52 protein-coding genes (2 of these 52 running past the window's edge) are annotated in these 57105 nt (G+C 68.5%); 11 read left to right on the top strand and 41 right to left on the bottom strand.

Features of this window, described 5'->3' with window-relative positions; genetic code table 11:
• The 3 genes in view from BLW00_RS14300 to mnmA are tightly spaced (at most 5 nt apart) and all read right to left on the bottom strand, a layout consistent with a single transcriptional unit that may run on beyond the window.
• Nucleotides 1–864: the 5' portion of an alpha/beta hydrolase gene (locus BLW00_RS14300; RefSeq protein WP_245741595.1), read on the bottom strand. Its footprint begins 195 nt before the window's first position; only the first 864 of its 1059 coding nucleotides appear in the window; its start codon is at nucleotides 862–864; the stop codon falls past the left edge of the window.
• A 5-nt stretch (nucleotides 865–869) separates the two neighbouring features.
• Entirely contained in the window at nucleotides 870–3374 is a 2505-nt protein-coding gene (ligA, locus tag BLW00_RS14295; RefSeq protein ID WP_092555295.1) for an NAD-dependent DNA ligase LigA, read from the bottom strand.
• Complete coding sequence (gene mnmA, locus BLW00_RS14290; protein WP_092555293.1) at nucleotides 3374–4549, bottom strand: tRNA 2-thiouridine(34) synthase MnmA; 1176 nt, start codon at nucleotides 4547–4549, stop codon at nucleotides 3374–3376. The genes ligA and mnmA overlap by 1 nt, the downstream gene beginning before the upstream one ends.
• A 97-nt stretch (nucleotides 4550–4646) precedes the next feature.
• On the opposite strand from mnmA, the gene BLW00_RS14285 reads away from it, so the two are divergent.
• Entirely contained in the window at nucleotides 4647–5624 is a 978-nt protein-coding gene (locus tag BLW00_RS14285) for an endonuclease/exonuclease/phosphatase family protein (protein WP_175494288.1), read from the top strand.
• A gap of 93 nt (nucleotides 5625–5717) precedes the next feature.
• On the opposite strand, the gene BLW00_RS14280 is transcribed toward BLW00_RS14285, so the two are convergent.
• Entirely contained in the window at nucleotides 5718–6956 is a 1239-nt protein-coding gene (locus tag BLW00_RS14280; RefSeq protein WP_092555289.1) for a cysteine desulfurase family protein, read from the bottom strand.
• 50 nt (nucleotides 6957–7006) lie between these two features.
• On the opposite strand from BLW00_RS14280, the gene glgX reads away from it, so the two are divergent.
• Entirely contained in the window at nucleotides 7007–9079 is a 2073-nt protein-coding gene (gene glgX, locus BLW00_RS14275; protein WP_092555287.1) for a glycogen debranching protein GlgX, read from the top strand.
• Here glgX and BLW00_RS14270 read toward each other — a convergent pair.
• A complete protein-coding gene (locus BLW00_RS14270; RefSeq protein WP_245741594.1) occupies nucleotides 9064–10515 on the bottom strand; it encodes a DHA2 family efflux MFS transporter permease subunit in 1452 nt (483 codons plus the stop codon). The two genes, glgX and BLW00_RS14270, sit on opposite strands and share 16 nt — an antisense overlap.
• 67 nt (nucleotides 10516–10582) lie before the next feature.
• On the opposite strand from BLW00_RS14270, the gene BLW00_RS14265 reads away from it, so the two are divergent.
• Entirely contained in the window at nucleotides 10583–11209 is a 627-nt protein-coding gene (locus tag BLW00_RS14265) for a TetR/AcrR family transcriptional regulator (protein WP_092555285.1), read from the top strand.
• 67 nt (nucleotides 11210–11276) lie between these two features.
• Here the strand turns inward: BLW00_RS14265 and glgP are convergent, their stop codons facing one another.
• Nucleotides 11277–13853, bottom strand: coding sequence for an alpha-glucan family phosphorylase (glgP, locus tag BLW00_RS14260; RefSeq protein ID WP_092555283.1), 2577 nt, complete (start codon nucleotides 13851–13853; stop codon nucleotides 11277–11279).
• A 180-nt stretch (nucleotides 13854–14033) separates the two neighbouring features.
• Between glgP and BLW00_RS14255 the strand changes: the two genes are divergently transcribed.
• Both BLW00_RS14255 and glgB read left to right on the top strand, forming a co-directional pair.
• Nucleotides 14034–16127, top strand: coding sequence for a maltotransferase domain-containing protein (locus BLW00_RS14255; RefSeq protein WP_407650972.1), 2094 nt, complete (start codon nucleotides 14034–14036; stop codon nucleotides 16125–16127).
• Complete coding sequence (gene glgB / locus BLW00_RS14250; RefSeq protein ID WP_175494287.1) at nucleotides 16127–18346, top strand: 1,4-alpha-glucan branching protein GlgB; 2220 nt, start codon at nucleotides 16127–16129, stop codon at nucleotides 18344–18346. The genes BLW00_RS14255 and glgB overlap by 1 nt, the downstream gene beginning before the upstream one ends.
• A 315-nt stretch (nucleotides 18347–18661) precedes the next feature.
• Here the strand turns inward: glgB and BLW00_RS14245 are convergent, their stop codons facing one another.
• Together BLW00_RS14245 and BLW00_RS14240 are read right to left on the bottom strand one after the other, a co-directional pair.
• Entirely contained in the window at nucleotides 18662–19633 is a 972-nt protein-coding gene (locus BLW00_RS14245) for a tetratricopeptide repeat protein (protein WP_092555279.1), read from the bottom strand.
• Nucleotides 19630–21450 carry a hypothetical protein gene (locus BLW00_RS14240; protein WP_092555277.1) on the bottom strand — a complete coding sequence of 607 codons (1821 nt, stop codon included), beginning with the start codon at nucleotides 21448–21450 and terminating at the stop codon, nucleotides 19630–19632. Before BLW00_RS14240 ends, BLW00_RS14245 begins: the two co-directional genes overlap by 4 nt.
• A gap of 181 nt (nucleotides 21451–21631) precedes the next feature.
• On the opposite strand from BLW00_RS14240, the gene BLW00_RS14235 reads away from it, so the two are divergent.
• The gene (locus BLW00_RS14235) at nucleotides 21632–22687 is read left to right on the top strand and encodes an AI-2E family transporter (protein WP_092555275.1); all 1056 of its coding nucleotides are present in this window, start codon (nucleotides 21632–21634) and stop codon (nucleotides 22685–22687) included.
• Nucleotides 22688–22693: 6 nt separating this feature from the next.
• On the opposite strand, the gene BLW00_RS14230 is transcribed toward BLW00_RS14235, so the two are convergent.
• From BLW00_RS14230 to BLW00_RS14155, 16 genes are all read right to left on the bottom strand, one after another.
• Nucleotides 22694–23413: an alpha/beta hydrolase gene (locus BLW00_RS14230; protein WP_092555273.1), complete on the bottom strand. Its 720-nt coding sequence runs from the start codon at nucleotides 23411–23413 to the stop codon at nucleotides 22694–22696.
• Nucleotides 23414–23432: 19 nt separating this feature from the next.
• A complete protein-coding gene (locus BLW00_RS14225) occupies nucleotides 23433–23729 on the bottom strand; it encodes a hypothetical protein (RefSeq protein ID WP_092555272.1) in 297 nt (98 codons plus the stop codon).
• 24 nt (nucleotides 23730–23753) lie between these two features.
• Nucleotides 23754–25391: a Na+/H+ antiporter gene (locus BLW00_RS14220; protein WP_092555270.1), complete on the bottom strand. Its 1638-nt coding sequence runs from the start codon at nucleotides 25389–25391 to the stop codon at nucleotides 23754–23756.
• 87 nt (nucleotides 25392–25478) lie between these two features.
• Nucleotides 25479–26129: an aggregation-promoting factor C-terminal-like domain-containing protein gene (locus BLW00_RS14215; RefSeq protein ID WP_217634385.1), complete on the bottom strand. Its 651-nt coding sequence runs from the start codon at nucleotides 26127–26129 to the stop codon at nucleotides 25479–25481.
• 5 nt (nucleotides 26130–26134) lie between these two features.
• A complete protein-coding gene (locus BLW00_RS24320; RefSeq protein ID WP_322788342.1) occupies nucleotides 26135–26818 on the bottom strand; it encodes an aggregation-promoting factor C-terminal-like domain-containing protein in 684 nt (227 codons plus the stop codon).
• Nucleotides 26819–26839: 21 nt separating this feature from the next.
• On the bottom strand, nucleotides 26840–28552 hold the full coding sequence (locus BLW00_RS14205; protein ID WP_092555268.1) for a dipeptide ABC transporter ATP-binding protein: 1713 nt from the start codon (nucleotides 28550–28552) through the stop codon (nucleotides 26840–26842).
• Nucleotides 28549–29625: an ABC transporter permease gene (locus BLW00_RS14200; RefSeq protein ID WP_092555266.1), complete on the bottom strand. Its 1077-nt coding sequence runs from the start codon at nucleotides 29623–29625 to the stop codon at nucleotides 28549–28551. The genes BLW00_RS14205 and BLW00_RS14200 overlap by 4 nt, the downstream gene beginning before the upstream one ends.
• Nucleotide 29626: 1 nt before the next feature.
• Nucleotides 29627–30712 (bottom strand): ABC transporter permease, encoded by a 1086-nt coding sequence (locus tag BLW00_RS14195; RefSeq protein ID WP_092556118.1) that lies wholly within the window; start codon nucleotides 30710–30712, stop codon nucleotides 29627–29629.
• A 110-nt stretch (nucleotides 30713–30822) separates the two neighbouring features.
• Nucleotides 30823–32445, bottom strand: a complete 1623-nt coding sequence (locus BLW00_RS14190; protein ID WP_092555264.1) for an ABC transporter substrate-binding protein — start codon at nucleotides 32443–32445, stop codon at nucleotides 30823–30825.
• Nucleotides 32446–32675: 230 nt separating this feature from the next.
• Entirely contained in the window at nucleotides 32676–33233 is a 558-nt protein-coding gene (locus BLW00_RS14185; RefSeq protein ID WP_092555262.1) for a DivIVA domain-containing protein, read from the bottom strand.
• Between the two features lie 73 nt (nucleotides 33234–33306).
• Nucleotides 33307–34269, bottom strand: coding sequence for a phosphatidate cytidylyltransferase (locus tag BLW00_RS14180; RefSeq protein WP_092555260.1), 963 nt, complete (start codon nucleotides 34267–34269; stop codon nucleotides 33307–33309).
• 16 nt (nucleotides 34270–34285) lie between these two features.
• Nucleotides 34286–34840: a ribosome recycling factor gene (gene frr / locus BLW00_RS14175; protein WP_092555258.1), complete on the bottom strand. Its 555-nt coding sequence runs from the start codon at nucleotides 34838–34840 to the stop codon at nucleotides 34286–34288.
• Nucleotides 34841–34915: 75 nt separating this feature from the next.
• Nucleotides 34916–35638, bottom strand: a complete 723-nt coding sequence (gene pyrH, locus BLW00_RS14170; RefSeq protein ID WP_092555256.1) for a UMP kinase — start codon at nucleotides 35636–35638, stop codon at nucleotides 34916–34918.
• A 126-nt stretch (nucleotides 35639–35764) separates the two neighbouring features.
• Entirely contained in the window at nucleotides 35765–36592 is an 828-nt protein-coding gene (gene tsf, locus BLW00_RS14165) for a translation elongation factor Ts (RefSeq protein WP_092555254.1), read from the bottom strand.
• Between the two features lie 79 nt (nucleotides 36593–36671).
• Entirely contained in the window at nucleotides 36672–37697 is a 1026-nt protein-coding gene (rpsB, locus tag BLW00_RS14160) for a 30S ribosomal protein S2 (protein WP_092555252.1), read from the bottom strand.
• 190 nt (nucleotides 37698–37887) lie between these two features.
• Nucleotides 37888–39381, bottom strand: a complete 1494-nt coding sequence (locus BLW00_RS14155) for a sugar porter family MFS transporter (protein WP_092555250.1) — start codon at nucleotides 39379–39381, stop codon at nucleotides 37888–37890.
• A 206-nt stretch (nucleotides 39382–39587) separates the two neighbouring features.
• On the opposite strand from BLW00_RS14155, the gene BLW00_RS14150 reads away from it, so the two are divergent.
• Nucleotides 39588–40289 (top strand): murein hydrolase activator EnvC family protein, encoded by a 702-nt coding sequence (locus tag BLW00_RS14150; RefSeq protein WP_175494286.1) that lies wholly within the window; start codon nucleotides 39588–39590, stop codon nucleotides 40287–40289.
• Nucleotides 40290–40335: 46 nt separating this feature from the next.
• Here the strand turns inward: BLW00_RS14150 and BLW00_RS14145 are convergent, their stop codons facing one another.
• The 10 genes from BLW00_RS14145 to BLW00_RS14100 all read right to left on the bottom strand — a co-directional run bounded on the left by BLW00_RS14145 (nucleotide 40336) and on the right by BLW00_RS14100 (nucleotide 48607).
• Nucleotides 40336–41262 (bottom strand): tyrosine recombinase XerC, encoded by a 927-nt coding sequence (locus BLW00_RS14145; RefSeq protein WP_217634384.1) that lies wholly within the window; start codon nucleotides 41260–41262, stop codon nucleotides 40336–40338.
• A gap of 59 nt (nucleotides 41263–41321) precedes the next feature.
• A complete protein-coding gene (locus BLW00_RS14140; protein ID WP_092555246.1) occupies nucleotides 41322–42212 on the bottom strand; it encodes a phosphodiesterase in 891 nt (296 codons plus the stop codon).
• A gap of 44 nt (nucleotides 42213–42256) precedes the next feature.
• A complete protein-coding gene (gene dprA / locus BLW00_RS14135) occupies nucleotides 42257–43534 on the bottom strand; it encodes a DNA-processing protein DprA (RefSeq protein ID WP_092555244.1) in 1278 nt (425 codons plus the stop codon).
• Entirely contained in the window at nucleotides 43531–45066 is a 1536-nt protein-coding gene (locus BLW00_RS14130) for a YifB family Mg chelatase-like AAA ATPase (protein WP_092556114.1), read from the bottom strand. The genes dprA and BLW00_RS14130 overlap by 4 nt, the downstream gene beginning before the upstream one ends.
• Complete coding sequence (locus tag BLW00_RS14125; protein ID WP_092555242.1) at nucleotides 45063–45422, bottom strand: YraN family protein; 360 nt, start codon at nucleotides 45420–45422, stop codon at nucleotides 45063–45065. The genes BLW00_RS14130 and BLW00_RS14125 overlap by 4 nt, the downstream gene beginning before the upstream one ends.
• A 105-nt stretch (nucleotides 45423–45527) precedes the next feature.
• The gene (locus BLW00_RS14120) at nucleotides 45528–45851 is read right to left on the bottom strand and encodes a DUF2469 domain-containing protein (RefSeq protein ID WP_092555240.1); all 324 of its coding nucleotides are present in this window, start codon (nucleotides 45849–45851) and stop codon (nucleotides 45528–45530) included.
• 12 nt (nucleotides 45852–45863) lie between these two features.
• On the bottom strand, nucleotides 45864–46694 hold the full coding sequence (locus BLW00_RS14115) for a ribonuclease HII (protein ID WP_092555238.1): 831 nt from the start codon (nucleotides 46692–46694) through the stop codon (nucleotides 45864–45866).
• Entirely contained in the window at nucleotides 46691–47491 is an 801-nt protein-coding gene (gene lepB / locus BLW00_RS14110; protein WP_092555235.1) for a signal peptidase I, read from the bottom strand. Before lepB ends, BLW00_RS14115 begins: the two co-directional genes overlap by 4 nt.
• Nucleotides 47492–47578: 87 nt before the next feature.
• On the bottom strand, nucleotides 47579–47926 hold the full coding sequence (gene rplS, locus BLW00_RS14105; RefSeq protein ID WP_092555233.1) for a 50S ribosomal protein L19: 348 nt from the start codon (nucleotides 47924–47926) through the stop codon (nucleotides 47579–47581).
• A gap of 174 nt (nucleotides 47927–48100) precedes the next feature.
• A complete protein-coding gene (locus BLW00_RS14100; protein WP_092555231.1) occupies nucleotides 48101–48607 on the bottom strand; it encodes a hypothetical protein in 507 nt (168 codons plus the stop codon).
• 94 nt (nucleotides 48608–48701) lie between these two features.
• Here BLW00_RS14100 and map point away from each other — a divergent pair, with 94 nt between their 5' ends.
• Nucleotides 48702–49472 carry a type I methionyl aminopeptidase gene (gene map, locus BLW00_RS14095; RefSeq protein ID WP_092555229.1) on the top strand — a complete coding sequence of 257 codons (771 nt, stop codon included), beginning with the start codon at nucleotides 48702–48704 and terminating at the stop codon, nucleotides 49470–49472.
• Between the two features lie 3 nt (nucleotides 49473–49475).
• Here the strand turns inward: map and trmD are convergent, their stop codons facing one another.
• From trmD to rpsP, 5 genes are all read right to left on the bottom strand, one after another.
• A complete protein-coding gene (trmD, locus tag BLW00_RS14090; protein ID WP_092555227.1) occupies nucleotides 49476–50198 on the bottom strand; it encodes a tRNA (guanosine(37)-N1)-methyltransferase TrmD in 723 nt (240 codons plus the stop codon).
• 21 nt (nucleotides 50199–50219) lie between these two features.
• Nucleotides 50220–50981 (bottom strand): endonuclease domain-containing protein, encoded by a 762-nt coding sequence (locus tag BLW00_RS14085; RefSeq protein ID WP_175494285.1) that lies wholly within the window; start codon nucleotides 50979–50981, stop codon nucleotides 50220–50222.
• Nucleotides 50982–51237: 256 nt separating this feature from the next.
• Nucleotides 51238–51816, bottom strand: a complete 579-nt coding sequence (gene rimM / locus BLW00_RS14080) for a ribosome maturation factor RimM (RefSeq protein WP_245741635.1) — start codon at nucleotides 51814–51816, stop codon at nucleotides 51238–51240.
• Nucleotides 51809–52045 carry an RNA-binding protein gene (locus BLW00_RS14075; protein ID WP_092555221.1) on the bottom strand — a complete coding sequence of 79 codons (237 nt, stop codon included), beginning with the start codon at nucleotides 52043–52045 and terminating at the stop codon, nucleotides 51809–51811. Before BLW00_RS14075 ends, rimM begins: the two co-directional genes overlap by 8 nt.
• 2 nt (nucleotides 52046–52047) lie before the next feature.
• Nucleotides 52048–52518, bottom strand: a complete 471-nt coding sequence (gene rpsP / locus BLW00_RS14070) for a 30S ribosomal protein S16 (protein ID WP_092555219.1) — start codon at nucleotides 52516–52518, stop codon at nucleotides 52048–52050.
• 174 nt (nucleotides 52519–52692) lie between these two features.
• On the opposite strand from rpsP, the gene BLW00_RS14065 reads away from it, so the two are divergent.
• Nucleotides 52693–53826 (top strand): glutamate--cysteine ligase, encoded by a 1134-nt coding sequence (locus tag BLW00_RS14065; RefSeq protein ID WP_092555217.1) that lies wholly within the window; start codon nucleotides 52693–52695, stop codon nucleotides 53824–53826.
• Nucleotides 53827–54077: 251 nt separating this feature from the next.
• On the opposite strand, the gene BLW00_RS14060 is transcribed toward BLW00_RS14065, so the two are convergent.
• Together BLW00_RS14060 and ffh are read right to left on the bottom strand one after the other, a co-directional pair.
• On the bottom strand, nucleotides 54078–54884 hold the full coding sequence (locus BLW00_RS14060; protein ID WP_092555215.1) for an LLM class F420-dependent oxidoreductase: 807 nt from the start codon (nucleotides 54882–54884) through the stop codon (nucleotides 54078–54080).
• 30 nt (nucleotides 54885–54914) lie between these two features.
• On the bottom strand, nucleotides 54915–56492 hold the full coding sequence (ffh, locus tag BLW00_RS14055; protein WP_092555213.1) for a signal recognition particle protein: 1578 nt from the start codon (nucleotides 56490–56492) through the stop codon (nucleotides 54915–54917).
• Nucleotides 56493–56609: 117 nt separating this feature from the next.
• On the opposite strand from ffh, the gene BLW00_RS14050 reads away from it, so the two are divergent.
• A complete protein-coding gene (locus BLW00_RS14050; RefSeq protein WP_092555211.1) occupies nucleotides 56610–57041 on the top strand; it encodes a MarR family winged helix-turn-helix transcriptional regulator in 432 nt (143 codons plus the stop codon).
• A protein-coding gene (locus BLW00_RS14045; protein ID WP_092555209.1) for an MFS transporter crosses the window boundary here: on the top strand, nucleotides 57038–57105 show its start. 1312 nt of this gene lie beyond the right edge of the window; 68 of the gene's 1380 nt are visible here — the first part of the coding sequence; it begins with the start codon at nucleotides 57038–57040; its stop codon lies beyond the right edge, outside the window. Before BLW00_RS14050 ends, BLW00_RS14045 begins: the two co-directional genes overlap by 4 nt.

The following is a 57105-nucleotide window of genomic DNA, read 5'->3' as shown; positions in this document are numbered from 1 at the left end:
GGGCACGGACTGGATGTGGGTGAGTCCGTCGCCGTTGCCGCCGGAGACGAACACGGGCGGGAGGTCGGCGGTGACGAAGTCGATGGTGGACATCGTGGTGCCGGCCGCCGTCTCCGACCAGTTCTTGTGGCCGGTGTAGGCCCAGAGCGCGGTCTTGAAACCCCAGCCGATGAGGCCGGTGGCGCTCGTCATCGCCTGCAGGTCATAGAGACCGCAGTGCAGCAGCACCCCCGCGAGCTGCGACCGCTGGAGGGCGGGGACGATGCCGACGAGCCGGGCGTACTCCGGGTTCGTGGCCAAGACGGCGAGTTGGCTGGCGAGCTGCGCGCCGGCCGAGTCGCCCGCGAGCACGATGCGCTCGGGATCGATGCCGAATCGCTCGGAGTGCTCGACCAGGTAGCCGAGCGCCCGGTTCAGCTGGGTGACGGCGACCGGGTAGACCGCCTCGGGAGCGATCGTGTAGTCGAGGCCCACGGCGACGTAACCGTCGGCCGCGAGCAGCTTCAAGTAGGGCTCGACGTCGACCTTGCTGCCCGAGATCCAGGCGCCCCCGTGGATCCAGACCACCACCGGCCGTCGTTCGCCGGGTTTCGCCTCTGCCGCGAAGACGTCGAGCGCGGGGGTGAAGCCCGCGTCGCCGTATTCGACGTCACGGTGACTCGTGAACTCCACGTCGGGCACGGCCGGCACCATCTCGGCGCGCGTCTCGCGGGCGCCCTTCTCGAACACCCGCCGGATGACGAGCACCGCCGGCCAAGGCGTCGCGCGCAGCACGGCGGTGACGGCACCCCCGAGGGCCGCGGCGCCGAGCACAGCGCCGAGCACGGTGCGCCGTGGTCTGCCGGCGGCTCCGGCCTGCGTCATCCGGCTCATGCCGAGACGTCGCCGGAGGCCGGCTGGTCGCCCTGCGGGCCCCCCGCATCCGTCGCGGTGTCGGGCTTTGCATCCGTCACGGTGTCGGGCTTCGCATCCGTCGCCGCATCATCCGCGACGTCACCGGCCGGCTCCGCGCCGGCGGGTTCCGTGCCGGGCGGTTCCGTGCCGGGCATGGGCGGCAGCGCGCCCGGGCCCCGGCTCACCAGGATCGCGAACTCGGCCGCGTCGATGATCCGCAGCCCGAGCGCCTCGGCTTTGCCGAGCTTCGAGCCGGCGCCGGGGCCGGCGGCCACGAAATCGGTCTTCTTGCTCACGCTCGACGCGGCTTTGCCGCCGGCTTGGATGATCGCCTCGAGCGCGCCCTCGCGAGAGAACCCCTCGAGCGAGCCCGTCGCCACGACGGTCACGCCCTCGAGCACTCCCCCGCTTCCGACGGCTGCACCCGGGCCGGGATGCCCGGGTGTCGAGAACTGCACCCCCGCGGCCGCCCAGCGGTCGATGATCTCCACATGCCAGTCGACGGCGAACCAGTCGATCAGCGCGTCGGCGATGATGCCGCCGACGCCGTCGACGGAGGCCAGTTCTTCGCGAGTGGCCGCCCGGATGGCTTCCAGCGACCCGAAGTAGTCGGCGAGAGCCCGCGCGGCCACCGGACCGACGTGGCGGATACTCAGCGACACCAGGATGCGCCAGAGCGGCTTGGTCTTCGCCGTCTCGATGTTCGCGAGCAGCTCGACGGCGTTGCTCGACGGCACGGAATCCTCATCGCCCCAGAACACCTCGGCATCGGGGTCGTAGGCGGGATCAGCGTCGCGGCCCGTCTTGCGACGCTTGCGCCGGAACGGCGTGACGAGCTTCGGCGAACCGTCGTCGTTCAGCTTCTCGAGCCCGGTCTCGTTGTCGCGCACGATGACGCGGATCGGGAACAGGTCTTCCATGCGCAGCGAGAACAGCCCCGCCTCGGTGACGAGAGGCGGCTCCGGCGGCTCGGTCGGCTGCGTGAGCGCGGCGGCCGACACCTCGCCGAGCCCCTCGATGTCGAGCGCACCCCGCGACCCCACGTGCTCGACGCGGCCTCGCACCTGGGCTGGACAGCTGCGCGCGTTCGGGCAGCGCAGATCGATGTCGCCCTCCTTCGCGGGAGCGAGCTTCGTGCCGCACTCGGGGCAGAACTCGGGCATCACGAACTCGCGTTCCGTGCCGTCGCGCAGCTCGACCACCGGACCCAGGACTTCGGGGATCACGTCGCCGGCCTTGCGCAGCACGACCGTGTCGCCGATCAGCACGCCCTTGGCCTTCACCACGTCTTGGTTGTGCAGCGTCGCCTGGCGCACTTCCGAGCCCGCGACCTCGACCTTCTCCATCACGGCGAAGGGCGTGGCCCGGCCCGTGCGGCCGACGCTCACCACGATGTCGAGCAGCTTGGTGTTCACCTCTTCGGGCGGGTACTTGTAGGCCGTCGCCCAGCGCGGCGCGCGACTGGTGGCACCGAGCTCTTCGTGCAGCGCCAGGTCGTCGACCTTCACCACGATGCCGTCGATCTGGTGCTCCACGGCAGCACGGTGGACGCCGTAGTAGCGGATGAACTCCGCCACCTCGCCGATGGTGTCGAACACCCGGTAGTGCGTGGAGGTGGGCAGCCCCCAGCTCTTCAGGAGCTCGTACACCTCGCTCTGCGCGGCGACCGGCGGATTCGCCCAGGCGCCGATGCCGTGCACCAACATCTGCAGGCGGCTGAGCCGCGCGGTCACGAGGGCGAGCTGCTTCTCGTTCTTGCCTTCCGACTTCTGCCGCAGCGACCCCGCCGCCGCGTTGCGCGGGTTCGCGAACACGCGCTCGCCGGCGGCTTCCTGCCCCGCGTTCAACTCGTCGAACGCGGCCACGGGAAAGAAGATCTCGCCCCGCACCTCGACGAGAGGCGGATGCCCCGTTCCGGCCAGGCGCGCCGGGATGGACCTGATCTGCAACACGTTCTCGGTGACGTCTTCGCCCACCACGCCGTCGCCCCGGGTCGCGGCCGTGACCAGCACACCGTTCTCGTAGCGGAGGTTGATGGCGAGCCCGTCGATCTTCAGTTCGCTGAGGTAGCGCACTTTCGCGCGCCCCGCATCCCGCTCCACTTTCGAGGCCCACTCGTCGAGCTCTTCTTCGCTGAACACGTTGTCGAGGCTCAGCATCCGCTCGGCATGGGTGACGGGGCTGAACATGGTGGTGACCGCGCGACCGCCCACCGTCTGGGTGGGGCTGTCGGGCGATTGGAGTTCCGGATGCTCCCGCTCGAGTTCACCGAGCCGCCGCACCATGAGGTCGTAATCCTTGTCGGTGACCGTCGAGGCGTTCTTCTCGTAGTACTCGTCTCGCAGCTCCAGGATGCGCGTCGTCAGGTCGCGCGCCTCGGCTCTCGCGGCCTCGACGTCACTCGGCGTCTCCTGCGGCAGGGTCTCCGTCGCCGCGCCGGCGCCGTCGCTCGTGCTACGGCCCCTCCCCCGTGCGGCCATCAGGCACCGGCCCCCACGCGCGCAGCACCGTCGGAGGCGGGAACGTCGACCGCACCGACTCCGGCCAGGTCGGCAGCGACGGTGCGATCGATCGTGCACTGCCCCAGCACGCGAGTGCCCACGTAGACCACCGCGGTCTGCCCCGGCGCCACCCCGTTCAGCGGGGTGACGGGGGTGATGACGAGCTCCGGCGAACCGGCGGAATCGGGGCGCACCCGGGCCACGGCATCCACGGGGTCGGCGTGTGCCCGGATCTGCACCTGGCAGTCGAAGTCGAGTTCGGGATGCTCCGGCGCCAGCCCCGCCCAGGTGAACCGCGAACCGGCGATCTCGGCGATGTCGAGCGCCTCCTTCGGCCCCACCACCACCGTGTTCTCCTTCGGGCGCACCTCGAGAACGAAGCGGGGCTTGCCGTCGGCCGCCGGCATCCCGAGCTTGAGCCCGCGCCGCTGCCCCACGGTGAACGCGTGCGCGCCCTCGTGGGAACCGACCACCGCACCGGAGCGATCGACGATCGACCCGGTGGCCGTGCCGACCTTGTCGGCCAGCCAGCCGCTGGTGTTGCCGTCGGGAATGAAGCAGATGTCGTGGCTGTCGGGCTTCGTGGCCACCGAGAAGCCGCGCTCGGCGGCCTCGGCACGCACCTCGGCCTTCGACGGGGTGGCGCCCAACGGGAACATGCTGTGCGCGAGTTGCTCGGTGGTGAGCACGCCGAGCACGTAGGACTGGTCTTTCGCCCAGGCGGCCGCGCGGTGCAGTTCGCGGTTGCCCGCGGCATCCGTGGTGATCGAAGCGTAATGCCCCGTGCACACCGCGTCGAACCCGAGGTCGAGCGCCTTCTCCAGCAGCGCGGCGAACTTGATGCGCTCGTTGCAGCGCATGCACGGGTTGGGGGTGCGCCCGGCGGTGTATTCGGCGATGAAGTCGTCGACCACGTCGGCCTTGAACCGCTCTGAGAAATCCCACACGTAATAGGGGATGCCGATCTTGTTGGCGGCGCGCTGCGCATCCATCGAATCTTCGATCGTGCAGCAGCCGCGACTGCCCGTGCGCAGGGTTCCCGGCATGCGGCTCAGGGCCAGGTGCACTCCGACGACCTCGTGACCGGCCTCGACCGCTCGGGCGGCGGCGACGGCGGAGTCGACACCACCGCTCATTGCTGCGAGAACTTTCATGCCCTCCAGCATACGGTGGACCCCCGACACGCCGCCTGTGCGCGAGTCGCGCTGTGGATGGAGTGAATGCACAGTGTCCCGGTGCAGAATGAGTGCGATGTCAGCACTCCTCGAGGCACCGCGCGAGACCCGAGAGCCCTCACCGCGCCGGAGGCCGAGAACCCGAACGGGCCTTGCCGTGTTCGTGTGCGTGCTGGCCCTCGCGCTGGCTGCCGGAACGGCGCTGCACGTGTTCGCTCCGGAGTTCTTCGGCTTCAGTCTCGTGGTGGAGTCGGCGCTCCCCTGGTTCGGCCTGGCCATTCCGGTGCTGCTCGTGCTGGCATTCGTCAGCCGCGCCAAGGGCGCCGTGATCGCGGCGGTCGTTCCAGCCCTGGTCTGGTCGGTGATGTTCGTGCCCGCGATCGTTCCGCTCGCCTGGAGCGCTCCCGCGGCATCCGCCGACACCCTCACCGTGGCGAGCCAGAACGTGGAGGCCGACTCGGGAACGGCGGCCGACTCCGCCACGGCGCTGGCGGCATCCGGAGCCCAGGTGATCGCCCTGCAGGAGATGGACTCCGACGCACGCGACCAGGTCGAAGCCGTGCTGAGCGACAAGTACCCCTACTCCTACGGCATCGGCACCGTGGGTGTGTGGAGCACCTACCCGATCCTCAACGCGCAGGCCCTCGACCTCGGGCTCGGCTGGCAGCGGGCGATCGCCGCCGATCTGCAGACGCCGACCGGGCTCGTGAGCATCTACGTGATCCACGCGGCATCCGCCCGGCCCGGTGAGCACGCCGACCGCGACACCATGCTCGCCAACCTCGCCGACTACATCCCGCGCGACGAGAACGACCGCATCCTGATGGTGGGCGACTTCAACGCCGGCTCCTCCGACCGCAACATCGCCGGACTCACCGGGCAGCTGAGCGAAGCCAATCAGTCCGAGGGCGGCTTCGGGTTCACCTGGCCCGCCACCATGCCGGTCACGCGGCCCGACCACGTGCTGCAGCGCGGCATGGAGGTCACCTCGAACACCACCCTGCGCGCCGGCTCCTCCGACCACCTCGCGGTGCTCACCACCCTCAACCTCTGACGGTCGCCCGTTTCGGGAGGAGGAGAAGCAGACCACCTCGGAATACGGCCCCGGTTCGCTTCTCGTCCTCCCGAAACGGGCGCGCGCCCGCCGTCAGGAGCGCGGTGCGGAGACCGGGACGCGGTCGGCGAAGCCGGCCTTGCGCGCGGCGGCGTAGGCGGCCGGGAGGGCCGCTACGAGGGCGTCGACCTCGGCGGCCGTGGTGCCGTGGCCGAGGGTGAAGCGGAGCGCGCCGCGCGCCTCGTCATCGGGCACACCCATCGCCGTGAGCACATGGGAGACCTCAGGCACCCCGGCTTGGCAGGCGGAGCCCGTCGACACCGAGAAACCCTGCATGTCGAGCAGGAACAGCAACGAATCGCCCTCGCAGCCCGGGAACGTGAAGTGCGCGTTGCCGGGTAACCGACCCGCGGGTGAGGGGTCGCCGCGCAGCACCGCATCCGGAACGGCCGCCCGCACCCCCGCGATCAGCCGATCGCGCAGCTGCGCCAGCTCCGCGACGAATTCTGTGCGCTCGCCCCCCGGCTGCGGCACCAGGGCGGCCGCGGCCGCGAACGCCACCGCGCCCGCCACGTCTTGCGTGCCCGACCGCACGCGCTGCTGGTTGCCCCCGTGGATGAGCGGCTCCACCACGCTCCGTCGCGCCACGACGAGGGCGCCGATCCCCACGGGCCCGCCGATCTTGTGCGCCGACACGCTCAGCGCATCCGCCCCCACCGCCGCGAACGACAACGGCAGATACCCGTAGGCCGCCACCGCGTCGACGTGCACCGGCACCCCCGCCGCGCGCCCCACCGCGGCGAGCGCGGCGACATCCTGCACCGTGCCCACCTCGTTGTTGGCCCAGAGCAGCGACACCAGCGCGACGGATGCGCCGTGCAGCTCGAGCGCGGCCGCCAGCACCGCGGGGTCGAGCCGCCCCAGCGAATCGACGGGCAGCTGCACCACACGCGCACCCTCGTGCCGCGCGAGCCATTCGACGGCGTCGACGGTGGCGTGGTGTTCGCCGCCCGGGATCAACACGACCGGCCGCGATGCCGCCGAACCGGAACCGGCCCCGGGCACCAGCCCGCCGGTCTGCCGCGCCCAGTACAGCCCCTTGACGCCGAGATTGATCGACTCGGTGCCACCGGAGGTGAAGATCACCTCGATGGGCTCGGCCCCGAGCGACGCGGCGACGACCTCGCGCGACTCCTCGAGCATCCGCTTCGCCTGCTGCCCCTGACTGTGGATCGACGACGGATTCCCCACCAGCCCGAGCGCATCGACATAGGCCGAGCGCGCCACCGGAAGCATCGGCGTGGTGGCGGCGTGGTCGAGGTAGACGGGCATGGTTTCCTGCGGATTTCAGCGGATGATCGGTGACAACTACTCTAAGTCTCATGACTGCGGCCGATCCGTTCGCTCGGATGGGCGTTCGACAGACTTCTCACGGGGGCGAGATCCGGGTGTGGTCGGAGAACGCCTCGAGCATCGAACTCTGCCTCTACGACGACAAAGACCCGAACTGGATCGTGAAGACGGTTCCGTTCACCCGCGACCCCGCCTCGAACGTGTGGACGGCGCGCACCCGCAGCCTCACCCCGGGCCGCCGCTACACGCTCCGCGTCGACGGCCCGATGGGTCCGGATTCGCCGATGAACGCCTTCGACCCCGAGATCCCGCTCCTCGACCCCTATGCCCGCGGCCTCGTGCGCTCGGGCCGCGAGCAATGGCGGAGCGTGGTGATCGACGAGGAGTTCAACTGGAACGGCGTCACCAAGCCGAACACGCCGCTCGACCACACGGTCATCTACGAGGCCCACGTCAAGGGGCTCTCCAAGCTCAACAACCGCATCCCCGAACACCTGCGCGGCACCTACGCAGGTCTCGCCCACGAGACCAGCATCGGCTACCTGAAGAGCCTCGGAGTGACGGCCGTGGAGCTGCTGCCCGTGCACGCCTTCGTCTCCGAGCAGCGGCTGCAGAAGCAGGGGCTCACGAATTACTGGGGCTACAACACCCTCGGCTTCTTCGCACCCCACAACCTCTACGCCTCACGCGCCGCCCAGGCCGAGGGGCCGGGTGCGGTGCTGCGCGAGTTCAAGGGCATGGTGAAACTGCTACACGAGGCCGGGCTCGAGGTCATCCTCGACGTGGTCTACAACCACACCGCCGAAGAGGGGCGGATGGGCCCGACCTCGAGCTTCCGCGGCATCGACAACGCCGGCTACTACCGGCAGACCGCGCGCGGCGACTACATCGACGTGACCGGATGCGGCAACTCGATCGACACCGCCACTCCGGCCGTGTCGCGGATGATCCTCGACTCGCTGAAGTACTGGGCGAACGACGTGCAGATCGACGGGTTCCGCTTCGACCTGGCCGCCACGCTCGGCCGCAACCAGGACAACTACTTCGACCACGAGCATCCGCTCATCAAGGGCATCGTCGACGACCCCGAGCTGGCCGGCGTGAAGATGATCGCCGAGCCGTGGGACGTCGGCATGGGCGGCTGGCAGACGGGCAACTTCCCGCGCGGCTGGTCGGAGTGGAACGACCGCTTCCGCGACCGCATGCGCAAGTTCTGGTTGCGCGACATCAAGTCGATCCGCGAGAACGGATCGCCCGGCGACGGGGTCGGGATGCTCGCCACGCGCATCGCGGGATCGTCGAGCACCTTCGCCCAGGCTCGCGGCCCCCTGGCGTCGGTGAACTTCGTGACCGCGCACGACGGCTTCACCCTCGCCGACCTCACCGCCTACAACGTGAAGCACAACGTGGGCAACGGCGAGGCCAACCGCGACGGCAGCGAAAACAACATGTCGTACAACCACGGCATCGAAGGGCCCACCTCCTCGCGCACCATCGAGCAATCGCGCCGGCGCGCAATGCGCAACCTCATGGGCACCCTGTTGCTCTCGGCAGGGGTGCCGATGATCACGGCGGGCGACGAGTTCGGCCGCAGCCAGAAGGGCAACAACAACGCCTACTGCCACGACTCCGAACTCACCTGGTTGAGCTGGGACAGACGGACCTGGCAGAAAGACCTCTGGCGCACCACCCAGCACCTGCTCCGGATGCGTCGCGAGAACCCCGCGCTGCGCCCGGTGCGCTACGGCGTGTTCGGCGAGCGCACGCCGAGCGCCAGCCAGATGGACTGGTATGACGCCGGGGGCGACACCATGTCGGTTCCCGACTGGAACTCGCCGGAGAACCGCACCCTCATCTACGTAGCGGCGTCGACTCCCGAGCACGAGGAGTTCAACCGGATCCTCACCGTGATCCACGGCGTCGAGGCGCCGGAGCGGGTGACGCTGCCCTTGCACGACGGTGTGACCGCGTACGAACTCCTGTGGGACTCGGCGCATGACGTGCCGGAGCCCCACCACCACGACGCACCACTCCCCCGGTTCGCGCCGGGGGAGGTGGTGGACGTGGCGGCGACGTCGATGCAGCTCTACCGCGCCGTCTGAACCTCGCGGGTCCGTGGCGCCCGGCCGGCGGGCAGAGCCAGGGAGATCAGGGCTGCCAGCGCCAGGGCGCCGGCTCCTACCCAGATCGCGGGGATGGCGGCATCCACGTAGCCCGTGGGGGTGAAGACTCCGCCGTTGGCCGTGAAGATGGCCGTCAGGGCGGCTATGCCGAGGGCGACACCGATCTCGCGGAGGGTGGAGTTGGTGCCCGAGGCCTTCGCGTTGTCCTGCGGCGTCATGTTGGCGAGCACGGCCGTCGACGAGGGCGCGAAGACCAGTCCCATGCCGACGCCCGCGAAGACGAACGCCGGCAGCATCGTGCCGTAGGAGACATCCGGAGCCATCGTGGAGGCGAACCAGCCCACGCCGATCGCCTGGAACAGCAGCCCCACGACGATCAGCAGCCGCGTGCCCACCCGCGGCGCGATGAAGCCGGCCAGGGGCGCGATCACCATGGGCGCGAGCGTCCACGGCATGGTCAGCACACCGGCTTCCAGCGGCGACTTGCCCTGCACGATCTGCAGGAACTGGATGAGGATGAAGATCGACCCGAACACCCCGAAGCTGAACACGAGACCCACCACGTTGGCCACCGAGAAGCTCCGGTCGCGGAACAGCCGCAGCGGCAACAGCGGGTTCGGCACCCGCGACTCCCACACGATGAAGGCCGCGATCAGCGCGGCGCCGCCGATGATCGCGCCCAGCACCTCGAGGCTCCCCCATCCCGCGTCGTTGCCCCGGATGATGCCGTAGACCACGCCGAGCACGCCGACCCCCGCGAGCAGCACACCCACGACGTCGGCCCGGAGCCGCGCACCGAAGGAGTTCGGGAGAGCCAGGAGCACGAGCGGGAAGGTGACGAGGCCGACGGGCACGTTGATCCAGAAGATCGCGTCCCAGTTCCAGCCCTGGATGACGGCGCCGCCGATGAGCGGGCCGAGCGCGACGCCGAGGCCCGAGATACCGCCCCAGATGCCGATGGCGAGCGGGCGCATCCGGGCGCCGACGGAGCCGACCAGCAGGGTGAGCGACAGCGGCATGAGCGCTGCGGCTCCCGCACCCTGCACCGCGCGGGCCGCGATGAGCATCCACGGTTCCGTGCTCACGGCGCAGAGAGCCGAGGCGACCGTGAAGATGCCGATGCCCCAGAGGAAGACGGTGCGCCGCCCCAGCCGGTCGCCGAGGGCGACCGCGAAGAGCATGAGGCTGGCGAAGCTCAGTGTGTAGGCGTTGACGAACCACTGCAGCTGCTCGACCGAGGCCGAGAGCTGCTCGCCCAGGACGGGCAGCGCGCTGGTCACCACGAGGTTGTCGAGGGTGGCCATGAACATGGGCAGGGAGGCCGCCACGATGGCAAGCCAGATGGGGATGCGACGGCCAGACGCGGTCGAGCCCGCCGGAGCAGTCGTCTCGGCCGCCGATTCGGTGATTGCCACGAGCAATCCTTCCACGAATTAGGTAATCGGATGATTACAACGCAACCATAAGTAATCAACTGATACCATGTCAAGCGTGATCGAGAAGAAGTCCCGGATGGCCGCCGACGAGCGCCGCGTGCTGGTGCTCGACGCGGCATCGACCGTGTTCGGCAACGCCGGGTACGCCGGCGCGACGACCGACATGGTGGCGCGGGCGGCGGGCGTCAGCCAGCCCTACGTGGTGCGCATGTTCGGTACCAAGGAACAGCTCTTCCTCGAGGTGCTGCATCGCGCGCTCGAGCGCATCATGAGCGCGTTCCGGGAAGCAATCGCGGGCGACCCAGAGGTGCCGGTGGCTCGTCGCCTCGGCAACGCCTACTTCACTCTCACGGCCGATCGCAGCATCCTGCTCAACCTCATGCACGCCTTCGTGCTCGGCGCCGACCCCGTCATCGGCGTGCAGGCGCGTTGCGGCTTCATGGACGTGTACCGCCTGCTGCGTGAGGAGGCCGGCATGAGCGCGGAGGAGGCATCCGAGTTCCTCGCCGGCGGCATGCTCGCGAACGTCGTGCTCGGCATGCGTCTCTTCGACGACTACGCCACCGACCCCGCGGTGCGCGAGCTGCTCGGCGCGGTCTTCCCCGAGAAGCTCGAACTCATCCGGAAGGGCCACCCGCCCCTCCCGGCGAGTACCCCGCCCCGCGTCACCTGACGAGATTGTGCGCAAATAGCGACAACCGACGCCCTATACGCGTCGGTTGTCGCTATTTGCGCAATTTCTAGTGCGCCACCGCGATGAGCCCCAGCTCGGCCGGCGAGGCCAGGTTCGCGTGCTTCGGCACCACCCGCACGGTGTACCCGAACGACCCCGCGCGCGCCAGTTCGACCGTGCCCGAGTAGACCAGCGGCGAACCGTCGGCGGCGGGATGCGCGTCGCCGAGGTGCGGCGTCGACAACTCCACCGTGGCCGCATCCGTGAGGTCGTCGCCGTGCACCGCGTGCCCGTAGACCACTTCCACCGCGACGTCCGGCGGAGTGAGCCCACCGAGCTGGATGTGCGCCCGCACGTGCAGCACGTCGCCCACCTGGGGCGTGTCGTCGAGTCCGCCCGACTCCACGTGCACCACCGAGACACCGGGCCACGCCGCTCGCACCCGCTCCTTCCACTCCGACAGCTCACGAGCAGCCTCGTGGTCGTCGGCCGTCATGACCCGCTCGGCCGCGGCCGCGGGGATGTAGAGCCGCTGCACGTACTCGCGCACCATGCGCTCGGCGCTGAGCTCGGGCGACAGGGTCGAGAGCGTGTGACGGATCGACTGCATCCAGTGTTCGGGAATCCCGTCGGCGTCGCGGTCGTAGAAGCGCGGAGCGACCTGGTTCTCCATGAGGTCGTAGAGGGCCTCGGCCTCGAGGGAGTCACGCTCCTCGGCGTCACCCGCCGAGTCGGCCGTCGGGATGGCCCAGCCGTTCTCGCCGTCGAAGTACTCGTTCCACCAGCCGTCGAGGATCGACAGGTTCAGCCCGCCGTTCAGCGCCGCCTTCATGCCGGAGGTTCCGCACGCCTCGAGGGGCCGCAGCGGGTTGTTGAGCCACACGTCGGTGCCCGGGTAGAGCACCTGCGCCATGCCGATGTCGTAGTTGGGGAGGAAGACGATGCGGTGCCGCACCTCGGGGTCGGAGGCGAACTGCACGAACTTCTGGATGAGCCGCTTGCCCTCCTCGTCGGCCGGATGCGACTTGCCGGCCACCACGAGCTGGATCGGCCGCTGCGGATTCAGCAGGATCGACTTCAGCCGCTCGGGATCGTGCAGCATCAGCGTGAGTCGCTTGTAGGTCGGCACCCGCCGCGCGAATCCGATCGTCAGCACCGAGGGGTCGAGCAGGCTCTGGAACCACGCCGGAGGGATGGAATCGGGGTTCTGGTCGCGCCAGGCCTCGGTGACCCGGCGTCGGGCGTCCTGCACCAGCTGCCGGCGCATGTCGCCGCGCACGGCCCACAGCTCGGCATCCGTCACCGCGTCCGACGCCCAGTCGGCCGCAGTCGTGTCGCCCGTGCCCAGCTTGGTGCGGGCGAGTTCCTGCAGGAGGGGGTCGGTCCAGGTGGGTGCATGCACCCCGTTCGTCACCGAGGTGATCGGCACGTCGGCGCGGTCGAATCCCGGCCAGAGCCCGGCGAACATGCCGCGGCTGACCGCACCGTGCAGCTGGGAGACGCCGTTCGCGCGCTGTCCGAGGCGCAGGCCCATCACGGCCATGTTGAAGACGTCGGGCGAGCCGCCGTCGTAGTCCTCGGCGCCGAGTGCCAGCACGGAGCCGACGTCGAGCCCGGGCAGCATGTCGGTGGAGAAGTACCGTTCCATCAGCGACCGCTCGAAGCGGTCGATGCCGGCTGGAACCGGCGTGTGCGTGGTGAACACGGTGCCCGCGCGCACGACCTGCAGCGCCTCGTCGAACGACAGCCCGCCGCCGATCAGGTTCGAGATGCGCTCGAGACCGAGGAACCCGGCGTGCCCCTCATTGGTGTGGTACACCTCGGGCATCGGTGAATCGGTGAGCTCGGAGACCACTTCGAGGGCCCGCACGCCGCCGATGCCGAGCAGGAGTTCCTGCAGCAGGCGATGCTCTCCCCCACCGCCGTAGAGCCGGTCGGTGACGCTGCGCAGGTCGTCGTCGTTGTCGGGGATGTCGGTGTCGAGCATCAGGAGCCGCACGCGACCCACCTGGGCCTGCCAGATGCGGGCGTAGAGCGCCCGGTCGCCGGGCAGGGCGAGCACGATCTGCGCGGGGGTGCCGTCGGCCAGCCGCAGCACCGAGAGCGGCAGGCCGTCGGGGTCGAGCACGGGGTAGCTCTCCTCCTGCCAGCCGTCGCGCGAGATCGCCTGGGTGAAGTAGCCGGAACGGTAGAACAGGCCGACGCCGATGATCGGCACGCCGAGGTCGGAGGCCGCCTTCAGGTGGTCGCCGGCCAGGATGCCGAGCCCGCCGGAATACTGCGGGAGCGCTGCGGCGATGCCGAACTCCGGCGAGAAGTACCCGATCGACGCGGGCCGAGGGCCCTCCAGACCCTGGTACCAGCGCGGCTCCCTGAGGTACGCGTTCAAGTCGTCGCGCAGGCTGTTGGCCCAGGCCACGAACCCCGGATCGGCAGCGAGCTGCTCGAGCCGTTCCGGTCGCACGGCGCCCAGCAGCGCCACCGGATCGCCCTGTGTGGTGTGCCAGTCCTCGGGCGAGATGTGAGCGAAGATCTGCCGGGTGGGCTCGTGCCACGCCCAGCGCAGGTTCGCGGCGAGCTCACCCAGCGCCGAGAGCGACTCCGGCAGCACGGATCGGACGGTGAACCTGCGGATCGCCTTCACGCGAGAATCTCCTTCATCGGCGCTGCAGCGCCGGTCGAACGATCGCCGCCGATGGGCAAGGCGGCGGCCCCCGCTAGCCTAGGGCAGACGCGTTACCAGGGCGTGAACGTCGCGGATATGCCGCGCAGTCCCCGCACGCCCGACCGTTGCGCCGGTGCCCTTTGTCGGTAGGGTCGGACTGTGGCAGCAACTCGAAACGACAAGGCAGCGGCGCCCGTGCAGCCCGCGCGTGACACCACGGCGGCAGCGCCCTTCGAACCTGCGGTCGGGCGCATCCCGATCCTCGACGTCTTCCCCCAGGTCGAAGGCGGCCGGTGGCCGGCCAAAGGCTATGTCGGCGAGGTCATGCCGTTCGGCGCGCTGGTGTTCCGCGAGGGTCACGACGCGGTCGGTGCGCACCTCGAGCTCGAGGCCCCCGACGGCACCCTGATCGACCGCCCGCTCACCCGCACGCACAGCTGGGACGACGAGTGGCGCGGTCTCGCACAGGTGACCAGCGAGGGCGACTGGCGCTTCCGCATCCGTGGCTATTCCGATGACTACGCCACCTGGGAGCACAACGCCACCATCAAGATCGCGGCCGGCATCGACGTCGAGCTGATGTTCGCTCTCGGCGCCCGGCTCTTCACCCGCCTGGCCGGCGAGGTCGGGCGGCCCGCGGCCGACCGCGATCTCTTCGCGCGCGTCGCCGCCCAGCTCAGCGAGACGGCGGGCCCCGCCGCCGAACGTCTGGGCCTCGCCTACGGCCCCGAGGTGACGGAGGCGCTCCGCCGCCACCCGGCGCAGAGCCTGGTGACCCATTCCGACTGGATGCGCCTCCGTGTCGAGCGCACGCGCGCCGGCTCCGGCGCCTGGTACGAGTTCTTCCCCCGTTCGGTCGGCGCCAAGCAGGCCACCGACGGCAGCTGGAAGAGCGGCACGTTCCGGAGCGCGGCCAAGCGGCTTCCGGATGTCGCGGCCATGGGGTTCGACGTGCTCTACCTGCCGCCCATCCATCCGATCGGTGAGGCCTACCGCAAGGGCCGCAACAACACCCTCGACCCGCGGCCCGGCGATCCCGGCTCGCCCTGGGCCATCGGCGGCGCGGCCGGCGGGCACGACGCGATCCATCCCGACCTCGGCACGGTCGCCGACTTCACCTATTTCCTCAAAGCGGCGACGAAGGCAGGCCTCGAGCTCGCCCTCGACTTCGCCCTGCAGGCCTCCCCTGATCACCCTTGGGTGAAAGCGCACCCCGAGTGGTTCACGACCCTGCCCGACGGGTCGATCGCCTACGCCGAGAACCCGCCGAAGAAGTATCAGGACATCTACCCGATCAACTTCGACAACGACCCGTCCGGCATCCGCGCCGAGGCGCTCCGCATCCTGGAGTACTGGATCGCGCTCGGCGTGAAGATCTTCCGGGTCGACAACCCGCACACGAAGCCGCTCGACTTCTGGGAGTGGGTGATCCACGAGGTCACCACCGCGCATCCGGAGGTCGTCTTCCTCGCGGAGGCCTTCACCCGGCCGGCGCCGATGCAGGGGCTCGCGAAGGTGGGCTTCCAGCAGTCGTACACCTACTTCACCTGGCGCAACACGAAGCCGGAGATCGAGGAGTTCTTCACGAGCATCTCGCAGGAGACGGATGCCTTCTTCCGCCCCAATCTCTTCGTGAACACGCCCGACATCCTGACGGAGTACCTGCAGTTCGGCGGGATGCCGGCCTACAGGATCCGTGCCGTGCTCGCCGCCACCGGAGCGCCCACCTGGGGGGTCTACTCGGGCTACGAGCTGATCGAGAACGTGGCGAGGCCGGGCGCCGAGGAGAACATCGACAACGAGAAGTACGAGTACAAGGCGCGCGACTTCGCAGCCGCCGAAGCGGCAGGGCGGTCGATCGCGAGCGACATCACGCGCCTCAACGAGATCCGCCGCGCCCACCCGGCGCTCGGCCAGCTGCGCAACCTCCGCTTCCACGGCAGCGACGACGATTCGATCGTGGTCTACTCCAAGCACCTCGACGGGGAGTTCACTCCCGACGGCATCTCGGACACCGTGATCGTCGTGGTCAACGTCGATCCGCATTCGGTGCGGGAGACCACCGTGCACCTCGACCTCGAGCTCCTCGGCCTCCCCGCCGGGGCGAGCTTCGAGGTCACCGACCTGCTCTCCGGAAACGTCTGGGAGTGGTCGGCCGACAACTACGTGCGGCTGGATGCGTTCACGCAGCCCGCGCACATCCTGCACCTCACCCCGGGCTCCGGCCCGCACGACGAAGGCGGCGCATCCTGATGGCCTCACCCGACGGCACGACCGCGCTGGCATTGCCCGCGATCCCCGAAGAGATCCTGCAGCGGGTCGCCACCGGGTCGTACTACAACCCGCACGAGGTGCTCGGGCAGCACCTCGTGAACGCGGCCGGCGTCTCCGACCCGGTCACGGTCATCCGCACTCTCCGCCCGCTCGCCAGCGAGGTGAGCGCCGTGTTGGAGAACGGGGCGCGCACGCAGCTGACGCACCTCTACGGCGGCATCTGGCAGGGCATCACCATCACGGGCCTCAACGACTACCTGATCGAGGCGCGCTACGACGACGGCAGCGTCTGGACCGCCGACGACCCCTATCGCTTCTCCCCCACCCTCGGAGACCTCGACCTGCACCTCATCGGAGAAGGCCGGCACGAGAAGCTCTGGGAGGTGCTCGGCTCACGGGTCGAGGAGAAGCAGGGCATCGATTCGCCCTCGGCCGGCACCGCCTTCGCCGTCTGGGCCCCGCACGCCAAGGCCGTGCGCGTCATCGGCGACTTCAACGGCTGGGACGGCGTGCGCCACGCCATGCGCAGCCTCGGCGGCACGGGCGTGTGGGAGCTGTTCATCCCGGGGCTCACCACCGGCGGCAACTACAAGTTCGAGATCCTCACCCAATACGACCAGTGGGTGCGCCGGGCCGACCCGATGGCGCGCTACACCGAGGTTCCGCCGCTCACCGCCTCGGTGATCGGCACGAGTTCCTACGAGTGGCACGACGACGAGTGGATGCGCCACCGTGCCGCCACGAACCCCCACACCAGCCCGATGAGCGTCTACGAGATGCACCTCGGCTCGTGGAAGAAGGGACTCGACTACCGCTCGCTCGCCGATGAGCTGATCCCCTACCTGCAGCACCTCGGGTTCACGCACGTCGAGTTCCTGCCGCTCGCCGAGCATCCCTTCGGCGGCTCCTGGGGCTACCAGGTCACCTCGTACTACGCGCCCACCGCGCGCTTCGGCCACCCCGACGACCTGCGGTATCTGATCGATCGCCTGCATCAGGCCGGAATCGGTGTGCTCGTCGACTGGGTGCCCGCGCACTTCCCGAAAGACGAGTGGGCGCTGGCGCGCTTCGACGGCGAGGCGTTGTACGAGCATCCCGACCCCCGCCGCGGCGAGCAGCCCGACTGGGGAACGCTCGTGTTCGATTTCGGCAACCGCCAGGTGCGCAACTTCCTGGTGGCCAACGCCCTCTACTGGCTCGAGGAATTCCACATCGACGGGCTCCGGGTCGACGCGGTGGCGAGCATGCTCTACCTCGACTATTCGCGCAAAGACGGCGAGTGGCTGCCCAACCAGTACGGCGGCCGCGAGAACCTCGAGGCCATCAGCCTGCTCCAGGAAGTCACGGCCACCGCCTACAAGACGAACCCCGGCATCGTGATGATCGCCGAGGAGTCGACCTCGTGGCCCGGCGTCACGCACGCCACCGACCGGGGCGGACTCGGCTTCGGCATGAAGTGGAACATGGGGTGGATGCACGACTCCCTCGACTACATCGAGAAAGACCCGATGTACCGGCAGTACCACCACGGCGAGATCACCTTCTCGTTCCTCTACGCCTTCAGCGAGAACTTCATGCTGCCGATCTCGCACGACGAGGTCGTGCACGGCAAGGGCTCGCTGCTGCAGAAGATGCCGGGCGACCACTGGCAGAAACTCGCCAACCTGCGCGCTTACCTCGGGTTCATGTGGGCGCATCCGGGCAAGCAGCTGTTGTTCATGGGCCAGGAGTTCGGGCAGCCCTCCGAGTGGAGCGAGGAGCGGGGACTCGACTGGTGGATCCTCGACCAGCCGGTGCACCAACAGCTGCTGGGGCTCGTGTCGCGCCTCAACACCGTGTACCGCGAGAACCCGGCCCTGTGGGCTCTCGACAACGAGCCGGCCGGATTCGAATGGATCGACGGCGGGTCGTCGTCGCAGAACCTCGTGTCGTTCCTGCGCTGGGACTCGGAGGGGAACCCGATCGCGATCCTGATGAACTTCTCGGGCCAGCCGGTGGGGCCCTACCGCGTTGGCCTGCCGTTCGGTGGCCGCTGGGACGAGCTGATCAACACCGACGCGGTCGAGTACGGCGGATCGGGCGTCGGCAACTACGGCTCGGTCGAGGCGGAGTACGTGCCCTGGTCGGGCCGTCCGGCATCGGTGGAGTTGACGTTGCCCCCTCTGGCCGCTCTCTACCTCAAGCCTCGCAAGGGGTAGGACGCGGAGGGGTGGCGGGTTTCGCACTCCCGCCTAGGGGTTGAGCGGAGCTCAAAGGCGGCGGGAGCACGAAACCCGCCACCCCTCCGCTGCGCGTTCGGACCCCAAGAGGAACGGAACGGCATCGCAGGCAACAGGCCGCTCCCGGACGACCCAGGGTGAGCGCGCGGCCGCGTCAGCGACCGCACGCGAACATGCCGCCTCGCGCCGCAGAAGCGGCGGCGCGAGCAACAAGGGCCCGCCCAGCCGAAGGCCGGGCGAGCCCGAAGGGTGGCGGGGCGGAACCTTCGTTCCTCGCCCCACGAAGTACTGCGCCTAGTACAACAGCCCGGCGAGCCTGCGCCGCGCCGCCGCAACCCGGGCGTCCTCCACGCCCACGACCTCGAACAACTCCAGAATCCGCGTGCGGATGAGGTCTTTCCCGGCCTGGTCCTGCTTCGGGAAGAGACTGAGCAGGCGGTCGAAGGCGTCGTCGATGTGACCGCCGGAGAGGTCGAGGTCGGCGACGAGGAGCTGGGCGTCGAGGTCGTCGGGGTTCTCGGATGCCGCGGTGCGGATCTCGTCGAGCGACTTGTCCTGCAGGCGCTGCAAGAGCTTCACCTGGGCGAGGCCGGCGACCGCGAGCGCATCGCGCGGGTTCTGGGCGATCGCGGTCTGGTACTCGGTGATCGCGGTGGCGTAATCGCCCTGCGAGATCGCTTCATAGGCTTCCGCGTGGTGCGGAGGCAGCGGCTCCTCGACAGGTTCAGCGGATGTCGCTTCCGCATCGGCACCCTCCACCGTGACAGTGCCGGTGACGCCGTTCTGGGCGGCGAGCTGCAGCACCTGCTCGACGACCGCACGCACTTCCTGCTCGGGGTAGTTGCCCTGGAACAGCGACACCGGGCGACCGCCGACGAGCGCGGCGACGGTGGGCACCGACTGCGCCTGGAAGGCCTGGGCCAGCTGCGGGTTGGCCTCGACGTCGACGCCCACGAGCACCAGGCGCCCGGCATAGCTCGTGACCACGCTGGTGAGCACGGCGGTCAGCTCCTTGCTCTGCTCCGCCCACTCGGCCTTCAGGTCGACGATGACGGGAACCGAGTTCGAGAGCTCGATGAACTGGGTGAAGTTCGCGTCGTTGCCCTCGAGCACGAGCGCCGGAACGACGCCCGCCGGCGCTGCGGATGCGCCGGGCGCAGCCGGGCCGCCCGCGGCCCCCGGAGCTCCGGGGGCCGGACGGTTCACGAGCGACGACAGGTCGACGGCTCCGCGCAGATTGCCTGCAGGGGGCGGGGGCATGCTCACGGCAACTCCTTCGCTTGCACGAGCCCCTGCGAGAAGCCGAGGAGCTCTGCCTTACCGGGGTCTCCAAAGGGAGGGATGTAGAACAGCAACTGGTAGCCGTAGGTCGCCTCGACGCCCTTGGCCGTCTCGGTGATGCCCGAGAGAGCCTTCACGGCGCCCTCCGCGCTCACCGTGGCGCCGGATTCGACGGGCTTCGCCGTCTCCGACTCGCGGAGGTCGACAGCCACCAAGGCGCCCGAGTCGCTCGTGGCCAGGGCGATGCTCTGCCCGGTACCGGCCACCTGAGCGAAGTCGATCGTCGCCGACGAGCCGATCCCGGCCTTCTTGGCGTTCTTGTAGTCGACGCCCACCTGGGTGCGCAGCGTGTCGCCGGTCGCGTCGATCTGGTCGATGTACTGACTCGCGTCGCCCACCGACAGGATGTCGGCGTAGGCGGTCTTCAGCTGATCGGGCGTCATCGTGAGGAGCTTCGTGTCGAGCGGCAGCCGCGTGGTGCCGACGCTCGCGGCAGCCACGGGCGGAAGACTCGTGTCGGGCTCGAGGGTGATCTCGTAGTACACCTTGTAGTTCGAACGGGGCGTCTCCTGCACCAGCATCAGCGCCACGGGCGGAACCGACGTGTCGTCGCCCTGAACGATGGTGAACACCGACTTCGGCCACGAGTCGGTGGCCTGCGGCAGCACGACCTGCAGCGGCCCCGCCGGGATCGCCTGCGGCGCGGGGTACTCCGGGTAGCCGGCGCGGATCGCGTAGGTGGCCGAGCGCAGTTCGAGCGCGGGTCCGGTGAACCGGCCGGCCAGTTGGTCTTTGTTGCTCGCCGCGTCGGCCTCGGCAGTCACCGAGGAGATGTTCGCGACGATGCCTTCGAGCTGCGTCTCGGTGACGGCGGGTGTCGGGGCGTTGTCGGCGTCGTCGACCGCGACCGGCGCATCCGGGTCGGGAGTCGCGGCGGCGCCGTCGGACGACGCGTCGGGTGTGGCCGGGGCGGTCGCCGCATCCGTCGCCGGAGCAGCCGCCTGGGGCCAGTAGTCGGCGGAGCAGCCGCTGAGCGCCAGCAGCGAGACGAGGACGACCGGAACCGCGATGGCCGGGGCGATCGAACGACGACCCCGCTTGACGCCGGATTCGATGGCGTTCGTGCGTGACGAGGAGAAGCGCTTGCCCTTCGGGAGTGCGGGCGGCTTGCGGCGCGGCCGCTGTGAGCGGCGCATGTGCAGGAGGCCCAGCACGAGCAGCACGAGGCCGGCGAGCAGGAACGCGACCCCGGCCACGATCAGCGGACCGACCCAGGGTGTGGCGTTCGGGATCGGCCAGGACAGCCGGATCTGCGTCGGAGCGGGCTGCGTGCCGTCGGACGCGACGATCATCGAGTAGCCGGCCGGTAGGGCCAGGGTGCGGTACATCGCGTCGTCGGCCGTGAACTGCTCCAGCCAGAGGTCGCTGTTCGCCGGGTTGGCCGATCCGCTGGCCACGTTGTCGGCCGCATCCGGATTCGCCGGCACGGTGGTGGAGGTCAGCTCACCGCTGTCGGCGTCGTAGCCGATCGAGGCGTACTCGGAGCCGTCGAGCCAGGCTTCGACGTCGGCCGTGCGCCCGTAGGCGGCGAAGACGGTGTCGCTGCCGGTGAGCACGATCGTCTGTTTGCCGGTGTGCGCGGTGAGGGCTGAGGAGTCGATCAAGGCGTAGGCCTCGTCGCCGTCGAGGGTGACGGAGGAGGCGACCGTGCTCGGCGGAAGGAACACGGTTCGTTGCGCGACACCGACGCCGATCAGCGCGGTGGCGATGATGAAGGCGAAGATGGCGAAGATAAAGCGCACGAAGACTCCTGACAAAGACATTAAAAGATAGCCGATGCCGCCGACAGTCTCCCACAGTGAACGTTCAGGGGGCGTTCACCGCGACACGATTATGGTGCGAGGAGATACCGGATCGTGACCTTCACGGGCCCGTAGTATTGAGCAACGCCCACCCGGACGACGCCTTCGAGGGAGCAAGTCAGTGAAGATCCAGAACGCGTTCACCCTCGGTCTCGTCGCCACTCTCGGGGTGGGCGTCGGCCTTCTGATCCTTGGCGCCGTGGCCTCCCTGGCCACCATCCTCACCTATATCGGCGTCGCGATCTTCATCGCCCTGGGCCTGGATCCGATCATCTCCTGGCTCGAACGGAAGCACTGGCCGCGCTGGCTCGCGATCCTCACCGTCCTCGTGGCGGTTCTGGGCGTCTTCACAGGCCTGGTCTTCGCCGTGGTGCCCATCATCGTCGAGCAGACCTCCCAGTTGATCACCCTCGTGCCCAACCTCATCAACCAGGTGCTCGACCAGAACTGGCGCGACGCGGTCACCGATCAGCTCGGTGGTTTCATCGACGTCAACGAGGTCTACAACGCCGTCGTCGACTACTTCAAAGACGCCGGCAACGTCACGGCTCTGGCCGGCGGCGCCTTGGAGGTGGGCATCGGCATCGCCAGCGGCGTGTTCGGCGCCATCATCGTGCTGATCCTGACGCTCTACTTCACAGCATCGCTGAACGGCATGAAGCGGGCCGTCTACCGCCTGGTTCCCGCCTCGAAGCGGGAGCGCTTCGCCGACCTGAGCGAGCAGGTCACCGGCGCGGTCGGCCGCTACGTCGTGGGGCAGATCAGCCTGGCGCTCATCAACGGTGTGCTGAGCTTCATCTTCCTCTCCATCATCAACGCCCCGTTCTCGGCCGTGCTGGCCTTCCTGGCCGGCATGCTCTCGCTCATCCCCCTGGTCGGCACGCTCTCGGGTTCGGTGATCATCGTGCTGGTCTGCCTCATCCCGGGTCTCGGATCGCCGCTCACCGCGCTCGTGGCCGCCATCTACTACATCGTCTACATGCAGGTCGAGGCCTACCTGCTGAGCCCCAAGATCATGAACCGGGCCGTCTCGGTGCCCGGCTCGATCGTGGTGATCGCGGCGCTGGCCGGCGGAACCCTGCTCGGCGTGCTGGGAGCGCTCATCGCCATCCCGATCGCGGCGTCGTTCCTGCTCATCATCAAGCAGGTCGTCATCCCGATCCAGAACGAACGGTGATCGCGCCTATTCGCGGTAGGTCGTCGGCAACGGATACGCGGCGGCGTTGACGCGGGCCACGATCTCGTCGAGCACGCGCCGGGTCTGCTGCTCGCCCACCCAGAGGTGCTTTCCGCCCTCCACCGCCACCAGCTCGATGCTCGGCACCGACGCGAATCTCTCGCGAGCCTCCGCGGGTCGCAGGTAGTCGTCGAATTCGGGAACGATGGCCACCAGGCGCTTTCCTTTGCCCTCCCAGGCGGCGACATCCGCCTCGCTCGCCCGGTGCAGCGGCGGGGAGAGCAGGATGGCGCCGTCGATCGGATACTGCGCCCCGTAGCGCAGCACCAGCTCGGTGCCGAACGACCAGCCCACGAGCCACGGATGCGGCAGCGCGCGCTCGGCCACGAAGTCCATCGCGGCCTTGACGTCGAAGCGCTCGCTCTCCCCTCCGTCGAAGGAGCCATCGCTCGTGCCGCGGGGCGAGCTGACTCCGCGCAGGTTGAACCGCAGCACCGCGAGATCGGCGAGGGCGGGCAGGCGGGCCGCCGCCTTCCGCAGGATGTGCGAGTCCATGAACCCGCCGTGCGTGGGAAGCGGGTGCAGCGTCACCAGGGTGGCGACCGGGCTGCCGGACAGCGGCAGAGCGAGTTCGCCGACGAGCGTGAGGCCGTCGTCGGTGTGCAGCTCAATCTCCTCGCGGCGAGCGGGCAGCTCGGTGCCGCTGCGGATCTCGATCTCGGTCATCGCGTCGTTCCCCTCACGATCAGGCTCCGATCCTCCAGCAGTGGCTGTGCCAGTGCCGGCGCGCGGCCAGGTCGCTCGCATCGCCGAGCACGCCGTCGGCGCGCCAGGTGACGAGGTGGGCGACTCCGGGAGCCACCACGAGACCGCAGCCGGGGCAGAGGTACTCCTTCACCGCGGAGGCACCCGAGACCGGCTGCACGTTCCAGGCGCCGTCGCGGCGGCGCTCCACGCGTTTCCACCCGGCCATCAGGTGTGTCAGGTCGGATTCCTCGTCGCCGTCTCCCGCGCGGCGGCGCGGACGGTTGTTGCGAGGCATGCCTCCAGTCTACGAGCGCCGGAGTCAGTGCATGTCGGAGCCGTCGGTCTGCTGCAGCCGCGACTCCTCCTGGTCGAGCATCAGCTGGGCCCGCACCAGGATGCGCGAGGCGTACTCCCCCCGCCCCCGGGCCTCGAGCAACGCCGTGCGTTCCGCCTTCAGCACCTCGAGCCGCAGCACGCGGTACTGGCGGTGCGGCGTGCCGACGGCCTCGTTCTCGGAGTGCGCCCGCTCCCAGGCCGATTCGCTCCGCAGATCCGCGTCGCTGCGCACCCGGTCGACCACGCTCTCGTCGACGATCTCGCCGTTCGGGAGGCTGACCTCCGGGCTCTCCAGCACCTGCAGACCGGCGGCACGCAGCTCGTCGACGAGGGTCGCGAACTCGGCGTGATCCGCTGCTTCGTCGACGCCTCTGAGCTTCGTGACGCGGATGATCCAGGGCAGGGTGCCGCCCTGCAGGATGAGCGTGACGATCGAGACCGTGAAGGCGATCAGCACGAGCTGGTTGCGGTAGGGCGTCGACTCCGGCAGCGACTGGGCGGCCGCGACCGTGACGACCCCGCGCATCCCGGCCCAGGAGAGCACGACGCCGCCCTTCCAGCCGGTCGCCTCGGCCGCCTCGGCGCCGCCGGGGTCGCGTCGGCGCGCGCGCATTCTCTGCACCGAGAGCAACGGCGCCACGAAGGCGAACCGGATGACGAGCAGCACGAAGGCGGCCCCGATGCCGAGCACCACGGCTCCGACGGCGTTGAGGTTGTTGTTCTCGTCGCTCTGCGCGATGGCCGCGAGGAAGATGTCCTTCAGCTCCAGCCCCATCAGGAGGAACACACCGTTCTCCAGCAAGAACTGGATGGTGCGCCAGTTCAGCCGTTCGCTGATGCGGGTCGAGGCCGAGAAGTACTTCGCCCCCATGTGGCCTGTGTAGAGCCCCGCCACCACCACGGCGAGCACTCCGGATGCGCCGATCGCTTCGGCGGGGATGTAGGCGATGAACGGGATGACGAACGACACCGCAGTGGTGAGCACCGAGTCGCGCAGCTTCGACCGCAGGAACACCGTGAGGAAGCCCACGGCCAGTCCCACGCCGATCGCGACCACCGAGGAGTACGCGAAGTCGATGGCCACCCCGCCTACCCCGGCGAAGGCCAGCGTGCCGGCGGTGGCCGCGATGGCGGTGCGCAAGAGCACCAGGGCGGAGGCGTCGTTCACGAGGCTCTCGCCCTCGAGCACGGCGATCAGCCGCGGTGGCAGACCCAGCTTCTTGCCGATCGAGGTCGCGGCCACCGCATCCGTCGGGCTGATCACGGCGCCGAGCGCGATCGCCGCGGCGAGGTTGAGATCGGGCAGGATCGCGAACAGCAGGAACCCGGTGACGATGGCGCTGACGATCACGAGCAGCACCGAGAGCATCGAGATGGCGCCGAAGTTCTTGCGGAAGTCGACAAGGGGCAGGTTGATGGCCGAGGAGTAGAGCAACGGCGGCAGCACGCCGGCGAGGATGATCTCCGACGGCACGTGCACCGGGGGGATGCCAGGAATGAGCGAGATGAGGATGCCGATGACGACGAGCACGATCGGTGTCGCGAGCCGCAGTTTCGGCGAGAGCACGGAGACCCCGACGATGATGATCAGACAGATCACTGCGACGAGCTCGGGCCTCATGCGATCAGCCTACTGAACGCTCACGGTGTCCTCCGGACGGCGGACGGATGCGTCACGCCGCTTCTTCGACCGGGCCTAGGACATGCCCTAGTACCAGCCGCGGTTCTCCGACGAGGCCCAGGCCTCGCACGGGGTGCCGTAGGTCCCCGCGATGTACTGCAGACCCCAGTTGATCTGCACGTTCGGGTCGGACTCCCAGCCCGGGCCCATCTTCGACCCCGGGAGGGCCTGTGGGATTCCGTAGGCACCTGAGGGGTTCGAGGCGGTCGGGTTCCAGCCCGATTCCCGGTTCCACAGCGCCAACAGGTAGTAGTAGTTCTGCTCGCCCCAGCCGTAGCCCATGACGGCCTGGTAGGCGATGTCCTGCAGACTGCCCGACTCCGGGGGTCCGGGGGTCGGCACCGAGTTGGCTTCGCATCCCCCCGCCGCTGGAGCGGAGCTGTCGGTCGACGGTGCCGCCTTCACCGCGACAGGCACGACCACCGGCTCGGGCGCGGGAGGGTCTTTCACCGTATAGCCGTCGCGCGTCACCGACGGGACCGTTCCGGCCGCCACGTCGAGCGATTGCTCGCCGCCCGCCGCGGCGACGACCGTCGGGGCGAAGCTCTGCGAGGCATTCGCGCCGACCGAGTGCGGATCGACCGCGAACAGCAGCACGAAGGCGGCGGCGACGCCGAACGCCATCACCTGAATCCCCGTACGGATGACGGGGTTGGCGGAGACGCGGGTGGAAGACATCGGTATCAATACCAGTGGTTCGCGTCGGAATGCGCAAGTGCTGTGGCCGGATCCCCGTACTTGCCCTGGATGTAGTTGAGCCCCCAGGTGATCTGGGTCGCCGGGTTCGTGGCCCAGTCGGCGCCGGCGCTGGCCATCTTCGACCCCGGCAGCGCCTGGGGGATGCCGTAGGCGCAGCTCGAACTGTTGAGCGCGTTCACGCGCCATCCGGATTCCCGGCTCCACAGCGCGATCAACGCGTCGAATTGTGCGCCGGTCCAGCCGCGTTCGGCGGCGAGGGCGGCGGCGATCACCTGGGCGCCGGCCGGATCGGCGACCGCGAGGTTCGGATCGGGGCAACCGGTGTCGGCGGTCGACCCGGCGGAGGCCTTCTCGATCACGGGCGGCGGGGGCGGGGGCGCTTCGGTGACGCCGTAGGAGTCGCGGAAGACGCCCGTCGCCACCGCACCGGTGACCGCGAGGGTCTGCGCCGAAGCTTCAGAGTCGGAGAACTCGCCCGCGAACGACGACGACGCCGTGGCGGTCGACCCCACGTTCGGCGCCACCACGGTCACGAAGAGGCAGCCGGTGACAGCGGCCAGGCCGAGCACCTGTAAGGAGAGTCGGCCGGGGTTCGTGGTTCGCCGAGCGCCGCCACGAACCCGGGTGGAGGTCTGCGTGCGCGCTTCGATCAGGGAGTGCTTGGCCACGATTCGACCGATTTTAGCTCATCACGCTGGGTTCGCACCGGCTTCGGCCTGAATCCGCGCCAGAACCGTACGGCGCGCGGCCTGTTCGACCGGGTCGGGCACCGGCAATGACGCCAGCAGCCGGCGGGTGTACGGGTCGCGCGGGTCGCCGAGGACCTCGGCGCCTGTGCCCTCCTCCACGAGGCGGCCGTGGTAGAGCACCGCGATCCGGTCGGCCAAGAGATCGACCACGGCGAGGTCGTGGCTGATGAACAGGGCGGCGAAGCCGAACTCGAGCTGCAGCTCGGCGAAGAGTTCGAGCACACGCGCCTGCACCGAGACGTCGAGCGCCGAGGTCGGCTCGTCGGCGATCAGCAGCTTCGGCTCGAGCGCGAGACCGCGTGCGAGGCTCGCCCGCTGACGCTGCCCGCCGCTCAGCTCGTGCGGGAACCGATCGCCGTAGCTCTTCGGCAACTGCACCGCCTCGAGCAACTCGTCGACCCTCTTCCGCGCCTGCGCGGGGTTCTTCGCGCGCCCGTGGATGACGAGCGGCTCGGCCACCGCGTCGGCGATCGTCAGCAGCGGATTGAAGCTCGCGGCCGGGTCTTGGAACACGAAGCCGATGTCGGCGCGCAGCGGCTTGAAGCGGCGTTCGGCGAAATCGAGCATCTCGAACCCGAGCACCTTCAGCGAACCACTCGTGATGCGGGTCAGGCCCCCGATGGCGCGGCCGATCGTGGTCTTGCCCGATCCGCTCTCTCCCACGAGTCCCAGCACTTCGCCGGGGCCGATGCGGAACGACACGTCGTCGACGGCGCGGAAGCCCTTGCGGCCGAACCGGGCCGCGTACTCGATCGTGAGATTCGTCGCCTCCACCACGGGCACGTCGACGACGCCACCGGATGCGCGCTCGGCCCGCACCCGCTGCCGCTCCTCGGTGCGCGCCCGGCCCTGCCCGATGCGGGGCACGGAATCGAGCAGCCGTTTCGTGTAGTCGTTCTGCGGATGCGCGAACAGCGTCTTCGCATCCGCCTCCTCCACGACCTTGCCCTGGTACATCACGGCCACCCGGTCGGCGAGGTCGGCGACCACACCCATGTTGTGGGTGATCAGCACGATCGCCGTGTCGAACTCGTCACGCAGCCGGCGCAGCAGCTCCAGGATCTCGGCCTGCACCGTCACGTCGAGCGCCGTCGTCGGCTCGTCGGCCACGATCAGGCCCGGGTTCAGCACCAGCGCCGAGGCGATGACCACGCGCTGCTTCTGGCCGCCCGAGAACTGGTGCGGGTAGTAGTTGACCCGCACCTCGGGCTCCGGGATGCCGACCTTCCGCAGGATCTCGATCGCTTCGCGCTTCGCTTCGGCTCGCGACAGCTTGCCGTGGGCGCGCAGCCCCTCGGCGATCTGCCAGCCCACGGTGTACACCGGGTTGAGCGCGGTCGAGGGCTCCTGGAACACCATGGAGACGTCGGCTCCACGCACGGCGCGCAGCTGCTTCTTCGAGAGCGACACGACGTCGGAGACCGAGGTGCCGGCGCGGTTCGAGAGCAGCACCGCGCCGCCGGTGGTCGCTGTCTCGGGCAGGAGCCCGAGGATCGTCTTGGCGGTCACGGTCTTGCCGCTGCCCGACTCCCCCACGATGGCGAGCACCTCTCCGCGGTTGACCGAGAGGCTCACGCCGTCGACGGCCTTGACGGCTCCGGCATCCGTGGCGAAGGAGATGGAGAGGTCTTTGATGTCGACGACGCGGCTCATTTGCTGTTCTCCAGTCCATCCGTCGAGCTCGGGGCAGTCGCGTTCTCGTCGAGGATGTCGAGATCCGACGGGAGCGGAGCGTCGACCGAGGTGGCCGACATGGCTCCCGACTTGGCCTTCACGCGCTTGCGGCCGCGCAGTCGCGGATCGGCCAGGTCGTTGAGGCTCTCGCCCACCAGGGTGATGCCCAGCACGGCGAGCACGATCGCGAGGCCCGGGTAGAGCGCCGTCCACCAGATGCCGCTGGTCACGTCGGAGAGCGCCTTGTTGAGGTCGTAGCCCCACTCGGCGGCCGCCGTCGGCTCGATGCCGAAGCCCAGGAAGCCGAGGCCCGCGAGGGTCAGGATGGCCTCGGAGGAGTTCAGCGTGAAGATGATCGGCAGCGTGCGGGTGGCGTTGCGCAGCACGTGCCGGAACATGATGCGCGGTGTCGACGCCCCGAGCATCTTGGCCGACTCCACGTAGGGCTCCGCCTTGATGCGGATCGTCTCCGCGCGGATCACCCGGTAGTACTGCGGGATGTACACCACGGTGATCGAGAGCGCTGCGGCGAAGATGCCGCCCCACAGGCTCGACTGGCCGCCCGAGATGACGATCGAGAGCACGATCGCGAGCAGCAGCGACGGGAACGCGTAGATGGCGTCGCCGATCACCACGAGCACGCGGTCGAGCCAGCCCCCGATGTAACCGGAGATGAGACCGAGCAGGATGCCGATGAAGATCGAGAAGATCACGGCGATGATGATGACGAGGATCGCGGTCTGGGCACCCCAGATGACTCGGGAGTAGACGTCGTAGCCGCCCACCGTGGTGCCCATGATGTGCTCCGGGCTCGGCGGCTGCTGGGCCCCGAACGGGCCGTCGGGCCCGCGCAGCTGGGCGAAGCCGTAGGGGGCGATCAGCGGGGCGAAGATCGCGACCAGCACGAAGATCGCCGTGACCACGAGGCCGGTGATGAGCATCCCGCGCTGCAGGCCCACGCTCTGGCGCAACTGCTTCAGCACGGGCAGGCGCCCGAAGAACCCGCTCTTCCGCGGCGGGAGGGTGGCGACGGCTTCTGTCGTGGTGCTCATGTCAATACCTCACCCTCGGGTCGATCAAGGCGGCTATGACGTCGACGACGAAGTTCGTGAGGGCCACGATCACGGCGAGCAGAGCGACGATGCCCTGCACGGCCACGAAGTCGCGGGCGGCGAGGTAGGCCGCGAGCTGGAAGCCGAGACCCTTCCACTCGAAAGTGGTCTCGGTCAGAACCGCACCGCCGAGCAGGATCGCGATCTGCAGGCCGATGACGGTGATGATCGGGATGAGGGCCGGCTTGTAGGCGTGCTTGCGCACGAGCCGCCCTTCACTCACGCCGCGCGATCGGGCGGCATCCACGTAGTCGGTGCCGAGGGTTCCGATGACGTTCGTGCGCACGAGGCGCAGGAAGACACCGGCCGTGAGGAGGCCGAGGGCGATACCGGGGAGCACCGCGTGCGAGAGCACGTCCCCGATCGCGGCGGGGCTGCCGAGCGCGATCGAGTCGACGAGGTAGATGCCCGTCTTGTTCGGCAGGCTCTGCATCGCCAGTTCGGTACGGGTCGACGCGCGCCCGGCCACCGGCAGCCACTGCAGGTAGACCGAGAACACGAGCTTGAGCAGCATGCCCGCGAAGAACACGGGAGTGGCGTAGCAGAGGATTGCGAAGATGCGCAGCACCGCGTCGGGGAACCGGTCGCGGAAGTAGGCGGCGAGCATGCCGAGGGGGATGCCGACGATGAAGGCCACGATGAGGGCGTAGAAGGCCAACTCGAGCGTGGCGGCGCCGTAGGTGAGGAGCACCTCCGTGACCGGGCGGTTGTCGCTCAGGGTGTTGCCGAAGTTGCCGGTGAAGATCTGGCCGAGGTATTCGAAGTACTGCACGATCACGGGCCGGTCGTAGCCCGCGGCATGGATGAGGGCCTGCAGCTGATCGGCGGGGAGCTTGCCGCCCTGCGCCGCGGTGATCGGGTCGCCGATGCTCCGCATCAGCAGGAAGACCAGGGTGACCAGGATGAAGATGGTCGGGAAGATGAGCAGGAAGCGCACCAGGAGGTAGCGGCCGAGACCGCCTCCCGCGCTCTTCGGCTTCGGAGCGACCACCGACGGAGTGTCGGTCGGAAGCGTACTAGTCGTCATCATTGCCAATCAGTCGATGCCGGGCGCAGCAGGGGCGGCCGGTGTGACCGGCCGCCCCCGTGCGGTGGGCTAGCAAGTACTCTAGCCCGCGGTATTTCTGGCGCTCGGGCCTAGCCCTTGGTGAGCGGGGCGTAGCGGAACTTGAACGACGCGTCGAGGGTGACCCCGTCGACATCCGTTCCCGCGACCGCCACCTGGGCACCCTGCAGGTAGGGCACCGTCGAGAGGTCGACGGCTTCCTTGGCCTGGATGTCCTCGATGATCGCCTGGCGCGCTGCCGGATCGGGCGTCGACGCCTGCTTCAGGATCAGGTCGTTCACCTCGGGGTTGTCGTAGTGGTTCCCGAGGAAGTTCTCCTTGAGGAAGAACGGCGTCAGGTAGTTGTCGGCGTCGGAGTAGTCCGGGAACCAGCCCAGCTGGTAGGCCGGGTAGACGTCGGCCGTGCGGTCTTTCGCGTACTGCACCCACTCGGTCGACTGCAGGTTGACCGTGAACAGGCCCGACGACTCGAGCTGGTCTTTGATCAGCGCGTACTCGTCGCCGGAGGAGGGACCGTAGTGGTCGGGGCTGTACTGCAGGTTCAGCTCGATCGGACCGGTCACGCCGGCCGCTGCGAGGGTGGCCTTGGCCTTGTCGACCGAGGGGCCGCCGTTGCCGTCGCCGTAGGTCTCCTTCAGCACCTCGGTGGCGCCGGTGAGTCCGGCGGGAACGAAGGAGTACAGCGGGGTGTAGGTGCCCTTGTAGACCTGGTCGGCGATCTCCTGGCGGTCGATCAGGTCGGCCACGGCCTGGCGCACCGCGGTGGCCTTGGCCGGGTCGGCGTCAGCGGTCGTGGCGCCGAACGGCTGGGTGTTGAAGTTGAACGTGATGTAGCGGATCTCGCCGCCCGGGCCGTCCCACACCTTCACCTTGTCGTTCTTCGACAGGTCGTCGACGTCGGTGGCCGAGAGGCTCCGGAACGCCACGTCGATGTTGCCCTCCTGCACGTCGAGCTTGAGGTTCGACGAGTCGGCGTAGAACTTCTGGTTGATCGGCGAGACCGCGGCCGGAAGCACACCCTTGTAGCCATCGAAGGGCACGTAGGAGATCAGGTTGTTGAAGTCGTAGTTCGTGATCGTGTACTGACCCGCGAAGGCCTCGCCCTTCACGATGTCCTCGTCGGGCGTGATCTCGGTCGCCGAGAACACGTCCTCGTCGACGATCGGGCCGGCCGGGCTCGAGAGGATCTGCGGGAAGACCTGGTCGTCGGGGTTCTTCAGGTTGAAGACCACCGTGAGGTCGTCGGGCGCATCGACGCTGTCGAGGTTGTAGAGCAGCGACGACGGGCCGTTGGGGTCGGCGATCGCGATGTCGCGGTCGAAGGTGAACTTGACGTCGGAGGAGGTCAGCTCGTTGCCGTTCGCGAAGGTCAGACCCTCCTTGAGCTTCACGGTGTACTCCGTGGGGCCCGTGAACTCGGCGCTCTCGGCGATGTCGGGCTCGACATCCGGGCTGCCGTAGGGGGTGTTCATGAGGAACGGGAAGACCTGGTTCATGACGGCGAAGGAGCCGTTGTCATACGAGCCGGCCGGGTCGAGCGTGGTGACCTTGTCGGTCGTGCCGACGATGATGGCATCGCCCGCGGAGGCGGTGCTGCCCGAGTTGCCGGCGCAACCGGTGAGCACCAACGCGAAGGCGGCACCACCGGCGGCCACGACGAGAGTACGTCGGGCGAATTTGGATGCGGATGTCATATCCGTCATTACCTCTTCCTGATCATGTTGCGGTGCGTGCCGGGCGCACAGAACGGCGCACAGCACGCATTTGCTGTGAGACACAGTTAACACACTCGACCGCCGTCACCCAACCGGGGGACGCACCGAGCGGTACTTCTTTACGTGATCGAAATGTTCGACGCACGAAATCGGATGCGCGCGCACGATCGTGCAGCGAAATCCGTCGTCGACGCAGTATTCCGCCGCCGTTACCGAACGGCGAGCATCACATCCACGACGGCGTCGAGCACGGCGTCGACCTGGGCTTCGCTGTACCCGCCGCGGCGGGAACGGAAGACGACGGTTCGCACATCCGTCACCGTCACGTCGGCCCCCGACCGGAAGTACTCGGTGAGGTAGGAGGTGAAGGCGTCGACGTCTTTCACGTTGTAGCCCACCCGCAGGAAGCCGGCGCGCCGGAACCTCTGGCCGTCGGGCCGCTCGAGGCGGGCGAGGATCTCGGCCGCGCGACTGCGGGCGCTCGCGAACCAGGCCTCGTCGCCGGCGGCCTGGTAGGCCCGGTCGCGCTCGCGCAGGGCGAAGGCGTCTTCGAGGCGCTCCAGCGCGGCGTCGACCGCCGGGGCGTAGTAGCCGCCCTTCTGCATCGTGAACGCCGTGTGCCGTACCGTGTCGCTCGTGAGCGTGTAGGCGCCGGAGGTCGCGTTGCGCTCGTCGTAGGCCAGCCGGGCCTTGGCGAGGAAGTCGTCGACCTCGTCGACGTCGTAGCCGAGGGTCGAGTTGCGGGTGCGGGGAAACGGTACGCTCACGGCTCTATTGTGCCAATGATTGCCTGGCAACTCCGCACGCAGCGCTCGGATCGGCCTCGCAGCGCCCTCCGGATCAACTCGCGAAGATCACCCAGAGCACGTAGGCCGCGGCCGCCGAGGGCAGGATCGAGTCGAGGCGGTCGAGGAATCCCCCGTGACCGGGCAACCAGCTGCTCATGTCTTTGATGCCGATGTCGCGCTTCAGCAGCGACTCGCAGAGATCGCCGACGGTCGCGGTGGTCACGATCACGGCTCCGAAGATGAGGCCGAACCACCACGGCTGCTGGAGCAGGAAGATCGCCAGCAGCACACCGCCGATCAGGGCCACCACGACGGCTCCCGCCAGACCCTCCCAGGTCTTCTTCGGGCTGATGGTGGGCGCCATCGGATGCTTGCCGAAGTTCAGTCCGCTGGCGTAGGCCCCGACGTCGACCAGCACCACGACCACGATGAACGCGAGAACCCACCATTGCCCGCCCTCTTTGGAGAGCAGCAGCACCGAGACGCTGGCCAGGAAGGAGACGTAGACCTGCACGAAGGTGGAGGCCGCGACATCCCGCACCGTTCCGGCCAACCCGGGGCGCGGCGGGATGAAGGCCACCTCGAACACACGCCAGGCAGCCACGAGCACGACTCCGCCCACGAAGACGAGCCACTGCCCCTCAGCGCCCCAGTAGTAGGCCGCGGGCACCAGGGCCACTCCGGCGATGACGGTCGGGATGCGCGGCACGTGGATGCCCGCATGCTTCAGCGCTGCAGCGAGCTCGAGCGTGGCGAAGGCCACCAGCACGGCCGCGAGAGCCATGAAGATCTCTTTGATCACCACGAGGCTGAACACCATGACGGCGGCCAGGACGATGCCGATCGCGATCGCCGAGATCAGGTTGCGGCCTGTTCGCTCCGTGATCTTCTCGTTCGCCTCGTCGAACTGCTCCTTGCGTGCCCGCACCTGGGCCTGGATGTCGGCGCGCGACAACGAGCGCCCGCGCCTGGCTTGGGGCGTCCCGGGAGGCTCGGGCTCGGAGTCGTGGCTCATGGGCGGCCGGTCGAGGTCAGACCTCGAGGAGTTCGGCTTCCTTGCGCTTCAGAGCGTCGTCGATCGCGTCGACCGACTTCTTGGTGATCTGCTCGAGCTCCTTCTCGCCGCGGGATACCTCGTCGTCGCCGACCTCGCTCTTCAGCGCATCGAGGTCGTCTTTCGCCTTGCGCCGGATGTTACGGATCGCCACCTTGCCGTCTTCGGCCTTGGTGCGCACGATCTTCACGTACTCCTTGCGACGCTCCTCGGTGAGGTCGGGCAGGGTGATGCGGATGATGTTGCCGTCGTTCGTGGGGTTCGCACCGAGGTTCGGCACGTCGCGGATGGCCTGCTCGATGTCGCGGAGCGCCCCCTTGTCGTAGGGCGTGACGATCAGCGTGCGCGCCTCGGGGTTCTGCAGCGATGCCAACTGGGCCAGCGGCGTCGGGGTGCCGTAGTAGGGAACCAGGATCTTCTGGAACAGCGCGGGGTTCGCGCGCCCGGTGCGGACGTTGGAGAAGTCGTCCTTCGTCACCTCGAGGGCTTTGTTCATGCGTTCGGTCGCATCGGCCAGTACATCCGCAATCACGGGAACTCCTTAGTGAATCAGTCGTGACAAGTGTAGTCAGTGGGGGCGCCGGAGGCCTGGAACCCGGCAGGCGGCTCAGTGACTCGTGGCCACCAGGGTGCCGATCCGTTCGCCGCGGATGGCCTTCGCCACGTTGCCGGCCGGCTCCATGCCGAAGACGTGCATCGGCATCCCGTTGTCCATGCAGAGGCTGAACGCGGTGGAGTCGACCACCTTGAGGCCCTTCTGCAGCGCCTCGTTGTAGGTGAGCTTCTCGAGCTTCACGGCGTCCGCATCCACCCGCGGGTCGGCGGAATACACCCCGTCGACACCGTTCTTGGCCACCAGCACCTCGACGGCGTGGATCTCGAGCGCCCGCTGGGCGGCCACCGTGTCGGTGGAGAAGTAGGGCAGTCCGGCTCCGGCGCCGAAGATCACGACGCGGCCCTTCTCCAGGTGACGGATGGCGCGGCGCGGGATGTAGGGCTCGGCCACCTGGGTCATCGAGATCGCCGACTGCACGCGGGTCTCGGCGCCGGCCTGCTCGAGGAAGTCCTGCAGGGCCAGGGCGTTCATCACCGTGCCGAGCATGCCCATGTAGTCGGCGCGCCCGCGGTCCATGCCGCGCTGCGAGAGCTCGGCGCCGCGGAAGAAGTTGCCTCCGCCGACGACGATCGCGACCTCGACCTCCTTGGCCGCTTCGGCGATCTCGCGTGCCAGGCTGCTCACCACATCGGGGTTGACTCCGAGGGCTCCGCCCCCGAACGCCTCACCGGAAAGTTTGAGTAGTACCCTGCGCGTGGTTTCCGGCTCTGACATCCGTCATGCATCCCTTCGTCGTGCCCGTGTTCAGGCTACCGTTACCTGTCGAGTGCCCGGGCGTCCGGGCAGCGAAAAGGCCCGAGTCGATGATCGACCCGGGCCTTCCCTGAGTTCACGCCGTGGTTACGCGCCGACCTTGAAGCGGGCGAAACCGGTGACCGTGATGCCGGCATCCGCCAGCACCTTGGCGACCGAGAGCTTGTTGTCCTTCGCGTAGTCCTGCTCGAGCAGGGCGACCTGCTTGAAGTAGGCCTGCACGCGACCCTCGACGATCTTGGGCAGAGCCGCTTCCGGCTTGCCCTCGTTCTTCGAGATCTCGGTCACGATCGCGCGCTCCTTCTCGACGGCCTCGGCGGGCACGTCGTCGCGCGAGAGGTACTGCGGGTCGGCGAACGAGATGTGCTGCGCGATGGAGCGAGCGGTCTCGGCATCCGAACCCGTGTAGGCCACGACCACGCCGACCTGCGGGGGCAGGTCTTTGCTGGTCTTGTGGAGGTAGATCTCGAAGGCGTCGCCGGTGAGACGCACGATGCGGCGCAGCTCGATCTTCTCGCCGAGGATCGCGGCTTCGTCGTTGATGACGTCGGCCACGGTCTTGCCGTCAGCGGGGGCCGCGAGGGCCTCCTCGACGGTCGACGCGCCGGCGGCGGCGCTGGCGGCGAGCACCTTGTCGGCGAGGGCGATGAACTTCTCACCCTTGGCCACGAAGTCGGTCTCGCAGGCGAGCTCGATCAGGGTGGCGGCGCCGTTCTCCTGGGTCGCGGCGACGAGTCCCTCGCTCGTGGAGCGGTCGGCACGCTTCGCGTTGCCCTTCGCACCCTTGAGACGCAGGATCTCGACGGCCTTCTCCATGTCACCGTCGGCCTCGACGAGGGCGTTCTTGGTGTCGACCATGCCGGTGCCGAGCTGCTCGCGCAGCGCCTTGACATCAGCCAGGCTGATTGTTGCCATGTTTGTTCAAACTCCTTGAAAAGTTGGTGTCGGTGTCAGCATGCCGTTCCCGCGTGGTCCACGCGTGAACGGCGGGCGACTACTCGGCGGCGGGAGCCTTCTCGGCCTCGGTTGCCTCGGCCTCGATCTTCGCCTCGGCCTCGGCGTCGGAGACCACGTGGTGCTCGACGACCAGCGTCTCGTCCGTGATCGCGGCGAGGTCGGCCTCGGCCTGTGCGTCGGCGTCGTTCTCCTCGGTGGGCGTCTCGGCGGCGATGACCTCGGCCACGGCCTCAGTGTCGACCTCACCCGTGATCTCGCCATCGACGGCTTCGATCTTCTCGGCCTCCGACTGCGGGTTCTCGGAGGCCTGGAGGAGCTCCCGCTCCCACTCGGCCAGCGGCTCGGCCGGGGCGTCGCCCTCTTCGGGCTTCTGGTGGCGCTGGATGAGACCCTCAGCGGCGGCGTCGGCCACGATACGGGTCAGCAGAGCGACGGAGCGGATCGCGTCGTCGTTGCCCGGGATCGGGTAGGTGACCTCGTCGGGGTCGCAGTTGGTGTCGAGGATGCCGATGACCGGGATGCCCAGCTTCTTGGCCTCGTCGATCGCGAGGTGCTCCTTCTTGGTGTCCACGACCCAGAGCGCGCTCGGCGTCTTCGTGAGGTTGCGGATACCGCCGAGCGACTTGTGCAGCTTGTCGAGCTCGCGCTTCTTGATGAGCAGTTCTTTCTTGGTGAAACCGCTCTTCGACGTGTCTTCGAAGTCGAGCTCCTCGAGCTCCTTCATGCGGGCGAGTCGCTTCGACACCGTCTGGAAGTTGGTGAGGAGGCCACCGAGCCAGCGCTGGTTCACGTAGGGCTGGCCGACGCGGGTCGCCTGCTCGGCGATGGACTCCTGAGCCTGCTTCTTCGTGCCGACGAAGAGCACGGTGCCGCCGTGGGCGACCGTCTCCTTGACGAAGTCGTAGGCCTTGTCGATGTAGCCCAGCGACTGCTGCAGGTCGATGATGTAGATGCCGGAACGCTCAGTGAAGATGAATCGCTTCATCTTCGGGTTCCAACGGCGGGTCTGGTGCCCGAAGTGAACGCCGCTGTCGAGCAGCTGGCGGATGGTGACGACGGCCATTGCCGTACTCCTTCTGTTCTCGGTTTGCTCCGCGACGATGGCCGCGAATCCTGGTGCCCGGCGCGCATCCAGCCCGCTCTTTCGAGCTGTTCTCTCGAACATGGGACCGATTGGATGCTGCTGCCTCGTGGGCACGCGAAGTCACCCCGACATGCAGGGTGCTCCGAGAACTATAACACTCCGCAGTCGGCTACTGCTGGGCGACGACCCGGTCGCGCTTCCGCACGACCTTGAGGCTGTCCATGCTCTCGAGCGAGCGGCCCTTCGTCTCGGGAACCGCGAAGAAGACGAACACGAACGACACCAGGGCGAAGAAGGTGTAGAGGCCGTAGGTGAAGGCCAGCGAGAAGCTCGACAGCGCCGGGAAGGTCTCGGTGATGGCGAAGTTCGTGAGCCACTGGGCGGCCGCCGCGATTCCGAGCGCCTTGCCGCGGATGCGGTTCGGGAAGATCTCGCCGAGCAGCACCCACACGATCGGACCCCAGGTGGCGCCGAAGAAGATGACGAACAGGTTGGCGCCGACCAGGGCGAGCGGGCCCCAGGCGCCGGGCAGTTGCGGCGCGCCGTCGACCAGCACGGACTGCGAGAACGCCACCGCCATCAGGCCCAAGGAGACCACCATGCCGGCCGAACCGGTCAGCAGAAGCGGGCGCCGGCCGATCTTGTCGACGAAGAAGATCGCCACGAAGGTCACCGCCACGTTGATGATGCTGGTGACGACCGAGATCGTGAAGCTCGTGGAGGCGTTCGTGGTGTCGAAGCCGACAGAACTCCACAGGCTGGTGGAGTAGTAGAAGATGACGTTGATGCCCACCAGCTGCTGGAACATCGACAGCAGGATGCCCACCCAGACCACCGGAAGCAATCCGAACATCTTGCCGCGCAGGCTCGCGGTGCGGGCGTTCTCGCGGTCTTCCTTCAGCGACTGCTCGATCTCGGCGAGCGCGTCGTCGACCTCGCTCTTGGGCATCACGCTCGCGAGCACGTCGCGGGCGTCGCTCTGGCGGTCCTTGCCCGCGAGGTAGCGCGGGGATTCGGGCAACCGCCAGGCCAGGAGACCGTAGACGATGGCGGGGACGGCGCAGGCCACGAACATCCAGCGCCAGGCATCCGCTCCGAACCAGAGCGGCTCGTTCGCGCCGCCGGCTGCGCCCTGCAGCAGGGTGTCGGAGAGCAGCGCCGCGAAGATACCGAGCGTGATGGCGAGCTGCTGCAGGCTGGCGAGCGCACCTCGCACGGCCTTCGGCGCGATCTCCGCGATGTAGGCCGGAGCGATGACGCTCGCGATGCCGATGCCGAGACCGCCGATGACACGCCAGATGATGAGATCCCAGACCGCGAACGCGAAGCCGGAGCCGATGGAACTGATGAGGAAGAGGCCGGCGCCGATGAGCATGACCGGAATGCGGCCGATCCGGTCGGCGAGACGGCCGGCGAAGTAGGCGCCGATCGCGCAGCCCAGCAGGGCGGATGCGACGGTGAAGCCGCTGAGCAGCGGGAGGTCTCCGAGATTGAAGTCCTCTTCGATCGCTTTCACCGCTCCGTTGATGACGGAGGAGTCGAAGCCGAAGAGGAAGCCGCCCAGGGCGGCGGCGATCGACAGGGCGATGACCTTGCGTCGGAGTCGTCGTGCGCTGGCGTGGTCATCCACCGCTGAACGGGTGGCAGGCTCATTCGAACTCATGACGGACTCCTTCGTGCCGATCGGATCGGGGTGCAGGCTGTCTTGTCCACTCCCCCACACATCCGATATTGGCACGGTTCCTCCACACACGTCGCAATCGGGCTCCGCCCCGGCAGAATATCCGCGATCGTGTCGGAATGAGTCGTCGTGCGATGAGGTGGATTCGGCGCTGTGTAGCCGTGACGGTGGCCGCAGGTGTCGTCGTGGTGAGCGGAGTCGATGTGGGAGGCGCGGCTGCGGCCTGGGGCGGGTCGCCTCCTGCTGCCGGGGCCGGACCGGCCACTGCTGCGGCCGGGCCCTGGGTCGGGCCGCCGATTGAGGGTGGGGCGGGGCCGGCTCGAACGTCGGCGGCGGCCGCCGCCGACGCCACTCGCCCGTGGCAGTGGCCCGTGAACGCACCGGTGCTGGTGACCGCGGAATTCGTGGCGCCCGCCACGAGATACGGTGCTGGGCACCGGGGAGCAGACCTCGCGACCGCGCCGGGCGCGCCGGTGCTTGCGCCCCGTGACGGAGTGGTGGCCTTCGCAGGCGCCGTCGCGGGCCGGCCTGTCGTCTCGATCGACCATCCGGGCGACTATCGCTCGAGTGTCGAACCCGTCGTCGCGACGGTCGCCGTGGGCGATGTCGTGCTGCACGGACAGGTGATCGGAACGGTCGGCACGGGCGGACACTGCGCAGCGGTGTGCCTCCACTTCGGCGTGCGCCTGCACGGCGACTACCTGAACCCCCGCGGTCTGGTCGGCGAGATCCCGCGCGCGATCCTGCTCCCGCGGCTCGCGGCCCTCCCGGGCGCCGGGCCGCAATCGTCTCGAGGCGAGGTGGTCGGGCGCGATGGTGCTGTCGCCGCTGCGGGCAGGTCGCCGCCGCGGTGTCGAACTGGTCGAGCGCGGGGCCGGGCGCGACCGTGAAGTCGAGGGCCGACCACGGAGGCGGACGCCACGGTGCAGCCAGGGGTCAGGCGCGCGGGTGAGCTGCCTGGTAGGAGGCGCGCAGGCGCTCGACCGTGACGTGGGTGTAGATCTGGGTCGTGCCGAGGCTGGCATGGCCGAGCATCTCCTGCACGGCCCGGAGGTCGGCGCCGCCATCGAGCAGGTGCGTCGCCGCGGTGTGCCGGAGGGCGTGCGGGCCGGCCGGCCCTCCACCCGGCACGGCCTCGAGCAGTCCGGAGACCAGTTCGTACACCGAGCGGGTGCCGAGCCGCCCCCCGCGGACACCGAGGAACAGGGCCGCACCGGGCCGGGCCGCGGCGGTCGCCGGCCGGCGCTCGAGCAGGGCGCGGCGCGAGCGGCCGAGATAGTCGGTGAGGGCGTGATGGGCGGGCACTCCGAACGGCACGATGCGCTCCTTCGAGCCCTTGCCGACCACGCGCACGGTGCGCCGGTCGAGATCGAGGTCGTCGATGTCGATGCCGACGAGTTCAGACACGCGCAGCGCGGAGGCGTAGAGCAGTTCGACCACGGCGACGTCGCGCACCGCGACCGGATCCCCATCGGCAGCCGAGATGTGGAGCACGTCGAGCAGACCATTCATGGAGTCGCCGGAGAGCACGCGAGGCAGCGTGCGGTCGGGCTTCGGCGCGCGGAGACGGATGGCAGCGTCGATCTCGATCCGCCCGGTTCGCCGCAGCCAGGCCGAGAAGGTCTTGGCCGTGGCCGCGCGCCGGGCGAGGGTCGATTTCGCGAGTTCACGCTGGGAAGCCGCCCACAGCCAGTCCCGGTAGAACGGCAGATCGAGATCGGCGACGTCGGTGATGCCGCGCGATCGGGCGAAGGTCTCGAGGTCGGTGAGATCGGCGCCGTACGAACGGACGGTGTGCTCCGAGTATCCGCGCTCGAGGCGCAGGTAGCGCTCGTACTCGGCACGCGCTCCGGAGATGTCCACCCCTCAAGCATCCACCGCGAACGGGTGAATCCTCTCAGCGGTCGGCGCGTGTTCCCGCGTCAGCGCTGCTGCTGGCGCGAGAAGGCCTCGAGTCGCTCGTCGTCGGAGAGGGCGTAGACCCGCTCGACGAAGGCGTTGTCGAAGCCCGACACGACCGGGAAGTCGCCGATCGGCACCGTCGAGTGCACGATCCGGTCGTCGTAGACGTGCACGATCGAGAACGACTGACCGCCGCCCAGCCCCGTGAGCCGCCCACGCGGCGCCGCGACATCCATGGTGTAACAGGTGGCGGCGGCGACCGAGACGGGCACACCGGCGAAGAGGCTGTGGGTCGAGTAGTGCAGATGCCCGCCGAGCACGGCTCGGACATCGGTGCCCCGGATGACCTCGGCCAACTCCTCCTGCCGCTGCAGCTCGAGGATCGGCATGAGCGGGATCGTGGTGGGGATCGGCGGGTGATGCAACGCCACGATCGTGCCCTCGGGCGCGGGCGTGGCCAGCTCGCCCCTCAACCACTCGAGTTGTTCGGCGGAGAGTTCACCATGGTGGTAGCCCGGAACGCTGGTGTCGAGCGCTATCAGACGGAGCCCTCCGAGACGGATGCTCGTCACCACCGGATCGGCCAGCGGCGCCTCGTCGAGGAGCTCCACTCGCAGGCGGGCGCGATCGTCGTGGTTACCCATCACCCAGAGCACGCGCGACCCGAGTCGTTCCGCCGCCGGTCCGACGATCCCCCGGATTCGACGATAGGCGTCGTCTTCTCCGAGGTCGGCGATGTCGCCCGTGAATACCAGCGCTTCGGGGCGGATGCCCGAAGCCTCCAACTGCCGCAGTGCCTGCGTCAGCGTGGCATCGGTGTCGACCGTGCCGTAGAGCGGCTGCTCCTCCGCCAGGAAATGCGTGTCGCTGATGTGGACGATCGTGTGCAGGGGCTCGCCGTATTGGGCCATGGTTTCCAGTCTCGCAGATCTCCGAGTTCGGACTCATCCCTCGCTCACATCCTTAACCAGCCGTTCTCGTTCTCGTACGCTCCGCCGTCGAGAGCAAGCGTGCCGAGCGTCACGGCCACGGCCCGGGGCGCCATTCCCGTTCGTCGAGCCAGATCGGCGACGCCGCGGGGCGATCGGGAGCTCAATGCATCCAGAACCCGTGTCGTATCAGGGCCGTCGGCCGAACGCCGCTCCCCCGCGCGACCGGTCGCCGTTGCGCCCGGTGCTGCGCCTGAGGTCGTGGACGCGCCGACCGGGCGGGCGTCGGGCGACCCGAGCACCATCTCGACCACGTCGGCCACCGATGTCACGCACACCGCGTCGAATTCGCGCAGCAGGCGGTGGCAGCCGGCCGAGGTGACGCTCGTCACGGGCCCGGGCACCGCGCCGAGCGGGCGGCCCAGGGCCGCTGCGTGGCCCGCCGTGTTGAGCGACCCTGAGCGTTGGCCCGCCTCCACCACGACCGTGGCGTGACTGGCGGCGGCGATCAACCTGTTGCGCTGCAGGAACCGCCACTTGGTGGGAGACGATCCGCACGGGAGCTCGGACACGACCGCACCGGAGACGGCGGCGCGCAGCAACAGGTCGTGGTGCGCAGCGGGGTAGAGCCGGTCGACGCCTCCTGCCAGGAACGCGACCGTGGTGCCTCGACTCGCCAGGCAGGCCCGATGCGCCATGCCGTCGATGCCGTAGGCCGCACCGGAGACGACCGCGAAGCCACGGTCGCTGAGACCCGACGCCAGGTCCATCGCGACGTGTTCGCCGTAGTTCGTGGCGTCGCGCGAACCCACGATCGCGATCGCTCCACCGGGGTGATCGAGTGCACCGACGCTGCCGCGCACCCAGAGGCCGATCGGGGCGTGCGCCCCCAAGACCTCGAGCGCATCCGGCCAGGCGGCGTCGCCGGGCGTGACGAACCCCGCTCGGCACTGGACCGCGGCTCGCAACGCGGCGACCACGAGCCTCGACGAGAGTCTCGGACGCCAGCGCTCGCACGCTGCCGCGACGTCGGCGAGACCGAGTTCGACCGGAGATCCGGCGTCGACCGACGCGGCGAGCCAGTCTCCGGGTGGGCGCCCTTCGATCAGCATCGACAACGCGCGGTCGGCACCGATCGACTCCAGGAGGAGGCCGGCCACGCCGTCTCCCGGTTCGACGAGTACCGACCAGGTGGCGGTGGCGAAGATGCGCGCGACAGCATCGTCATCCAGTTCGGCGGTTCCTCGGCTCACCGCCTGCACGAGGGAACGCACCAGCGGCCGTTCGAGCTGATGCACCCTCATGCTGCCACCGACTTCCGCAAGAAGAGTGCCCAGCCGACGTGATCGCTCGTCGGTGCCGAGGCCTCCTCGAGATCGGCTATGGTCCAGGCCACTCGGAGCACGCGGTCATAGCCGCGCATCGTCAGGTTGCCGCGTTCGAGCGCGCGGTCGATGGCTGCCGTGGCACCTGGCGAAAGGCGGCGCCCACTGGAGCGGAACCACGAACCGGGCACCTCGGCATTCGTCTTCCAGGGCGTACCGGCGAGGCGTTCCCGCGCAATCGCCCGCGCCTGCTCCACCCGTGCTCGAGCCGCTCGGGTCGACACCCGCGAGCCTTCGTCGCTCATCAGCCTCACCGCCGACGTGGTGACACGGTTCACCCGCAACTGCAGGTCGACCCGGTCGAGAAGGGGGCCGGACATCCGTGACAGATAGCGCCGGCGCATGATGGGTGTGCAGCTGCAGGGGATGTCGGACGTGCCGAACTGCCCGCAGGGGCACGGGTTCGCCGCGAGCACGAGCTGGAACCTCCCGGGGAAGTGCGCGACCGCTGCCGCGCGGTGAATGGTGATCGACCCGGATTCGAGGGGCTGCCGCAGTGCATCGAGTACCGCAGTGGGGAACTCGGGCGCCTCATCGAGGAAGAGGATCCCGTGCGCGGCCCGGGCGGCGGCGCCGGGCCGGATGACCTTCGACCCTCCTCCGACCAGGGCGGCGGCCGATGACGTGTGGTGCGGACTCTCCAGGGGTGGCCTCGTCAGCAGACCGTTCACCGGCCGGCCGGAGAGGGACGACAGCGACGTGACCTCCAGCGCCTGCTCGGCGTCGAGATCAGGCAGAAGACCCGGCAGGCGTTCGGCCAGCATCGTCTTGCCCGCGCCCGGCGGACCGAGCATCATCAGGTGGTGTCCGCCCGCGGCCGCGACCACCAGGGCCTCCACCGCGTCGGGGTTGCCCACGACGTCGGCCAGATCGCCGACCGACTCGGCGACCGGCGGAGCGGGCGGCTGCCGAATCGGTTCCACCGGATTCGGTTCGAGCTCAGCACCGTGACGGATCAGTGCGTCGCGCAGCGACGCCACCGTCGTGACCTCGACATCGGGCACCAGTAGGGCTTCGTCTTCGTTGCCCTGCGGCACCACGAAGCGCCGGAAACCGGCGGCGCGAGCGGCGACGACGGCGGGCAGAAGCCCCTGCATCGGCCGCACCCGGCCATCGAGGCTCAGCTCGCCGAGGTGCACCACGGAGGCTATCGCGTCGACCTCGATCGCCCCCTCGGCCGCGAGCACCGCGACCGCGATGGCCAGATCGTAGGTGGAGCCCTGCTTCGGTAACGACGCCGGGGAGAGGTTCACCACGATCTTCTTGGCCGGCAACGGGCATCCGTCGTTCGCGGCCGCCGCCCGCACGCGGTCTTTCGCGTCGGAGAGCGCGGCATCCGGCAGCCCGATCAGCTGAAAACCCGGGATCTGATTGGCGATGTGGGCCTCGACCTCGACCACCGCGCCCGTCATGCCGAGGAGCGCCACGGACAAGGTGCGCGCGACCATCAGCACACGCCCCGGAGGTGCTGGATGCTCGGCTCACCGTATTCCGGCCAGAGGATGCCCAGCACGTCGACCCGCACCTCGGGATGTCGCGTCTCGGCGTGCTCGGCGAGCCACGCCGATCCGAGCAGATGGAGCCGCCGCAGTTTCGCGGGCGTGATGGCCTCGAACGGATGCCCGAACGCATCCGATCGTCGCGTCTTCACCTCCACGATCACGAGGGTCGGCCCGTCGTGGGCCACGATGTCGATCGCGCCCACCGGGCAGCGCCAGTTGCGCGCCACCACTCGGTATCCCGACCTCGCCAGATGTTCCGCGGCGAGGTCTTCGCCGCGCTGACCCAATTCGTCTTTCGCCTTCATCACTACCTCCGCGACAAGGCTGCCGGGGTGGCAACCCGCGCGGGGCGGATGGGCTGGATCTGGGGACGAGGTTCGCCAGACGGCGAGATGTGAAGGAGAAGACCCCTACTCGTCGAGTGCGAGTTCCTTGGGCAGCTCGAAGTCCTTGCTCGAGAGCTCCTCGACGTTCACGTCTTTGAAGGTGAGCACCCGCACCGACTTCACGAAGCGGTCGGAACGGTAGACGTCCCACACCCACACGTCGTTCATGGTGAGCTCGAAGTAGAAGTCGTGCTCGGTGTCGCGGCGGGCCAGTTCGACCTCGTTGGCGAGGTAGAACCGGCGCTCCGTCTCGATCACGTATTTGAACTGCGAGACCACGTCGCGATACTCGCGGTAGAGCGCCAACTCGACCTCTCGGTCGTAGTCTTCGAATTCGTCGTCGTCCATCGTGGTTCCAGTCTAGGCCGCGGAATCGTCGGCCGTCGCCCCGAGGCGCTCCAGACCGTCCACGGCGTCGAGACCGTCGAGTGCGACGGCGGGCTCCTCCAGCGGAGCGGCCATCATCTTGCTCAGCCAGGTGTGCCGGTGCAGTTCCGATGCACCGTGCGAGAGGATCGCATCCCGGTGCTCTTCGCTCGCGTAGCCCTTGTTGCGCACCCAGCCGTAGTGCGGGAAGGTGCCGTCGTGCTCGATCATCAGCCGATCCCGGGCCACCTTGGAGATGACGGAAGCGGCGGCGACCGAGGCGCAGTCCCGGTCGGCCTTGATCCTCGTGCGGATCGTCAAGGGCCGCGACACGGCGGGCGTGAGCCAGTCCCACTGACCGTCGAGTATTATCGTGGCCGACGAGACGTCGACACCCGCGGCGGCCAGCTCGTCGAGCGCCCGGGCTCCCGCGAGGCCGAGACAGGCGCTGATGCCGATCCGATCGATCTCGAGCGCTGAGGCGTAGCCCACGGCGTGCGCCAGGCTCCAGGAACGAGCGATCGGCGCCAGCTCTTCGCGGCGCGGTTCGGCGAGCATCTTGGAGTCGCGCAAACCCTTCGGCACCGACTTGGTCACCCGCACGTCGATCACGCACAGCCCGACCGCGACCGGTCCGGCGAGCGCGCCCCGGCCGACCTCGTCGCACCCGATCACGAGACCGCTGTGCGGCGGCTCGGCGGTCTCGACGTCGATCGGCACGTCGATCGACAGGCTTCCGTCAGCGGGCGCAACCGCCCGGCGCCGCCGCCCGAGCCCGACGATCTCGCGCTCGAACTTCAGGGTGGGGTCGGCGACCGGTGTCATTCGTCGGGCCCCGCACCGGCGCTCGTGGACTGGGGAGCCCCCACCTCGGCGGGCGCCACATCCGGAATGCCACTGAAGACGTCGCCGTAGTTGTCGAGCCAGGTCCAGTGGTCGGCCGGCCAGGTGACGAGGATGGCGCGACCCACGACGTTGCCCTCGGGCACGAACCCGTTGCCCGGTTTGTCTTGATTGAACCGCGAGTCGGCGGAGTTGTAGCGGTTGTCGCCCATCACCCAGAGCGAGTTCTCGGGCACCGTGATGTCGAACGGCTCCTGCGAGACGGCGGAGACCCCATCCGGAAGCTTCAGATAGGCCGTCTCGTCGAGCGGAACGCCGTTCACCGACATCTGCCCCAGCGCGTTGCAGCAGACCACGTGGTCGCCCGGCAGCCCGATCACGCGCTTGATCAAGTGATCGTTGGCGTCGTCGGCCGCGAGACCGACGCCCTCGAGCACCCAGTCGATCGCCGCGGCCAGCGGGTTCTTCTGCGGCTCGGCGGTCGGCGGCAGCCAGCCACCCGGATCTTTGAACACCACGACGTCACCGCGCGAGAGCGGCATCACGTTGGGTTCGAGCTGGTTCACGAGGATGCGGTCGTCGATCTGCAACGTGTTCTCCATCGACCCCGAGGGAATGTAGAACGAGCGCACCAGGAAGGTCTTGATGAGAACGGATGCGAGCAATGCGATCACGAAGATGATGAGCAGATCGCGGAGGAAGAGCCACGCGCTCCGGGATCGCCTCGGACGCTGGTCGTCCGCTTCTTCTGCCCGCGAGGGCAGGGATGTTTCTGTCATTTAACCGCCTGAGCTCCCGAACCACTGTAGTGGTCGGGAGCTCAGGATAAACGACGCCTGCCCTGCGGCATGCAGCGAATTCGAAGACTACGCGTCGCGCTTCTCTTTGATCTTCGCCTTCTTGCCGCGGAGGTTGCGGAGGTAGTACAGCTTCGCGCGACGGACGTCACCGCGGGTGACGACCTCGATGTGGTCGATCACGGGCGAGTGCACCGGGAAGGTGCGCTCGACGCCCACCTGGAAGCTGACCTTGCGCACGGTGAAGCTCTCGCGCACGCCCTCGTTCTTGCGGGCGATGACGACGCCCTGGAAGATCTGGATACGCGAACGCGTACCTTCGATGATGTTCACGTGCACCTTGACGGTGTCGCCGGCACGGAAGTCGGGGATGTCGGTGCGGAGCGAGGCCGCATCGACGGAATCGAGGATATGCATGGTGTGTTCGCAATCTGCGCCCGCTCACAGGTCGAGCACGGCTTCGAAGTCAGTGGATGATGTGCCGGATGATTGCTGGCTCCCCTGTGGCAGAGCCGGGCCGTGGCACAAGGGTCAATTGTGCCATAGATCGCGTGGACCGCGCAAAAGCGCCCCGGCTCCACGGAGAGCTGGTCAGATGCGGGGCGGCACCGTGCGCTCGCTGGTCTCGATCACGATGTACTCGCCATCCATCCGCGGCTTCCGCGGCGGACTCTGCAGGCGGGTCGCCTGCTGCGCCTGCGCCTCGAAAGCGGCCAGGGTGGCCCGCACCCGGCGGCGCGTCTCGACCACGAGTTGGATGATGCCCGACCAGAACAGGGCGATCACCGCGACGACCGAGAGCGTGCTGAGGAGGGCGGTGGCCGGCGTGAAGAACCCGATCGCGACGATGAGACCCTGCAAAACCGTCAGCAGGCCCACATCGAGCCACGAGACCGCACGCTCGGCGCGGACGTCTTTGCGGGCGAAGATGAGACCCGCGACGGCCAGCATCGCGACTGTGAGCATCATGACGCCGACGATCAGCCCGATGATCTGCCAGCCGGTGGCGGCGAACACTCCCCAACCAACCAGGATCCAGGCGGGCAGGATGACCGCGGCAGGGAACTGCCAGTAGAAGAAGGCCCGACGGATGATCACCTGTCCAGAGTATGCAGCTACTCCGGATGTTCGCTGAGACTCCGGTCGGTAGGGTCTTCATGGGCGCCATGAAATGCCCGGGGAGAGGAACACGATGATCGAGCTCAAGACACCGGCCGAGATCGAGCAGATGCGTCCGGCGGGCGCCTTCGTCGCCGAGGTGCTGACGGAGCTGGCGTCGCGCGTCGCCGTCGGCGTGAACCTCCTGACGCTCGACCGGATCGCGCACGAGATGATCCGCGCCCGGGGAGCCGAGTCGTGCTACATCGACTACCACCCCTCCTTCGGCGCCTCACCCTTCGGCAAGGTGCTCTGCACGAGCGTGAACGACGCCGTGCTGCACGGGCTGCCGCACGACTACGCCCTGCGCGACGGTGACGTCGTGAGTCTCGACTTCGCGGCATCCGTCGACGGCTGGGTCTCCGACTCCGCGCTGACGGTGATAGCCGGAACGCCGCGCTCGCCCGAGGACACCCGGCTGATCGAGGTCACCACCGAGGCGCTCGCGGCCGGCATAGCCGCGGCACAGCCCGGCGGACGCCTCGGTGACATCTCGGCCGCGATCGGCGCTGTCGCCACGGCGGCGGGCTACGGCATCAACACCGACTTCGGCGGCCACGGCGTCGGCCGCACCATGCACGGCGACCCGCACGTGCCGAACAACGGCCGCGCCGGGCGCGGACTGCCGCTGCGGGCGGGCCTGGTGATCGCGATCGAGCCGTGGTTCCTCGAGACGACCGACAAGATCTACACCGACAAAGACGGCTGGACGCTGCGGTCCCCCGACGGCTCGAACGGCGCCCACATGGAGCACACCGTCGCCATCACCGACGACGGGCCGCTCGTGCTCACGGCCCGGTCGTAGCGCCTACTCCTCCGAGGGCTCGACCGGGAGGAGGTCGGGCCGCACCCGGCGCGTGCGCTCGAGTTGCTGCTCGCGGCGCCACGCGTCGATCGCCTTGTGGTTGCCGCTCAGCAGGATCGGCGGCACCTCGAGTCCGCGCCATTCCGCGGGCTTCGTGTAGCTCGGATACTCCAGCAGCCCGTCTTCGTGCGACTCTTCGACCAGGCTCTCGGGGTTGCCCACCACTCCGGGGATCAGCCGGCCGATCGCCTCGATCATCGCCATCACCGCCACCTCTCCCCCGTTCAGCACGTAATCGCCGATGCTCACCAGGCGCACCTCCGCGCGCGTGGCGGCATGGTCGAAGACGCGCTGGTCGATGCCTTCGTAGCGGCCGCATCCGAATATCAGGTGCTCGCGATGCGCCAGCTCGCGAGCCATCTTCTGGGTGAACACCTGGCCTGCGGGTGACGGGAAGATGACGAGCGGGGCGGACGCGGCGGAGTCGCCGGGGGTCGCGTCGCCGAGCAGCTCGTCGAGCGCCTCGCCCCAGGGCTCCGGCTTCATGACCATGCCCGCTCCGCCACCATAGGGTGTGTCGTCGACCGTGCGGTGACGGTCGTGCGTGTACTCGCGGAGGTTGTGCGCCGAAACATCAAGGATGCCGCTCTGTCGGGCCTTGCCGAGCAGCGAGATGTCGAGCACGTCGAAGAACTCGGGGAAGATCGTGACGACGTCGATGCGCATCCCCCCAGCCTAACCGCGGGGTCAGAGCAGCTCGGTTCCCGTGCCCAGACCCGCCCTGCGGTGCCGCGCGGCCCAACGATGCTCGCCACGGGCGACGATCCCACGGATCACACCCAGCACCCGGTCCCACTCCTCCATCACCTGCGAATAGCTGAGCCGCAACACGATGTAGCCGAGTTCCGTAAGCGCGAGATCGCGGCGGCGATCCTCGAGGTACGCCGCCGGCTTGGTGTGCCACTCCCGGCCGTCGGTTTCGACGACCAGCCGATCTCCGACGAGAAGGTCGACGTTTCCCACACCACGGATCTTGACCTGACTCAGGGAAGAGATGTTGTAGCCGCGGAGCCCGAGGCGCGCCTTCGTCTCGAGGCCGGAGGCTGCGTTCGCGTCAGTCAGCTCGAGATAGGCGCGGTACGTCTTCGGGAGTCCCGCGCACAGGAACTCGAGTTCCGTGCGCGAGACGCGCTGGGAGTGGAGAGCCGAGTCGAGAGTGACGATGGCATCGTTCTGGGATTGACATTCGATCGAATGCAACAGTGCCCACGCAAAGGAATCGATAGGTCCGTCAGGCTCTTCGAGAAAGGGCGCCGGACGGGAACGGTGCACGACGACGCCGAAACGTTCTGGGCGACCGAGGGGAACCCGTCGGTCGAGCGGCGAGGAAAGGTTACGAGGCCTCGCCGGAACTCGCACATGCAGGCGAGAGTCGGTCGCACACCAGAGGTCGTGGGACTTCAGCACGGACAGGCAACTGAGTCGACCGCCGATCCGCAGGGCCGCCACGACGTCGCGCGGCGCGCCCGGGAGCGCGACCCAGCCACTCCGAACCCGCTCGATCGTGCCGGATCGCACAGCGTGGTTGAGCTCGCCCGCAGCGATACCGCGGGCGCCCATCTGCGCGGTCGAGGCGACGCCGCCGAGAGCTTGCAGTTGATCCGTCACGTGAGACACGCATGACAGTATTGAGGATTGCTAGTTTTTGTGCAAATAGCGAGGACCGACGCTCTATTTGCGTCGGTCCTCGCTATTTGTGCACAAACTAGTCAGCGGCCACGGGAGACGGAGAATCGGGCTCCTCGGGGAGGTCCTCGAAGAGGCCCGCCGGGGGCGTGACCGTGACGATTCCCGTGTCGAGGTCGACCGAGGGCACGATCGCCTTGACGAACGGCACCATCACGTCTCCCGCCGGGGTCTTCACGATCAGCAGGTCTTGCGCCGGCATGTGTTCGACGAGCCGCACGGTTCCGACCGGCTGACCGTCGCGCACGACGCGCAGGCCGATCAGCTGATGGTCGTACCACGCGTCGTCTTCCGGCTCCTCGGCCGCCTCGTCGAGGTCGATCCAGAGGATCGCCTTGACAAGACCCTCGGCCGCGCTGCGGTCGGGAACGCCCTTGAAGAAGCCGACCGGGTGGCCGTTGTACCAGCGCAGTTCAGTCAGTTCGAGCGACTTGCCGTGCCAGGGCGACGAGGTCGGCACCTGCAGGGTGAACACCGCGCCCGGAACAAAACGTCGTTCCGGGTCGTCGGTGAACAGCTCCAGTTTGATCGCGCCCTTCAGGCCGTGGGCCTTCAGCAGCCGACCCACCCGGAGTTGGGTCTTGTTGTTCTCAGTAATCGGTGTCCACCACGTCTACACGCACGCGCTTGCCATCGGCGAGCGCGGTGACGAGGGTGCGCAACGCTTTGGCGGTGCGACCGGAGCGCCCGATCACGCGGCCGAGGTCGTCGGGGTGCACACGCACCTCGAGGACCTCGCCGCGCGGGGAGCTCTTCGTGATGACACGAACCTCGTCGGGATTGTCGACAATCCCCTTGACGAGGTGCTCGAGAGCCGGAGCGAGCAAGGTCAGGCCTTGTCCGCTGCGTCTTCGGCAGCCTCGACGGCGACCTCGTTGGCCTCGGCGTCGGTGGCCTCAGCGGCCTCGGCGTCAGCAGCGGCCTCCGCCTCGACCGGAGCAGCCTTCGGCTCGGCCTTGGGCTTCAGAACCGGCTTCTTCTTCTCGTCGGCGACGTAGGCTTCCTTCTCGCCCTTGACGCGCACGGTCGACACGGCGTCCTTGTCACCCTTGAACTTGCCCCAGTCGCCGGTGAGCTTCAGCAGCGCGGTGACCTGCTCGGTGGGCTGAGCGCCGACCGACAGCCAGTACTGGGCACGCTCGGAGTCGACCTGGATGACCGAGGGCTCCTCGGTCGGGTGGTAGAGACCGATCTCTTCGATGACGCGGCCGTCGCGCTTGGTGCGCGAGTCGGCGACGACGATGCGGTAGTAGGGCGCGCGGATCTTGCCCAGGCGCTTCAGACGGATTTTGACAGCCACAATTCTCCTGTGTGATGTAAAGGTGGGCGAACTGACAGCCGTGAGCGTGGGGGCACACTCGGCAAAAGCTCTAAGGGAATCCATGCCGCCTGATTAGAGGGTCGGGCGAGGATGGACTCGACTGGCTATTCTGACAGATAACGCGGCCGAAGCGGTAATTCCCGAAGGGCTCCCATGCAGATCACGTTCGCCGAGTCGAAGCGTTCCACCCTCGGAGTCGAATGGGAGGTGGCCCTCGTCGAACGCAGTTCGGGCGACCTCGTCTCGGTGGCCGGCGAGGTGCTCGAGACCCTGCGGGGACCGGATGGCGAACCGCACCCCCAGATCACCAACGAACTGCTTCTCAACACCGTCGAACTCGTCACGACGGTGCACGACCGGGTGGCGGATGCGGTCAAAGACCTGCAAGGCCAGCTCGCCGAGGTGCGCGCCATCACCGACCCGCTCGACGTCGAGCTGATGTGTGCCGGGTCACATCCGTTCGGCCAGTGGTTCGAGCAGACGGTGACCGACAAGGAGCGCTACCACAAGCTCATCGACCGCACCCAGTGGTGGGGCCGCAACATGATGATCTGGGGCATCCACGTGCATGTCGGCGTCGACGACCGCGAGAAGGCGTTGCCGATCGTCAACTCGCTGCTCAACTACTACCCGCACCTGCAGGCACTCAGCGCCTCGAGCCCGTTCTGGGGCGGGGTCAACACCGGGTACGCCAGCAACCGTGCGCTGATGTTCCAGCAGCTCCCCACGGCCGGCCTCCCCTACCAGTTCGGCAGCTGGGCGAACTACGAGGAGTACGTCGACGACCTCATCAAGACGGGGGTCATCAGCGACCACACGGAGGTGCGCTGGGACATCCGGCCCTCCCCGCAATGGGGAACCGTGGAGATGCGGGCCTGCGACGGGCTCTCCAGTCCCGAAGAGATCGGGGCCGTGGCCGCGTTCATCCAGTGCCTGGTCGACGACATGTCGGGGCGTCTCGACGCCGGCGAGGAACTGCCCACGATGCAGCCTTGGTTCGTGCGCGAGAACAAGTGGCGGGCCGCCCGCTACGGTATGGACGCCGAGATCATCCTCGATTCCGCGGGCAACGAGGAGCTGGTGACGGATGCCGTGCGCCGCGAACTCGACCGCCTCGCGCCGACCGCCGAACGGCTGGGGTGCGCGACCGAACTCGACCAGGTGAACCTGATCCTGTCCGGCGGCGCGAGCTACCAGCGCCAGCTCCGCGTCGCCGAGGCGAACGGCGGCAGCCTGCGCGCGGTGGTGGCGTCGCTCACCCATGAGCTGAGGCACGGGTTGTCCTGACACCGGAACCCCGCTGTCCTGGGTCGCGGGATCAGGGTACCGCTTCGCCGCTTTCCCGCGATGCGTCGGCCTTCGGCTGACGCGTCGCTCGCTGCCGGCGCCGCCGCTACTGCGGCGCCGGGCGACATGTTCGCGTGAGGTCGCTTCGCGGCCTCGCGCTCACCCTGGGTCGTCGAGAGCGGCCCGCGGCTTGCCATCCCGTCGGAACTGTATGGATGGCGTTACGCCGCGCGGCGCGGTGAGCGAGACGGTCAGCTGACGCTGTCGCGCCACTTCACCAGGTCGCGCACGCCCTGCATGTCGATGTCGGGGCCCGTGATGCCGAGGGTGAAGAGGGTGACGCCCAGGTCGAGCTGCTTGTCGAGGTTGGCTGCAGCCTCGCCGGTGGCTCCGCGCACGCCCGTCGAGATCTCGATCTCTCCGACGTCGCGCCCGACCTTCTCGCACCAGTCGCTGAGCACGACGAGCTTGCGCTCGAGCGTCTCGGTGTCGGAGAAGGAATGCCAGATGTCGGCGTGCTCGGCCACGATGCGGAGCGTCTTCTTCTCGCCACCGCCACCGATCAGCACCGGGATGTCGCGCGTGGGCGCGGGGTTCAGCTTCTCCCAGCGCGCCTCGATGCGCGGCAGCGCTTCGGAGAGGGAGTCGAGACGGGTGCCGGGCGTGCCGAACTCGTAGCCGTACTCGTCGTAGTCGCGCTCGAACCAGCCCGATCCGATGCCGAAGATCAATCGGCCCTCGCCGCCGTCTTTCGCCGAGATGTGGTCGACCGTGCGTGCCATGTCGGCGAGCAGATCGGGGTTGCGGTAGCTGTTGCAGGTCACCAGCGGCCCGAACTGGATGCGCGAGGTCTGCTCGGCCCAGGCCGCCAGCATGGTCCAGCCTTCGAAGTGCAGTCCGTCGGGCTCACCCGAGAGCGGGTAGAAGTGATCCCAGTTGAAGGCGATGTCGACACCGAGGTCTTCGAGTTCGGCCAAGGTGTCGCGGATGGTCTGGTAGGTCGAGTGCTGCGGGGCGATCTGCACGCCGACACGGATCGGCCGAGAAGAAGTTGTCATGGAGCAAGCATATGGCGACCGGTGGACGGTTTAGCGAAGGAAGCGCTGCAGCGCCTCGAGCTCTTCGGGGCTCGGGTTCGGCGTGCCGTCGGCCGCCTTCGCCCCGAGGCCGAAGCCGGCTCCCCCGCCGCTGCCGGCCGCGATCGCGGGCTTCTCGCCGGCGGCCCGCGCCGCGTTCTCCGCCGCGCGCTTCGCCGGGTTGCCCGACCGCGATCCGCTCTTCTTCTTGGCCTGCTGCTTTCCGCGGCCGCCGCCGAATCCGGCGCCGGGGATGGGCCCCATGCCCGGAACGTTCGGCACGCCGCCCTTGGCCACCGTCTTCATCATCTTGGAGGCCTGCTCGAAGCGCTGGATGAGCGAGTTCACATCGGTGACCGTCATGCCCGAACCCCGCGCGATGCGCAGGCGCCGCGATCCGTTCAGCAGCTTCGGGTTCTGGCGCTCCGCCTTCGTCATCGACTGGATGATCGCCTCGGTGCGCACGATCTCCTTCTCGTCGAAGTTCTCGAGCTGCTGCTTCAGCCCGCCCGCGCCCGGCAGCATCCCCATCATCTTCTTGATGGAGCCGACGTTGCGCAGCTGCTGCATCTGCTTGAGGAAGTCTTCGAGAGTGAAGGAGTCGGTGGCGAACTTCTCCGCGACCGCCCGGGCCTCTTCTTCGTCGAAGGCCGACTGGGCCTGCTCGATGAGCGAGAGCACGTCGCCGAGGTCGAGGATGCGCGAGGCCATGCGATCCGGGTAGAACGGCTCGAAGTCGTCGAGCGTCTCACCGGTCGACGCGAAGATGATCGGCCGGCCGGTGACGGATGCCACCGACAGCGCCGCACCACCGCGCGCGTCTCCGTCGAGCTTGGTGAGCACCACGCCCGTGAAGTCGACGCCCTCCTGGAACGCGCGGGCGGTGGCCACCGCATCCTGGCCGATCATGGCGTCGATGACGAAGAGCACCTCGTCGGGGTCGACGGCGCGGCGGATGTCGGCCGCCTGCTTCATCATGTCGGCATCGACGCCAAGACGGCCGGCGGTGTCGATGATGACCGTGTCGTAGAGCTTGTCGGTGGCGAACTTGATGGAGTCCTTCGCGACCTTGACCGGGTTGCCGACTCCGTTGCCCGGCTCAGGAGCGAAGACCGGCACGCCGGCCTGCCCACCCACGATCTGCAGCTGGTTGACGGCGTTCGGGCGCTGGAGGTCGGCGGCGACGAGCAGAGGCGTGTGGTTGTCTTTCGCGAGCCACTTGGCGAGCTTGCCCGCGAGCGTCGTCTTACCGGCACCCTGGAGGCCGGCCAGCATGATGATGGTCGGCGGCTTCTTCGCGAACTCGAGTCGGCGCTGGGTGCCGCCGAGGATCTGCACGAGCTCCTCGTTGACGATCTGCACCACCTGCTGCGCGGGGTTCAGGGCCTTGTTGACCTCGTCGCCGAGTGCACGCTCGCGCACCTTGCCCGTGAAGTCCTTCACGACCTCGAGCGCGACGTCGGCGTCGAGCAGGGCGCGACGGATCTCGCGCACGGTCGAGTCGACATCCGCGGGGCTCAGCTTTCCCTTCGTGCGGAGGTTCTTGAAGGTTTCGGCGAGCCTGTCCGAGAGAGTTCCAAAAGTAGCCATCGTGCACCCAGTTTAACCGCTCCGGCCTGACAGTCGGGCGAGGGGCGGCGGCGTGCGGCGCAGGCCGGGTCGCGCATCCGATTTCATTAGCCAAGCTAATAAGCGTATGCTAACTATATGGCCCACGAATCCCCCGCCCGCACGCTCAGCACCGAGCTGCGCGCAGCGACCATGCGGCTGGCGAGGCGGCTCCGTCGCGAGAAGGCCGACGACGAGTTGAGCGATGGGCAGGCCGGCGTGCTCGCGGTCGTTCTGCGCGACGGCCCGATGACGCCGGTGGCGCTGAGCGCCCTCGAGCACGTCACCCCGCCCTCGATGAACCGCACGCTCAACGCGCTCGAGAACGCGGGCTACGTGGTGCGCGTGCGCAGCGACGACGACCGCCGGCTCGTGCTCGTGACCCTGACGGATGCGGGCCGTCAGGTCGTGCTCGAGACCCGCCGCCGCCGAGACGCCTGGCTCGACCGGCGTCTCGCCTCGCTGAGCGCCGAGGAGCTCGACCTGCTCGACCGCGCCGCCGTCGTGATCCGCCGGATGGTCGACGAATGAGCGCGATGTTCCGCTCGCTCTCCAGCATCAACTACCGCATCTGGTTCGCCGGCGCACTCGTGTC

Origin of the sequence: Herbiconiux ginsengi, from assembly GCF_900107435.1 — a bacterium.
GTDB classification, from domain to species: Bacteria; Actinomycetota; Actinomycetes; order Actinomycetales; family Microbacteriaceae; genus Herbiconiux; species Herbiconiux ginsengi.
This window is presented reverse-complemented; position numbering and strand designations above follow the sequence as displayed.

Coding starts and splice junctions, on each gene's coding strand:
- ligA (WP_092555295.1), bottom strand. CDS start 3,374: ATGGCCGCACGGGGGAGGGGCCGTAGCACGAGCGACGGCGCCGGCGCG.
- mnmA (WP_092555293.1), bottom strand. CDS start 4,549: ATGAAAGTTCTCGCAGCAATGAGCGGTGGTGTCGACTCCGCCGTCGCC.
- BLW00_RS14285 (WP_175494288.1), top strand. CDS start 4,647: ATGTCAGCACTCCTCGAGGCACCGCGCGAGACCCGAGAGCCCTCACCG.
- BLW00_RS14280 (WP_092555289.1), bottom strand. CDS start 6,956: ATGCCCGTCTACCTCGACCACGCCGCCACCACGCCGATGCTTCCGGTG.
- glgX (WP_092555287.1), top strand. CDS start 7,007: ATGACTGCGGCCGATCCGTTCGCTCGGATGGGCGTTCGACAGACTTCT.
- BLW00_RS14265 (WP_092555285.1), top strand. CDS start 10,583: ATGTCAAGCGTGATCGAGAAGAAGTCCCGGATGGCCGCCGACGAGCGC.
- glgB (WP_175494287.1), top strand. CDS start 16,127: ATGGCCTCACCCGACGGCACGACCGCGCTGGCATTGCCCGCGATCCCC.
- BLW00_RS14230 (WP_092555273.1), bottom strand. CDS start 23,413: ATGACCGAGATCGAGATCCGCAGCGGCACCGAGCTGCCCGCTCGCCGC.
- BLW00_RS14225 (WP_092555272.1), bottom strand. CDS start 23,729: ATGCCTCGCAACAACCGTCCGCGCCGCCGCGCGGGAGACGGCGACGAG.
- BLW00_RS14220 (WP_092555270.1), bottom strand. CDS start 25,391: ATGAGGCCCGAGCTCGTCGCAGTGATCTGTCTGATCATCATCGTCGGG.
- BLW00_RS14215 (WP_217634385.1), bottom strand. CDS start 26,129: ATGTCTTCCACCCGCGTCTCCGCCAACCCCGTCATCCGTACGGGGATT.
- BLW00_RS14205 (WP_092555268.1), bottom strand. CDS start 28,552: ATGAGCCGCGTCGTCGACATCAAAGACCTCTCCATCTCCTTCGCCACG.
- BLW00_RS14200 (WP_092555266.1), bottom strand. CDS start 29,625: ATGAGCACCACGACAGAAGCCGTCGCCACCCTCCCGCCGCGGAAGAGC.
- BLW00_RS14195 (WP_092556118.1), bottom strand. CDS start 30,712: ATGACGACTAGTACGCTTCCGACCGACACTCCGTCGGTGGTCGCTCCG.
- BLW00_RS14190 (WP_092555264.1), bottom strand. CDS start 32,445: ATGACATCCGCATCCAAATTCGCCCGACGTACTCTCGTCGTGGCCGCC.
- BLW00_RS14180 (WP_092555260.1), bottom strand. CDS start 34,269: ATGAGCCACGACTCCGAGCCCGAGCCTCCCGGGACGCCCCAAGCCAGG.
- pyrH (WP_092555256.1), bottom strand. CDS start 35,638: ATGTCAGAGCCGGAAACCACGCGCAGGGTACTACTCAAACTTTCCGGT.
- tsf (WP_092555254.1), bottom strand. CDS start 36,592: ATGGCAACAATCAGCCTGGCTGATGTCAAGGCGCTGCGCGAGCAGCTC.
- rpsB (WP_092555252.1), bottom strand. CDS start 37,697: ATGGCCGTCGTCACCATCCGCCAGCTGCTCGACAGCGGCGTTCACTTC.
- BLW00_RS14155 (WP_092555250.1), bottom strand. CDS start 39,381: ATGAGTTCGAATGAGCCTGCCACCCGTTCAGCGGTGGATGACCACGCC.
- BLW00_RS14140 (WP_092555246.1), bottom strand. CDS start 42,212: ATGGCCCAATACGGCGAGCCCCTGCACACGATCGTCCACATCAGCGAC.
- dprA (WP_092555244.1), bottom strand. CDS start 43,534: ATGAGGGTGCATCAGCTCGAACGGCCGCTGGTGCGTTCCCTCGTGCAG.
- BLW00_RS14125 (WP_092555242.1), bottom strand. CDS start 45,422: ATGAAGGCGAAAGACGAATTGGGTCAGCGCGGCGAAGACCTCGCCGCG.
- BLW00_RS14120 (WP_092555240.1), bottom strand. CDS start 45,851: ATGGACGACGACGAATTCGAAGACTACGACCGAGAGGTCGAGTTGGCG.
- BLW00_RS14115 (WP_092555238.1), bottom strand. CDS start 46,694: ATGACACCGGTCGCCGACCCCACCCTGAAGTTCGAGCGCGAGATCGTC.
- lepB (WP_092555235.1), bottom strand. CDS start 47,491: ATGACAGAAACATCCCTGCCCTCGCGGGCAGAAGAAGCGGACGACCAG.
- rplS (WP_092555233.1), bottom strand. CDS start 47,926: ATGCATATCCTCGATTCCGTCGATGCGGCCTCGCTCCGCACCGACATC.
- map (WP_092555229.1), top strand. CDS start 48,702: ATGATCGAGCTCAAGACACCGGCCGAGATCGAGCAGATGCGTCCGGCG.
- trmD (WP_092555227.1), bottom strand. CDS start 50,198: ATGCGCATCGACGTCGTCACGATCTTCCCCGAGTTCTTCGACGTGCTC.
- BLW00_RS14065 (WP_092555217.1), top strand. CDS start 52,693: ATGCAGATCACGTTCGCCGAGTCGAAGCGTTCCACCCTCGGAGTCGAA.
- BLW00_RS14060 (WP_092555215.1), bottom strand. CDS start 54,884: ATGACAACTTCTTCTCGGCCGATCCGTGTCGGCGTGCAGATCGCCCCG.
- ffh (WP_092555213.1), bottom strand. CDS start 56,492: ATGGCTACTTTTGGAACTCTCTCGGACAGGCTCGCCGAAACCTTCAAG.
- BLW00_RS14050 (WP_092555211.1), top strand. CDS start 56,610: ATGGCCCACGAATCCCCCGCCCGCACGCTCAGCACCGAGCTGCGCGCA.